Source organism: Cupriavidus taiwanensis, from assembly GCF_900249755.1.
Lineage (GTDB): Bacteria > Pseudomonadota > Gammaproteobacteria > Burkholderiales > Burkholderiaceae > Cupriavidus > Cupriavidus taiwanensis_D.
The window spans coordinates 498613-540264 of sequence record NZ_LT976854.1 but is presented as its reverse complement, the minus strand read 5'-3'; the positions used below and the strand labels follow the sequence as shown (position 1 = coordinate 540264).

38 protein-coding genes (1 of these 38 only partly in view) are annotated in these 41652 nt (G+C 70.3%); 16 read left to right on the top strand and 22 right to left on the bottom strand.

Annotated features, from left to right (window positions below; all coding sequences use genetic code 11):
• The 6 genes from CBM2594_RS18235 to CBM2594_RS18210 all read right to left on the bottom strand — a co-directional run.
• Positions 1-1014 (bottom strand): porin (locus tag CBM2594_RS18235; RefSeq protein ID WP_147310446.1); only part of this gene is annotated, 1014 nt, incomplete at its 3' end.
• 66 nt (positions 1015-1080) lie between these two features.
• The gene (locus CBM2594_RS18230; RefSeq protein ID WP_116359672.1) at positions 1081-2085 is read right to left on the bottom strand and encodes a Bug family tripartite tricarboxylate transporter substrate binding protein; all 1005 of its coding nucleotides are present in this window, start codon (positions 2083-2085) and stop codon (positions 1081-1083) included.
• 101 nt (positions 2086-2186) lie between these two features.
• Positions 2187-3332: an acyl-CoA dehydrogenase family protein gene (locus tag CBM2594_RS18225; protein ID WP_116358224.1), complete on the bottom strand. Its 1146-nt coding sequence runs from the start codon at positions 3330-3332 to the stop codon at positions 2187-2189.
• A gap of 47 nt (positions 3333-3379) precedes the next feature.
• On the bottom strand, positions 3380-4612 hold the full coding sequence (locus CBM2594_RS18220) for an acyl-CoA dehydrogenase family protein (protein WP_116358223.1): 1233 nt from the start codon (positions 4610-4612) through the stop codon (positions 3380-3382).
• Between the two features lie 11 nt (positions 4613-4623).
• Positions 4624-5298 carry an enoyl-CoA hydratase/isomerase family protein gene (locus CBM2594_RS18215; protein ID WP_116358222.1) on the bottom strand — a complete coding sequence of 225 codons (675 nt, stop codon included), beginning with the start codon at positions 5296-5298 and terminating at the stop codon, positions 4624-4626.
• Positions 5295-6518 (bottom strand): CaiB/BaiF CoA transferase family protein, encoded by a 1224-nt coding sequence (locus CBM2594_RS18210; RefSeq protein WP_116359671.1) that lies wholly within the window; start codon positions 6516-6518, stop codon positions 5295-5297. Before CBM2594_RS18210 ends, CBM2594_RS18215 begins: the two co-directional genes overlap by 4 nt.
• A gap of 198 nt (positions 6519-6716) precedes the next feature.
• Here CBM2594_RS18210 and CBM2594_RS18205 point away from each other — a divergent pair, with 198 nt between their 5' ends.
• From CBM2594_RS18205 to CBM2594_RS18185, 5 genes are all read left to right on the top strand, one after another.
• Positions 6717-7649: a LysR family transcriptional regulator gene (locus tag CBM2594_RS18205; RefSeq protein ID WP_116358221.1), complete on the top strand. Its 933-nt coding sequence runs from the start codon at positions 6717-6719 to the stop codon at positions 7647-7649.
• A 219-nt stretch (positions 7650-7868) separates the two neighbouring features.
• Complete coding sequence (locus tag CBM2594_RS18200; RefSeq protein WP_116358220.1) at positions 7869-9122, top strand: alkyl sulfatase dimerization domain-containing protein; 1254 nt, start codon at positions 7869-7871, stop codon at positions 9120-9122.
• 9 nt (positions 9123-9131) lie between these two features.
• The gene (locus CBM2594_RS18195) at positions 9132-10160 is read left to right on the top strand and encodes a Bug family tripartite tricarboxylate transporter substrate binding protein (RefSeq protein WP_232346666.1); all 1029 of its coding nucleotides are present in this window, start codon (positions 9132-9134) and stop codon (positions 10158-10160) included.
• 339 nt (positions 10161-10499) lie between these two features.
• Positions 10500-11657, top strand: coding sequence for an MFS transporter (locus tag CBM2594_RS18190; protein ID WP_116358218.1), 1158 nt, complete (start codon positions 10500-10502; stop codon positions 11655-11657).
• Positions 11658-11848: 191 nt separating this feature from the next.
• A complete protein-coding gene (locus tag CBM2594_RS18185) occupies positions 11849-13867 on the top strand; it encodes an alkaline phosphatase D family protein (protein ID WP_116358217.1) in 2019 nt (672 codons plus the stop codon).
• A gap of 11 nt (positions 13868-13878) precedes the next feature.
• Here CBM2594_RS18185 and CBM2594_RS18180 read toward each other — a convergent pair whose 3' ends face one another.
• Both CBM2594_RS18180 and CBM2594_RS18175 read right to left on the bottom strand, forming a co-directional pair.
• Positions 13879-14808, bottom strand: a complete 930-nt coding sequence (locus CBM2594_RS18180) for a 2-hydroxyacid dehydrogenase (protein ID WP_116358216.1) — start codon at positions 14806-14808, stop codon at positions 13879-13881.
• A gap of 2 nt (positions 14809-14810) precedes the next feature.
• A complete protein-coding gene (locus tag CBM2594_RS18175; RefSeq protein WP_116358215.1) occupies positions 14811-15593 on the bottom strand; it encodes a class II aldolase/adducin family protein in 783 nt (260 codons plus the stop codon).
• A 108-nt stretch (positions 15594-15701) separates the two neighbouring features.
• On the opposite strand from CBM2594_RS18175, the gene CBM2594_RS18170 reads away from it, so the two are divergent.
• The gene (locus CBM2594_RS18170) at positions 15702-16406 is read left to right on the top strand and encodes a Crp/Fnr family transcriptional regulator (protein WP_116358214.1); all 705 of its coding nucleotides are present in this window, start codon (positions 15702-15704) and stop codon (positions 16404-16406) included.
• A gap of 144 nt (positions 16407-16550) precedes the next feature.
• Positions 16551-16961, top strand: a complete 411-nt coding sequence (locus CBM2594_RS18165; RefSeq protein ID WP_116358213.1) for a hypothetical protein — start codon at positions 16551-16553, stop codon at positions 16959-16961.
• 81 nt (positions 16962-17042) lie between these two features.
• Here CBM2594_RS18165 and CBM2594_RS18160 read toward each other — a convergent pair whose 3' ends face one another.
• The gene (locus CBM2594_RS18160) at positions 17043-17939 is read right to left on the bottom strand and encodes a LysR substrate-binding domain-containing protein (RefSeq protein WP_116358212.1); all 897 of its coding nucleotides are present in this window, start codon (positions 17937-17939) and stop codon (positions 17043-17045) included.
• A 113-nt stretch (positions 17940-18052) separates the two neighbouring features.
• Here CBM2594_RS18160 and phnA point away from each other — a divergent pair, with 113 nt between their 5' ends.
• Positions 18053-19273, top strand: coding sequence for a phosphonoacetate hydrolase (gene phnA, locus CBM2594_RS18155; RefSeq protein WP_116358211.1), 1221 nt, complete (start codon positions 18053-18055; stop codon positions 19271-19273).
• Positions 19274-19312: 39 nt separating this feature from the next.
• Positions 19313-20965, top strand: a complete 1653-nt coding sequence (locus tag CBM2594_RS18150) for a Na/Pi cotransporter family protein (RefSeq protein ID WP_116358210.1) — start codon at positions 19313-19315, stop codon at positions 20963-20965.
• A 1137-nt stretch (positions 20966-22102) separates the two neighbouring features.
• Here the strand turns inward: CBM2594_RS18150 and phnY are convergent.
• The 3 genes from phnY to psrA all read right to left on the bottom strand — a co-directional run bounded on the left by phnY (position 22103) and on the right by psrA (position 26106).
• Positions 22103-23548, bottom strand: coding sequence for a phosphonoacetaldehyde dehydrogenase (phnY, locus tag CBM2594_RS18145; protein WP_116358209.1), 1446 nt, complete (start codon positions 23546-23548; stop codon positions 22103-22105).
• 87 nt (positions 23549-23635) lie between these two features.
• The gene (locus CBM2594_RS18140) at positions 23636-24940 is read right to left on the bottom strand and encodes an MFS transporter (protein ID WP_116358208.1); all 1305 of its coding nucleotides are present in this window, start codon (positions 24938-24940) and stop codon (positions 23636-23638) included.
• 74 nt (positions 24941-25014) lie between these two features.
• Complete coding sequence (gene psrA / locus CBM2594_RS18135) at positions 25015-26106, bottom strand: iron-containing alcohol dehydrogenase PsrA (RefSeq protein ID WP_116358207.1); 1092 nt, start codon at positions 26104-26106, stop codon at positions 25015-25017.
• Positions 26107-26353: 247 nt separating this feature from the next.
• Here psrA and CBM2594_RS18130 point away from each other — a divergent pair, with 247 nt between their 5' ends.
• The gene (locus CBM2594_RS18130) at positions 26354-27226 is read left to right on the top strand and encodes a LysR substrate-binding domain-containing protein (RefSeq protein ID WP_116358206.1); all 873 of its coding nucleotides are present in this window, start codon (positions 26354-26356) and stop codon (positions 27224-27226) included.
• Here the strand turns inward: CBM2594_RS18130 and CBM2594_RS18125 are convergent.
• From CBM2594_RS18125 to pedF, 3 genes are all read right to left on the bottom strand, one after another.
• Entirely contained in the window at positions 27145-28152 is a 1008-nt protein-coding gene (locus CBM2594_RS18125) for a YhjD/YihY/BrkB family envelope integrity protein (RefSeq protein ID WP_116358205.1), read from the bottom strand. The genes CBM2594_RS18130 and CBM2594_RS18125 overlap by 82 nt on opposite strands.
• Before the next feature lie 264 nt (positions 28153-28416).
• A complete protein-coding gene (locus tag CBM2594_RS18120; RefSeq protein WP_116358204.1) occupies positions 28417-29325 on the bottom strand; it encodes a substrate-binding periplasmic protein in 909 nt (302 codons plus the stop codon).
• A gap of 75 nt (positions 29326-29400) precedes the next feature.
• A complete protein-coding gene (gene pedF / locus CBM2594_RS18115; protein WP_116358203.1) occupies positions 29401-29880 on the bottom strand; it encodes a cytochrome c-550 PedF in 480 nt (159 codons plus the stop codon).
• Between the two features lie 250 nt (positions 29881-30130).
• On the opposite strand from pedF, the gene CBM2594_RS18110 reads away from it, so the two are divergent.
• Positions 30131-32131, top strand: a complete 2001-nt coding sequence (locus tag CBM2594_RS18110) for a sigma-54-dependent Fis family transcriptional regulator (RefSeq protein ID WP_116358202.1) — start codon at positions 30131-30133, stop codon at positions 32129-32131.
• A 15-nt stretch (positions 32132-32146) separates the two neighbouring features.
• Here the strand turns inward: CBM2594_RS18110 and CBM2594_RS18105 are convergent, their stop codons facing one another.
• Together CBM2594_RS18105 and CBM2594_RS18100 are read right to left on the bottom strand one after the other, a co-directional pair.
• On the bottom strand, positions 32147-33106 hold the full coding sequence (locus tag CBM2594_RS18105; protein WP_116358201.1) for an MBL fold metallo-hydrolase: 960 nt from the start codon (positions 33104-33106) through the stop codon (positions 32147-32149).
• Complete coding sequence (locus CBM2594_RS18100; RefSeq protein WP_116358200.1) at positions 33106-34041, bottom strand: alpha/beta fold hydrolase; 936 nt, start codon at positions 34039-34041, stop codon at positions 33106-33108. Before CBM2594_RS18100 ends, CBM2594_RS18105 begins: the two co-directional genes overlap by 1 nt.
• 84 nt (positions 34042-34125) lie before the next feature.
• Here CBM2594_RS18100 and pqqA point away from each other — a divergent pair, with 84 nt between their 5' ends.
• From pqqA to pqqE, 5 genes are all read left to right on the top strand, one after another.
• The gene (pqqA, locus tag CBM2594_RS18095) at positions 34126-34200 is read left to right on the top strand and encodes a pyrroloquinoline quinone precursor peptide PqqA (RefSeq protein ID WP_012355514.1); all 75 of its coding nucleotides are present in this window, start codon (positions 34126-34128) and stop codon (positions 34198-34200) included.
• 80 nt (positions 34201-34280) lie between these two features.
• Positions 34281-35198: a pyrroloquinoline quinone biosynthesis protein PqqB gene (gene pqqB, locus CBM2594_RS18090; protein ID WP_116358199.1), complete on the top strand. Its 918-nt coding sequence runs from the start codon at positions 34281-34283 to the stop codon at positions 35196-35198.
• Positions 35195-35887 (top strand): pyrroloquinoline-quinone synthase PqqC, encoded by a 693-nt coding sequence (gene pqqC / locus CBM2594_RS18085; RefSeq protein ID WP_116358198.1) that lies wholly within the window; start codon positions 35195-35197, stop codon positions 35885-35887. The genes pqqB and pqqC overlap by 4 nt, the downstream gene beginning before the upstream one ends.
• Positions 35884-36156, top strand: coding sequence for a pyrroloquinoline quinone biosynthesis peptide chaperone PqqD (gene pqqD / locus CBM2594_RS18080; protein WP_116358197.1), 273 nt, complete (start codon positions 35884-35886; stop codon positions 36154-36156). Before pqqC ends, pqqD begins: the two co-directional genes overlap by 4 nt.
• On the top strand, positions 36128-37288 hold the full coding sequence (gene pqqE / locus CBM2594_RS18075) for a pyrroloquinoline quinone biosynthesis protein PqqE (RefSeq protein ID WP_198048215.1): 1161 nt from the start codon (positions 36128-36130) through the stop codon (positions 37286-37288). The genes pqqD and pqqE overlap by 29 nt, the downstream gene beginning before the upstream one ends.
• Before the next feature lie 107 nt (positions 37289-37395).
• Here the strand turns inward: pqqE and CBM2594_RS18070 are convergent, their stop codons facing one another.
• The 5 genes from CBM2594_RS18070 to CBM2594_RS18050 all read right to left on the bottom strand — a co-directional run.
• The gene (locus CBM2594_RS18070) at positions 37396-37719 is read right to left on the bottom strand and encodes a c-type cytochrome (protein ID WP_116358195.1); all 324 of its coding nucleotides are present in this window, start codon (positions 37717-37719) and stop codon (positions 37396-37398) included.
• A 100-nt stretch (positions 37720-37819) separates the two neighbouring features.
• Positions 37820-39589, bottom strand: a complete 1770-nt coding sequence (locus CBM2594_RS18065) for a PQQ-dependent methanol/ethanol family dehydrogenase (RefSeq protein WP_116358194.1) — start codon at positions 39587-39589, stop codon at positions 37820-37822.
• Between the two features lie 198 nt (positions 39590-39787).
• The gene (locus CBM2594_RS18060; protein ID WP_116358193.1) at positions 39788-40738 is read right to left on the bottom strand and encodes a quinoprotein relay system zinc metallohydrolase 1; all 951 of its coding nucleotides are present in this window, start codon (positions 40736-40738) and stop codon (positions 39788-39790) included.
• Positions 40735-41556, bottom strand: a complete 822-nt coding sequence (locus CBM2594_RS18055; protein WP_116358192.1) for a quinoprotein dehydrogenase-associated SoxYZ-like carrier — start codon at positions 41554-41556, stop codon at positions 40735-40737. Before CBM2594_RS18055 ends, CBM2594_RS18060 begins: the two co-directional genes overlap by 4 nt.
• Positions 41553-41652: the 3' end of an ABC transporter permease gene (locus tag CBM2594_RS18050; RefSeq protein ID WP_232346664.1), read on the bottom strand. It continues 725 nt past the right edge of the window; the window shows 100 of its 825 coding nt (coding positions 726-825); the start codon falls outside the window, past its right edge; the stop codon is at positions 41553-41555. The genes CBM2594_RS18055 and CBM2594_RS18050 overlap by 4 nt, the downstream gene beginning before the upstream one ends.

Sequence of the window (41652 nt, the reverse complement as noted above, 5' to 3'; positions counted from 1 at the left end):
CCGCAACCCCACACTCACCGACTTCGCATCATCCCCGCTGCCCGGATCGATCACGATGCTGTTGTTGCTGACGCTGCCGCCGGCGCTGTTGTGCACCAGCACCGCGCGCACGTAGGCCGTGGTGCGCTTGCTCAGGTCGTGGTCCCAGCCCAGCGTCAGCGCCAGCGGACGCTGGCCGCCGCCCAGGATCTGGCGCCTGAGCGCGGCGGCCTTGAAGGTGTCGCGCTGCGTCACGTTCCAGCTGAAGGTCACGCCGTAATGGCGTGCCGAGCGGGTCTCGGGCCGGTTGCTGCTGGCCGCGCTGAACAGCAGGCCGATCTCGACCGGCTTGAAGCGGTACGAGCCGCCGACGAAATGGTTCGACGTCAACGTCGGCTCCACCGGCACATTGGCGCCCGAATACATCCCCTGGTAGCTGTAAAACGCATAGGCGTTGCCGGCCTCCCAGGTTGCGTTCATGCCGAAGTTCAGCCCCGAGCGCGCCGACCCCGGCACCTCGCCCGGCGCCACCGCCGCGCCGAAGCCAAAGCCGCCCCACTTGGGCGAGAAGTACTGCACCGCGTTGTCGAAGCGCGCGCCGTAGGCGACGTGTCCGGTGCCCTGCGACGCGGTCGCGCTCAGCAGGTTGAACGGCGACACCGCGCCATTGAGCAGGAACGGGTCCAGCCGCAGCAGCGCATAGAACGACGGCGTGTACTGCCGCCCCAGCCGGAACTCGCCCCAGTTGCCTGACAGCCCCAGGTAGGCCTGCCGCCCGAACAGCCGGTTGTTGCCGAAGAACTCCATGCCGGTGTCGATATTGAAGCCCGACTCGACCAGGAAGTTGGCCTTGAGCCCGCCGCCGAGGTCTTCGATGCCGCGGATGCCCCAGCGCGATGCGGCCTGCTGGCCTTCGCGCATGCGCACCACGCTGTCCGAGCCCTTGGCGTATTCGACCGATGCGTCGACCACGCCGAACAACTGCATGGTGCCGGCTGCGGCATTGCCCGCGGCCAATACCACGCCCATGGCCACGCCCATCGCCATCCACTGTGTTGCCTTCACGCTTTCTGTCTCCCGTCCTCGTTGTTGTGTCTTGCCCTACTTCGCCTGCAGTCCCGCCACCTTCACCACCTCGCCCCATGCCGCCAGGTCGGCGCTGAGCAGCTTGCCGAGATCCGCCGGGCTCGACGGCGCGGCCGGCTGCAGGTTCATCGCGGCGAACTTGGCGCGGTCGGCCGGGGTCTGCAGGATGCGGTTGACCTCGGCGTTGAGCCGCTCGACGATGGGCGCGGGCACGCCCCTGGGCCCGAAGATCGCGACCCAGCTGGCCTGCTGGAACGGCACGCCCTGCTGCGACATGGTGGGCACGTCCGGGGCGGTCAGCAGGCGCGCCGGGCCGGACACCGCAATGCCGCGGATGCGGCCGGACTTCAGGTGCGGCACCGACGAGATGGCATCGGTAATGCCGATGGTGACGTGGCCCGCGGCGAGGTCGTTGCTGCACTGGGTGGCGGTCTTGTATGGGATGTGGCGCAGGTGGATGCCGGCCTTCGCCTTCAGGTATTCCATCGCCAGGTGGCCGCCGGAGCCGACGCCCCACGAGCAGTAGGCCAGTTCGGTCTTGCTGCCCTTGGCATAGGCGATCAGCTCCTGCAGCGTATGCACCGGCACGCTGGCGCTGACCGCCAGCAGGTTGCCGCCGGGCTGGCTGGGGCGTGCAATCGGGGTGAAGTCCCTGACCGGGTCATACGGCAGCGACGGCGTGGTCCAAGGGTTCACCGTCATGGTCGCGGCGTAGGTGAACAGCAGCGTGTAGCCGTCGGGCGCGGCGCGGGCCACGGTCTCGCTGGCGATGATGCCGTTGGCGCCGGGGCGGTTGTCGACCACCACCGGCTGCTTCAGCCCCGCCGTCAGGCGCTCGGCCACCAGCCGCGCGGTCTGGTCGGTCACGGTGCCGGCGCCCGACGGCAGCACCATGCGGATCGGCTTGCTGGGGTAGGCGGCCTCGGCGTGCGCGCTGGCGGCGCCCGCCAGGGCCAGCGCCGCGGCCAGGGCCGCGCGCGTGGCGCGCATCCTGCGGGCACCAGTGTGCTGGCTGCTCATATTGCTGTCTCCGTTGCGGCGCATTGGCCGCGCATGCCGGTACGTTGCCGGCGTGTCGTCCGCGGGCGCGCCGGTTGCCCGGGCGCCCTCTCTGAACCGGCTCAGGCCTGCGCCTGTGCCGCGTGATCGATTGCCGCCAGCCGCTCGTAGTGCCAGTCGGCGTCACCGAACAGGTTGGCGTGCGCGGCCAGGCGCTTGTAGCAGTGGCCGACTTCCATTTCGTCGGTCATGCCCACCGCGCCGTGCAGCTGCACCGCGTCTTCGCCCAGCGCACGCCCCGCTTCCGAGACGAAGGCCTTGGCGTACGACACCGCGCGCATGCGCGCCAGCGCATCGCGCTGCAGCGCGTCGGCCGCGGCTTCGGTGATGGCGCGCGCCTGCTCGACGCTGACGTACAGGTCCACCAGCCGGTGCCGGATCACCTGGCTGGCGGTCAGCGGCCGGCCGAACTGTTCGCGCGTCGCCAGGTAGTCGCGGGTCAGGTCGAACGCGCGCGACATGGTGCCGACGGCTTCGGCGCAGGTCATCACGGTGGCGTGGTCGATGGCGGCCTCCACCAGCGGCCAGGCCTCGTCGCGCGGGCCGATGCGCGCGCGCTCCGGCACCACGGCGCGGCGCAGTGTCACGCTGGCGGTCTGGCGGCCGTCATAGGTTGGCAGCGGCTCGACGCTGACGCCGCGCGTATCGGCCGGCACCGCGAACAGGGTCAGGCCGTGGCGGTCGCGGCGCTGGCCGCTGGTGCGCGCCAGCACCAGCAGCAGGCTGGCGCTGCCGCCGCCCAGCACCAGCGTCTTGCGGCCGTCCAGCGTCCATTGCCCCGCGGCGCCGGCTTGCGCGGTCGTGCTGACGTCGAAGGCGTCATAGCGCCCCTGCGTTTCCCAGGCAGCCAGCGCCAGCATGGCGCCGCCTTCGGCCATCGCCGCCGCGGCGGCCGCGTGGGCGGGATCGCCGCAAGCGGCCAGCAGCGGCGCGCACAGCGCGGCATTGGCCAGCCAGGGCTCGGCGGGCTGGGCGCGGCCCAGTTCCTCGGCCAGCAGCGCCTGGTCCGCGGCGTCGCCGAGGCCGCCGCAGGCTTGCGGCAAACCCAGCGCAAGCCAGCCCATATCGGCAAACGCCCGCCAGTGCGTGCGCGAGAAGCCCTCGGGCCCGGCCAGCGCGGCGCGGCGCTGCTCGAAGCCGTAGCCGCGCTCGACATAGCGCCGCACGCTGTCGCGCAGCATGCGGCGATCGTCCGTTGCATCGCTCATGTGTTCGTTTCCTTATGCAGAGGTTGCAGCCGCCGTGGCGGGCAGTGCTACAGGCCCAGCACCTGCTTGGCCAGCAGTTCGTGCTGGATCTCGCTGGAGCCGCCGGCGATGGTGTAGCCGCGCGTGACAAAGCGGCGCGCCGACGCCGCGGCGGCGTACGCGGACTGGCCCGGTTCCGGCGCGGCCGGTTCGAAGTGCGCGGCGCGGTCATAGGCCAGCGTGCCCGGCCCCAATGCATCGACCGCCAGGTTCTCGATGTCCTGGATCAGCCGGCTGCCGAGCAGCTTGAGCATGCCGGTCTCGGGCCCCAGCGCCTGGCCCGCGCGCGCCTGCCGGCGAAAGCGCAGCACGGTGGCCGCCAGCGCCTCGAGCCGCACCTCCAGCGCGAGCAGCCGGCGCGCAAACCACGGGCGCTGCAGCAGCGGCTGGCCGCCCTCTTCCAGCTCCGCGCCGATGGCGCGCACCTTGGCCAGCCGGCGGCGGTTCTCGGCCACGCGCGCCAGGTTCAGCCGCTCATGCTCGAGCAGCGACTTGGCGATGGACCAGCCGGCGTTCTCGTCGCCGACGCGGTTCCCGACGGGCACCTCCACCTCGTCGAAGAACACCTGGTTGAACAGGTGCCAGCCATGGATGCCGACCAGCGGCCGCACGCTCACGCCGGGGCTGCGCATGTCGATCAGCAGGAAGCTGATGCCCTGCTGCGCGCGCGCCTCGGTATTGGTGCGCACCAGGCAGAAGATCCAGTCGGCGTACTGCGCGTAGGAAGTCCAGATCTTGCTGCCGCTGACCACGTAGACCTCGGTGCCGTCGGGCCGGGTCTTGCGCACTGCGCGCGTCTTCAGCGAGGCCAGGTCCGAGCCCGCGTTTGGCTCGGAATAGCCCTGGCACCACCAGTGCTCCTGGTTCAGGATGCGCGGCAGGAAATACTGCTGCTGCGCCGGCGTGCCGTAGCGGATCAGGATCGGGCCGATCATCTCGAAGGTGATGCCGCCGCTCTCGGGCGCGTGCGCCAGCACCAGCTCTTCCTGGAACACGGCGCGGCGCTCGGGGCTCCAGTCGCAGCCCTGCCATGCGGCGGGCCAGTGCGGCACCAGCCAGCCGCGCGCGGCCAGCCGGTGCTGCCAGTCGACCAGTTCCTGCTTGCTGACTTCCAGCCCGAGGCGGACTTTCTCGCGCACGGCATGGGGTAGTTCGCGCGCGACGAAGTCGCGCACTTCGGTGCGGAACGCCTGCAGCGAGCGGTCGTCGTCGGCAAATCCGGTAGTGAGGGAATCGGTCATAGCGTGTGTCCTCAAGCGTTGTGGTTGCGCGCCAGCGTGGCCGCGCGCATGCCGCCCTTGATCGTGGCCACGCCCTCTGCCGGAAAACCGCCGATGGTCGCGGCCAGCCCGCGCGCGCGGTCCAGCACCTGGGTGTCGTCGACCACCTCGGTGGCGATGCCCAGGCGCAGCAGCTCCGGCGCGGGCACGCGGTCGCCCAGCAGGCACAGGCGCGCGGCCACGGCTTCCGCATGGCGCAGCGCCAGCCATTCGGCATTGCGCGGCGCGGCCATGCCCAGGCGGATCTCGCCGATCTGCAGGAAGGCGCCGGCGCCGCACACCAGCAGGTCGCCGGCCAGCGCCAGCGCCGCGCCGCCATTGATGGCATGGCGCTCGAGCGCCACCACCCAGGCCTTGCGGCTTTGGCGCAAGCCCTGGTGCACGCGCTCCCACACCGGCGCGAACGCGGCCAGCCCGCCCGCTTCGGCTTGCAGCGCCTGCAGGTCCAGGCCGGAACAGAAGCCGCCGTCGGCGCCGCGCAGCAGCACCGCGCGCACGCTGTCGTCGGCGGCCAGGGTCTCGATGGCATCCCCCAGCGCGCGCGCCAGCGCCATGTCGATGGCATTGCGGCGCGCCGGGCGGTTCAGCACCAGCTCGGCCCAGCCGGCGTGGCGCAGCAGCAGGACGGCAGGCTGCGGCGCGTTCATGCTGCCTCCTGCTCGACGTGTTCCGCGCCGATGCTGCCGGCACGGGCCATGGCCTCGATGTCGGCAGCGCCGTAGCCCAGTTCCGCCAGCACCTCGGCGGTATGCTGGCCAAGCCGCGGCACCGCGGGCAGTCCGCCGTCCGGCAGTCCCGCCAGGGTGAAGGGCAGTCCGGGCAGCTCCAGCTGGCCGCCCTCGCCGTCGGCGACGGGCCGCAGGATGCCGCTGGCGCGCACGTCGGGGCTGGTCTTGACCTGGTGGTAGTCGCGCACCACGCCCACCACCACCTGGTGGCGCTCCAGCAGCGCGCGTGCGGCATCGCCGCTCAGGTGGCGCAGCGCGTCGTGCAGGATGGCCAGCAGCGCGGCGCGGTGCTGCACCCGCAGCGCATTGCTGGCAAAGCGCGCGTCGTGCGCCAGCGCGGGCTGGCCGATGGCCTGGCACAGCCGCGCCCAGTGTTCGTCCAGATACGCCGACAGCACGATATGGCCGTCGGCCACCGCGATCACGTCGGCGGCCGGCGCGGCCTTGGGCTGGCTGTTGCCGCTGCGTACCGGCAGCGCGCCGGAGCACTGGTACTCGGCCCACAGCTGGGCTTGCAGCTGCACGCCCACCGACAGCAGCGAGGTCTCGATGGTCGCGCCGGCGCCGGTGCGCCCGCGCCGGAACAGCGCGGCCAGGATGGCGTTGCCGGCGGCCAGCGCGGTGGCGGCGTCGATCAGCGCGAAGCCGGCCTTGAGCGGCTGCCCGCCGGCCTCGCCGGTCACCGACATCATGCCGCTCTCGGCCTGCGCGGCAATGTCCAGCCCGGGCCGCGTGCGCGACGGCCCGCGCGTGCCGAAGCCGCTGATGGAGGCGTGGATCAGGTCGGGACGCGCCGCGCGCAGCGTGCCCGCGTCCAGCCCCAGCGCTTCCATCACGCCTGCGCGGGTGTTGTGCAGCACCACGTCGCTGGCCAGCGCCAGCCGGCGCGCGGCGTCGCGCCCGCCGGCGCTGCGCAGGTCCAGCGCGATGCCGCGCTTGCCGCGGTTGTAGGCCAGGAACATCGGGCTCTGCGGGCTGGTGCCGTCAAAGCGCCGCGCGCTGTCGCCGCGCAGCGCCTCCACCTTGACCACGTCGGCGCCCAGGTCGGCCAGCATCATGGCCGCGCCCGGCGCCGCGATGAACTGCCCGAACTCCGCCACGCGTATGCCTGCCAGCGGCAGGTCTTGCTGCATTGCCATGCGCTTGCGCTCCTCGAAGATGCCGGCGCGGCCGGCGGTTTGCGTCGATGTGCAGCGATCATGCGCGCGCACCGCGCATCACGGCAGATCTCAGAACGGCTGCGGTGCAAACCGTGGGTTAGCACCCCGGGTTATCCCGAGGCCGCCGGATTGCCGCTATGCTGTGCGCCCTGGGCAACGTCTGAACGGGGACCATCCATGCGCCTGAGCCAACTCCAGGACTTCATCGCCGTGGCCGAGCACGGCAGCATTCGCGCCGGCGCGCGTGCCCGCGAGGTATCGGCGCCGGCACTGACCAAGAGCATCCGCCAGCTCGAGGAAGAGCTGCACGTGCCGCTGCTGACCCGCACCACCCGCGGCGTGGTGCTGTCGCGCTATGGCGAGGCCTTCCTGCGGCGCGCGCGCCTGATCGCCACCGAGGCGCGCAAGGCCAGCGACGAAATGAGCCAGATGCTGGGCGCGCGCAACGGCGTGGTGCGCGTGGGCGCCGCCGGCGGCCCGGCGCACCTGCTGCTGCCGGCGGTGCTGACGCGCTTCCGGGTCCAGCATCCGGACGTGCTGGTGTGCATCGACAGCGGCGGCTATCCGTCCCACCTGGACGAGCTGCGCGCGGGCGTGATGGACATGGCGGTTAGCCCGGTGCCGGACGAGGGCATCGAGCGCGAGTTCACCTGCGAGCCGCTCTACAACAACGATTCGGTGGTGGTGGCGCATCGCGAGCATCCGCTGCGGCACGCGCGCCGGCTGCGCGAGCTGATCGGCTCGGACTGGGTGCTGACCGGCCAGCGCATGCACGGCCCCGGCGCCGCCATCCTCGACGCCTTCCGCGCGCACGACCTGCCGCTGCCGCGCGTGGCGGTGCGCTGCGACACCATCGGCATGATCCAGTCGCTGCTGCAGGACCGGCACCTGCTGTGCATGCTGCCGCGCCAGCTGGTGCCGGGCCAGCTCGCCGCCGCGGGGCTGGTGCCGCTGCCGATCGAAGACCAGCTGCCCAGCCACACGGTCAGCCTGATCTACCGCGCCGATTCGCCGATGACGCCGGTCGCCGCCCAGTTCGCCACGCAGCTGCGGCGCGAAGTCCACTACCTGACGCAACTCCCCGACAGCCCGCTGCGCCGCCCCGCCTGAGCGCGCGCTACCGCAGCGCGCGCCTCGCGGGAACTGCCTGTACCGGCACGGTGCTAACCAGTGGTTTACATCTGAAATTCCCAAACCCCTGCCGTGCCGCACCGGCGCTGGCTTTGCGGCCGGTGCTGCGCGGCGCGGCGGGATTTTCCCCAATCCCTGCGCAGCGCCTTCTTGCCTGACAGTGGCACCGGACACCAACCGGATTGCAGGGAGGCAAGCATGCAGGACATCGAAGACCGGCCAGCGGCGCTGGTCACGGGCACGGGGATCGACAGCGCGGGCGACGGCGTTTGGCTGCTGCACGGGCAAGGCCAGAGCTTCGTTGCGGACGTGGGCGAGGGCCTGCTGGTGGTCGACAGCGGCCCGGGCGGGCGCGTCACGCGCGGCATGATCGAGGCACTGCGCACACAGAGCGATTTGCCGGTGCTGGCGATCTGCTACAGCCACGGCCATATGGGCTACAACGCCGGCCTGCAGCAATGGCTGGACCACGCCGCCGCGCGCGGCGAGCCCGCGCCGCGCGTGCTGGCCCATGTCAACGTGCTGGCGCGCCAGGCGCGCTACCGCGAGACCCAGCGCATGCAGGAACGCATGGCCGAGATCCAGTTCCGCCAGCCGGCCGGCGCGCTGGCGGGCAAGCTGGTCCACTTCGAACCCACCGAAACCTTTGCCGATGGCCTGACGCTGGGCCGCGGCGAGCGCCGCGCGGAAATCCTGTGGGCGCCGTCCGAGACCGACGATGCCGTGGCGGTGTGGCTGCCTGGCCGGCGGCTGCTCTACGGCGGCCCGGCGGTGATCGACTCGATCCCGAACATCGGCACCCCGTTCCGCACCCTGCGCGACACCGTGCGCTGGGCCGACACGCTGGAGCGCCTGGCGGCATTGCAGCCGCGCGCGGTGGTGCGCGAGTTCGGCGCCACCGTGCACGGCGAGGCCGAATGCCAGCGCGTGCTGTGCGGCACCGCCCGCGCCTTGCGCTGGCTGCGCGCCGAGGTGGTGCGGCTGATGAACGCGGGCTGCAACGAGCGCCAGATGCTGGCCGCGCTGCAGCCGCCCGCGGCGCTGTTCGACCAGCCCTGGATGTGCCCCACCTACGGCGACCCGAGCTATATCGCGCGCGACATCTACCGCTCCGAGAACGGCTGGTGGGACCGCAACGCCACCACGCTGCATCCGGCGCCGCCGCGGCAGGCCGCGGCCGAGATCGCCGCCGCCGTGGCCGACCACGGCGCGCTGCTGCGCCACGCGCAGGCGCTGGCCGCGCGCGGCGACACGCAGCTGGCGCTGCACGTGATCGACGTGCTGGCGCTGGCGCCCGCTGACACCCCCTCCGTGCGCGAGGCGCGCCGGCTCAAGGCCGCCTGGCTGCGCCAGCGCGCCACCCAGGTGCGCAGCTATGTGTCGCGCAGCCTGTACGGCGCCGCCGCCGACGCGCTGGAGAGCGAAGCGGCGGACAACTTCGGCCTGCACTAGGAAGACCGCATGAAACACAACATGGCACGTGCCAGCGTTACCGCCACCCCGCTGCCCGATCCGCGCCGGCGCGCGCTGCTGCGCGGACTCGCCGCGCTCGGCCTGGGCGCCGCGGGGAGTCCGCTTTACGCCAGCAACGCCTGGCCCGCGCGCCCGATCCGGCTGGTGGTGCCGGCGCCGCCGGGCGGCGGCACCGACCTGTTCGCGCGCACGCTGGCAGCAGCGCTGGGCAAGGCGCTGGGCCAGACCATCGTGGTCGACAACAAGCCCGGCGCGACCGGCATCATCGGCAACGATGCCGTGGCCAAGGCCAGCCCCGACGGCTACACGCTGCTGTTCACCTATGCCGCCGCGGTGGTGATCAACCAGACCCTGCAGCCCAGGCTGCCGTATGACGGCCTGCGCGACCTGGTGCCGGTGGCGCAGATCGGCGCGGGCGGCAATTTCCTGGTGGTGACGCCCGACTTCCCCGCGCGCACGCTCAGGGAATTCGTCGACCATGTGCGCAAGCACCCCGATGCCTACGACTACGGCTCATGGGGCATCGGCTCGGGCGGCCACCTGACCATGGCGGCGCTGGGCCTGCAGACCGGCATCAAGCTGCGCCACGTGCCGTACAAGGGCGTGGCGCCGATCCTGGCGGACCTGCGGGGCGGCGTGATCAAGGCCGCCTTTGTCGATACCTCGTCGTCGCTGCCGCTGATCCGCGCCGGCAAGCTGCGCGCGCTGGCGGTCAGCGGCACGCGCCGCGCCCCGGCCACGCCGGAGGTGCCGACCATGACCGAACAGGGCTATCCGTTCGACACCGACAGCTGGTACGGCCTGTTCGCGCCCGCCGGCACCAGCGCCGCGATCGTGCAGCGGCTCAATGCCGAGGTGAACCGGCTGATGTCCGAGGCCCCGATGCGCGAGCGCTTTTTGCAGCTGAACATGGGCATGGCGCCGCCGAAGACCGCGGAGCAGTTCGCGCAGACCGTGCGCGCGGATGTGGGGGTGTGGGGCAAGGTGATACAGGCTAACCACATTACTGTCGATTGATGCCGGCGCCGTTCCCGCTAGCCGTTTGCCAGGCAAGCAGATCCCGCTCCGTCATTCCCGCGAAAGCGGGAATCCAGCGACTTTGAGAAGCGCCAGCGCTTCAAAGCCACCGGGTCCCCGCCTGCGCGGGGACGACGTGTCGGTGCTTGAGCCAGGTCAGCATCGCAGATGCAGCCCCCTCTCCCGCAAGCGGGAGAGGGGAGCAACCCGGCCTCTTGCCGGTTCGCCGCGACTGTCGTAAGGTGGCGGCTCCTGGGATAACCGAAGCCTTGCCTCGAAACCCGCCGACCCACGGCCGCAGCGCCCCTGCCGCGGCCGTCCATCCGACGGGAGTTCATCGTGGACAGGCGCGTCTATCTGCTGACGGCAACGGTATTCCTGGCTGGCATCGCCGAGAACATCTGCATCGGCATCCTGCCTTCGCTCAGTACTGACCTGGGCGTCTCGCTGGCGTCCGCCGGACAGCTCACCACCATTTTCTCCGCCGTCTTCGCCGTCACCGCCTTGCTGGCCTCGGCGCTGCTCACGCGCGGCGACCGCAAGACGCTGCTGCTGGCCGCGCTTGGCGTATTCGCGCTCGGCAACGGCGTGGCCGCGGCCAGCCCCGGCTATGCCGTGCTGTTCGGCGCGCGCGTGCTGATGGCCGCCAGCTGCGCGCTGGTGATCCAGCTCGCGGTGATGCTGGCCACCGCGCTGGCCGCGCCTGCGAGCCGCGGGCGCGCCATCGGCCTGGTCTTTGCCGGCATCAGCGGCTCGCTGGTGCTGGGCGTGCCGGCCGGCATGGTGCTGGACCAGTGGGCCGGCTGGCGTGCGGTGTTTGGCACGCTCGCGGTGCTGGCGCTGCTGCCGGCGGCGCTGCTGTGGCGCGGCCTGCCGCGCTCGCCGTTGCGGCGCACCGCGTCACTGCGCGGGTACTGGCAGGCGCTGGCCGATCCGCGCGGGCTGTGCGCGCAGCTGGTGTCGGTGGCGATGATCGGCGGGCATTTCACGCTGTTCGCTTACCTCAGTCCTTACCTGCAGGCCCACCTTGGCGCCGATGCGCGCGCGCTCACCGCGTGCTACGCCGCGTTCGGCGTCGCCGGCGTTACCGGTGCCTGGCTGGGCGGCTGGTGCTCGGACCGCATCGGCGCGGCGCGCGCGCTGCTGGCGTGCCCGGCGGCGTTCTGCGTATCGATGGCGGCGCTGCCGCTGGCCGCGGTCTCGGCCTGGCTGCTGCTGCCGGCGCTGCTGGTGTGGGGCGCGCTCAGCTGGTCGGTCTCGCCGATCGTGCAGAACTTCCTGGTGCGGCAGGCACCTGCTGACGCGGACGCGCGCATCGGCATCAACGTGGCGGCGATGCATGTGGGCGTGGCGCTGGGCGCGGGGGTCGGCGGCGTGATGGTGGACCACGGCGCGCTGCTGCAGACGCCGTGGCTGGGCAGCGCGATGGTGGCGCTGGCCTTCGGCCTGGCGCTCGCCGCCGTGCGCGGGCAGCGCTGGCGCGCCGCGCTGCCGTGAGGCGCAGAGGTCGCCAGACAGTCGACTTCTTCCTATATCGATGTCGGAGCCTCACCGACAGCGAGCGCGCCACCCAGCCACTAGTATCGATTCAGAAAAACAGCACGCCCCCACGAAAAACCGGTGCCGCAAGCGGCATCCGGGACCGGCTGCGCGCTGCATGGAACGACAGCAACAACAGGAGGAGCGCCATGGACCGCCGCCAGTTTCTGAAGTGGGGAAGCTTCCTGACCGTCACCGTGGCCACCGGCGGGCTCAGCGCCTGCGGCGGTGGCGATGACGATCCGGCGCCGGAACCGGATACCGGCAACCCCGAGAACTTCAATTTCGTGCATGGCGTGGCGTCGGGCGACCCCCGCCCCGACAGCGTGATCGTGTGGACCCGCGTGGAGGGGGCCAACGGCAAACGGCCGGTGGTGGTGCGGCTGCAGGTGTCGACGCAGCAGGATTTCGCGCCGCCCACGCTGCTGGTCAACCAGCCGCTGATGGCGCTGCCCGACTGGGACTACACCATCCGCAACAAGGTCACCGGCCTGAGCCCGGGCACGCGCTACTTCTACCGCTTCCTGCTCGGCAACCGCCCCAGCACCACCGGCCGCACGCGCACCGCGGCCGCGGCCGGCACGCCGCTGGCGCAGCTGCGCTTTGCCTTTGTCAGCTGCCAGGACTGGAACGCCAACCACTGGGCCGGCATGGAAGAGCTGGTGCAGCAGGACCTGGACTTCATCGTCCATGTCGGCGACTACATCTACGAAGCCGTGCCGGGCGGCTCGCGCGCGGGCAACGTCGAAGACCGCCACACCGCGCTGCAGCTGCCCAACGGCACCGCGCTGCCGGATGGCAGCGTCTACGCCACCACGCTGGACGACTACCGCTACCTGTACCGCAGTTACCGCAGCGACGCGCGCCTGCAGGCGCTGCATGCCGCCTTCCCGATGATCGCGATCTGGGACGACCACGAGTTCTCGGACAATGGCTGGCAGGACCGCCAGACCTACAACATCGCCGACGACCAGACCCCGCGCACCGCGCGCCGGCGCGCCGCCAGCCAGGCCTGGTTCGAATTCATGCCGGCCGACGTCACGCTGGACCAGAACAACCCGTCGTTCCAGAACATCCAGATCTACCGCGCCTTTACCTTCGGCAACCTGGCCACGCTGCTGATGACCGACGAGCGCCTGTACCGCGCCGACCACATCATTCCCGAGCAATCCGTCGGCCGTTCGATCGGCAGCCTGTATTTCGTGCCGACGGCCACGCTGGCCGCGGCCGAGGCGCAGAAGATCGCCGCCGCCGGCAATGCGCTGACGCCGGTGTCGATGCTGGGCGACACCCAGCGCGCATGGTGGCAGGACCGCATCGGCGCCGACGCCACGACGTGGAAGCTGTGGGGCAACCAGCTGTCGCTGCTGCGCATGCAGGTCGACGTGCCGCTGGCGGTGGCACGGCTGATCGCGCGCGCGCTGGTGGCGGCCAACAACGCGCTGGCCTCGCTCGAGACGGCGATCGCCAACGCGCTGGCCGATGACCTGCGCGCGGCGCGCACCGCCGGCACCTATGTCAACCTGGCCTATACCGCGCTGCGCAACGTGCTGGTGCAGGCCGGCATCGACAGCGCCGCGTTCGACGCCAACATCAAGCCGCTGATCGAGGCCCGGCTGCCGGCGATCACGCTGCTCGAACGCTTTATCCTCAATGCCGACCAGTGGGACGGCTTCAACGCCGAGCGCAAGAACCTGATGGCGTTCCTGAAGACCAACGGCATCCGCAACGTGGTGGCCTTGAGCGGCGATATCCACGCCTTCTTCGGCGGGCAGGTGATGGACGACTACGATGCCGCGGCGCCCGCGCCGGTGATGGTCGACCTGGTCACGGCCGGGCTGTCGAGCAACACGCTGCTCAGTTCGTTCCGCACCGTGGTCGATACCGATGCCGCCTTTGCCGCGCTGCGCGAGCTGATCTACAGCAACGTGGGAGGCACCATCGTCAATACCTTCGATGCCACGCTGCGCGCCTTCAACCCGTGGCTGCGCCATGCCGACACCAACGCCGAGGGCTACGCGCTGGTCACGCTGACACCGCAGAAGCTGAGCTGCACCTTCCACACCCTGAAGCCGCTCGCCGGCGGCACGGCGCCGGCACTGCCGGCCACCGCCAGCACAAGGCTGCTGGAAGTGGCGGCTGGCACCGCCGACGTGACCGTGACCTAGCCGCGCCGGCCTCAGTACCCGGCCTGCCGGTCCACCAGGTTCAGCAGCGCGCGCCCGTCGCGGGCGCGCCGCAGGTTTTCAATGCACTGCTGCGCCACCAGCGGGTACGACGGATCGGCGGCGATATGCGGCGTGGCTTCGATGCGCGGATGGTTCCAGACCGGGTCGTCCGCTGCCGGGGGTTCCTTGGCGAACACGTCCAGCGCCGCGCCGGCCAGGTGGCCTTCGTCGATCAGCGCGACCAGGTCGGGCTCGACCACATGCTCGCCACGGCCGACGTTGATGAAGTACGCCCCCTTGGGCAGCCGCGACAAGGTGCGCCGGTCGAGCAGCCCTTCGGTGCGCGGCGTCAGCGGCAGCGTGCAGACCAGGATGTCGCTTTGCGCCAGCATCGCGTCCAGGCCGTCGTCGCCGGTGAAATCGGTCACGCCCGGCAGATGCTTGGCGGCACGGCTCCAGCCGCTGACCGGGTAGCCGATGGCGGCAAACATGCGCGCCACCTCGCTGCCGATTTCTCCCAGCCCCAGCACGCCCACGCGGCACTGCGCGGCATCGCGCCCCGCATGGCGCTTCCATTCGCCGCGGCGCTGCTGCTCGGCGTACAGACCCAGCGAGCGGGTATGGCGCAGCGCCATCGCCAGCACGAAGCGGGCAATGCCGGCCTGCTGGCCCGGGTCGACGATGCGCGTGACCGGGATATGCGCGGGCAGGTCGGGCGCGGCCAGCAGCTTGTCGACGCCGGCGGTGGCGGCGCACACCAGCCGCAGGTTCGGATAGGCCGGCACCACGCCGGGCTTCAGGCCCCACGCGATGATGGCCTCGACCTGTTCCGCGACCGCGGCCTCGCGGCCGTTCCACACGGTGATGTCCGGCGCCGCCTCGCGCAGCAAGGCGGTGATGGGAACCGCCATGAACGACGGCAGGTGAACGAGAATGGCCATGATCAGTTGCGGTAGTCGGGGTTGATGCGGTCGAGGCGGCGCAGCAGGCCCGGCCACGCGAGGTTCGAGCCCTTGCCCTTGGTGGCCTGGCGCGCCTGCTGGCCCATGTTGGCACTGGCGGATTCGGGCACCCGCGTCAGCGGCGTGCCGCCGCTCTGCGCCAGGATCTGGATGCGGCACGCCGACTCCAGCGTGTACATGGTCAGGAACGCGTCCGCCACCGTGCGCCCGCAGGTAAGCAGGCCGTGGTTGCGCAGGATCATCTGCTTGCAGCGGCCCAGGTCGGCCACCAGCCGCGCCTTCTCGTCCTCGCGCAGCGCCACGCCCTCATAGTCGTGGTAGGCCAGCCCGGTCAGCGCGAACATCGCCTGCTGCGACACCGGCAGCAGCCCGTCCTGCTGCGCGGACACGGCGACGCCGTGCGCGGTATGCGTGTGCATCACGCAACCGACTTCCGGGCGCGCCTCGTGCACGGCGCTGTGGATGATGAAGCCGGCCGGGTTGACGTCATACGGCGTGTCCAGCACGGGCTGGCCGTGGTGGTCCACCTTGACCAGGCTCGACGCGGTGATCTCGTCGAACATCATGCCGTACGGGTTGATCAGGAACTGGTCCGGCGCATCGGGCACGCGCGCCGAGATATGCGTGAAGATCAGGTCGTCCCAGCCGAAGTGCGCCACCAGCCGGTACGCGGCGGCCAGGTCCACACGCATCTGCCATTCGGCGTCGGAGACGCGGTCTTTGATGCAGTCTTCTGCGGTTTCGACGAGCTGGACTTGCGCCATGTGGGCCTCCCGGGGGCATGTGGGTCATTGATTCGCTGCATTGTCCCGGCGACCGGCGCCAAAGTCTGTTAAGTGTTAGACAATCTCGGCTCCGGCAAGGAGAGCGATGTGAAGGGTCAGGGAAAGAGAGCCGCGGGCAGGGACGAGCCCGTGCGCGCGCTGCCGCGCAGCGTGCTGGCCAGCGGCTGGCTGCGCAACGCGCCGGCGCGCGTGCTGGATGCCGTGGCGCATGCCGCACGCCGCCAGCGATTTGGCGACGGCGAGATGATCTTCGCGCGCGGCGATCCGCCCACGTATTTCTGCATGGTGGTGTCCGGCCGCGTGCGCATGAGCCGCGTCAGCAGCGGCGGGCGCGAGTCGGTGTATTCCGTGATCGGGCGCGGGCGCTGGTTCGGCGAGATCTCGCTGTTGGACGGCAAGCCTCGCACGCACGACGCCTTCGCGGTCGGCAACACCGAGCTGCTGGTGCTGGGCCAGCGCGATTTCCACCGCATCCTGGCCACGCATCCGGAAGGCATGCAGCTGATCGTGCAGCAGATCTGCGCGCGGCTGCGGGTGGCCTTCGACCACGCGCAAAGCGCGGCGCAGGCGCCCAGCGACGCGCGCATGGCGGCGCGACTGCTGGAGCTGGCCGACCGCACTGACCACGTGGTGCGCATCAGCGCGGAAGAGCTGGGCGACATGGTCAGCCGCTCGCGCCAGACCGTGGCCAAGACGCTGCAGGCGTGGCAGGACGCAGGGCTGATCCGCCGCGCCTACCGCCAGATCGAACTGCTGGACCCGGCCGCGCTGAAGCGCCTGGCCAGACGATGACGCTGTCCCGCGTGCGCAAATAACCTGCCCTGCGCGCGATGGCAAGGCTGGTTAACGACCGTTGCAAAAACAAACAGAATGTCAGGTGCCCCGTTGCTACAGTGGCCTTTCCCTTGCCTGTAGGCGTTTCTAGGAGGTACACGAATGAAGCAACATCTGGCGAAATCCCTGGTCATGGCGGGTGCGATCATCGCGGCCGCACCGCTGTTCGCGCAGCAGGCCCAGCCACTGCAGCCGAGCCAGCCGATGCCGATGACACAGCCGATGCAGCCGATGCAGCCCGCCCAGCCGATGCCGTCCGCGCAGCCCGTGCAGGCGATGCCTGCGGCCCCGTCGGCGCAGATGGCACCCGCGGCACCGGCCGCCCCGGCCGCCGGCGGCAGCTATGCACAAGCCCCCGTGCCCCCGGCCCAGCCCGGCATGGCCGCGGCGCCGTCCGATCCGTCGCTGGCGGGCGGCACGGTCTCGGCCGTGGACCCCGCCAGCATGAGCCTGGCGCCCGATGCGCTCGGCACGCGCCTGGGCCAGCGCAGCACCTTCCTCGACGGCGCCTGAGCGCCGGCCGGCGCGGGTCCGCAGCGCGGGCTCGCGCCACGCCTCCCCTCATCACGTCACGCGCGGGCGCGCCCCGCTCAGCTACCCCTGCGCCGCGGCCGCGCCCTGCTGCTGCAGCCATTCCAGGAAGGCACGCAGGTGCAGCGGCTTGTCGGCATCGCGCGGCACCAGCGCATGGTAGGTGTTGCCCGGCGCGCGGATCGCGCCGAACGGCGTGGCGATGCGCCCGCCGGCACGGTCCACCTCCAGCGTGGGGAACGTGCCGATGGCAAAGCCCAGGCTGTCCGCCACGGCCTGCAGCGTGACAAAGAAATGGTCGAAGCGCAGCGTGCGCACCGGCAGCAGCGACGCATGCCCCGCCTGCTGCAGCCATGACTCCCAGCTGCCCGGCCGCGTCTCCGTGTAGAGAAACACGCCCTCCACCAGGTCTTCCACGCCTTGCAGCGGCAACTGCCGCAGCAGCGCCGGGCTGGCGATCACGGTCTGGTACTCGGTAAAGACCGGCATCGACTCGAACTGCTCGCCGCGCTCCAGCGTGCGCCGTATCGCCACGTCGAAGGTGCCGTTGAAGCCGGCCTCATTGCTGAACGCGGTCGAGACCCTCACGTCGACCTCCGGCTGCAGGCGCCGGAAATCATCCAGCCGCGGAATCAGCCAGCGCATGGCAAAGGTGGCCGGCGCGTTGACGCGCACCACCTTGCGCGTGGCGATGCGGCCATAGCGCTCGGACGCGGCGCTGATCTGGTCGAACGCCGTGCTGATCTCGCGCGCGAAGGCCTGCGCGTGGACGGTCGGCACCATGCGCTGGCCCTGGCGGATAAACAGCGGCTGCCCCAGCCATTGCTCCAGGATCTCGATCTGCCGGCTGACCGCGCCATGGGTCAGGTTCAGCTCGCGCGCGGCGGCCGAATAGCTGCCGGCGCGCGCGGCTACCTCGAAGATGCGCAGGGCGTTGAGTGGGGGCAGCTTGTGCGGCATTGTGAGATTTCCTGACAGGATCTGGAAAATAAACTCGTTTGTGAGAGTTTATCGCTTAACTTAGCATCGATCTCAGGCAAATCCTCGTCACAAATCCTGCGCAAAGAGACCCCATGAGCACCCCGATCCAGGCCAACGGCCACACTTACCAGTTCCCCGCCCGCCCCACCGTCATCGTCTGCATCGACGGCTGCGAGCAGGAGTACATCAACCTGGCGGTGCAGGCCGGCGCGACGCCGTTCTTCGCCAGCCTGGCCGCGCGCGGCACCGTGCTGAGCGGCGACTGCGTGGTGCCGTCGTTCACCAATCCCAACAACCTGTCGATCGTGACCGGCGTGCCGCCGTCGGTGCACGGCATCTGCGGCAACTTCTTCTACGACACCGAGGCCGGCGCCGAGGTGCTGATGAACGACGCACGCTACCTGCGCGCGCCGACCGTGCTTGCCGCCGCGGCAAAAGCCGGCGCCAGGGTCGCCGTGGTCACCGCCAAGGACAAGCTGCGCGCGCTGCTGGGCCACGGTCTTGAGGGCATCTGCTTCTCGGCCGAGAAAGCCGACCAGGCCACCATCGAAGAGAACGGCATCGACGACGTGCTGCGCAAGGTGGGCATGCCGCTGCCCTCGGTCTACAGCGCCGACCTGTCGGAGTTCGTGTTCGCCGCCGGCGTGGCCCTGCTGGAGTCCGAGCGGCCCGACCTGATGTACCTGTCCACCACCGACTACGTCCAGCACAAGCACGCACCGGGCACGGCGCAGGCCAACGCCTTCTACGCGATGATCGACCGCTACCTGCAGCGCCTGGACGCGCTCGGCGCGGTCATCGGCGTGACCGCCGACCACGGCATGAACGCCAAGACCGACGCGCTCGGCAAGGCCAATATCCTGTTCCTGCAGCAGGTGCTGGACCAGCGCTTCGGCACCGATGCCACGCGCGTGCTGCTGCCGATCACCGACCCCTATGTCGCCCACCACGGCGCGCTGGGCTCGTATGCCACCGTCTACCTGCCCGCCGGCACCGACCAGCGCGCGGTGCACGAGGCCATCGCCGCGCTGCCCGGCATCGAGCTGGTGCTGGACAAGCGCGCCGCCAGCGAGCGTTTCGAACTGCCGCCCGACCGCATCGGCGACCTGGTGGTGGTCAGCGAACGGCTGACCGTGCTCGGCACCACGCCGGCGCGGCATGACCTGAGCGGGCTGGATGCGCCGCTGCGCTCGCACGGCGGCCTGTCCGAGCAGAAGGTGCCGCTGCTGTTCAACCGCAAGGTCAGCGTGCCGGCCGGCCAGCGGCTGCGCAACTTCGACATCCTGCGGCTGGCGCTGAACCACGCGGACTGACGGCCACCGACCGACGACCAACACAAGGGGAGCGGCGCCATGCAAATCCTGCTTTCCCTGATGTCCGGGGTTGCACTGCTGATCTGGGGCGCGCACGTGACGCGCCACGGCATGCTTGCGTTGCTGGGGCCGCGCTTGCGGCTGGCGCTCGCCGCGGGCACGGCCAGTCCCGCGCGCGGCTTCCTGGCCGGGCTTGGCGTGACCGCGCTGATCCAGAGCAGCAGCGCCACGGCGCTGATGACAAGCGCCTTCGTCGCGGGCGGGCTGGTGTCGTTGCCCGCGGCGCTGCCGATCGTGCTGGGGGCCGACGTCGGCACCAGCCTGATGGCGCGCCTGCTGTCGGTCGATATCTCGTGGCTCTCGCCGCTGCTGCTGGTCACCGGCATTGCCCTGCGGCTGTCCGGCAAGGCCAGCGTGCGCGGACAGGCTGGCGAAGTCATCGTCGGGCTGGGGCTGATCACGCTGGCCTTGCAGCTGATCCGCCTTTACGCCGCGCCGCTGCTGCACGCGCCGATCGTGCACGCGATCTTCACCTCGCTTGGCAACGACGCCCTGCTGGCACTGGTGATCGGCGCGCTGCTGGCCCTGCTCGCATACTCCAGCCTGGCCGCGGTCCTGCTGACCGCAACGCTGGCCGTGGGCGGCGTCATCGGCCCGGCCACCGCGTTGCCGCTGGTGCTCGGCGCCAACCTGGGCAGCGGCCTGATCGCCTGCCTCGCCAATTCCGGCAGCGCCCCGGCCGCACGGCGGGTCTCGCTCGCCAACCTGATGTTCCGGGTGGCAGGGATACTGGCCTTCCTGCCGCTGCTGGACGCCATGCCGTGGCTGCTTTCCCGCCTGGGCAGCAGCGCCGCGACCATGGCCATCGACTTCCACATGGCATTCAACGTGGCGCTTGCCGCAACGCTGATCTGGTTCGTCAAGCCGGTGGCGTCGCTGTGCAACCGCTGGCTGCCCGATGCGCACGACGACGCCGCGCCCGGCGGCGCACGCTACCTGAGCCAGAACGACCTGCGGCACCCGTCCGTCGCGCTGGGCAACGCCACGCGCGAAGTCGTGCGCATCGGCGACGTGATCGAGGACATGCTCAGCGGCATGAAGCTCTCGGTGACCGGCAACGACCGCGTCATCAACGCGCGCTGCCGCGCGCTGGACGACCGGATCGACGACCTCTATGCGTCGGTCAAGATGTACCTGACGGATGTCGATGCCGGCAGCCTTGACGATGACGATAGCGCGCGCTGGGACGAGATCATGCTGGTCAATATCAACCTGGAATATGCGGGCGATATCGTCGAGCGGATCCTGGCGGACCTGGACCAGCGCAAGCTGAGCCGCAACTACCGGTTCTCGGACGAGGGCAGCGGGGAATTGCTCGAGTTGTGCGACCTGCTGGTGGCGAACTTGCGGACCAGGATGTCGCTGTTCGTTGCCAACGACCGGGAAGCGGCGGGATTGCTGCGGGAGTGCGCAAATGAGTTCCAGGCACGCGCCGAGCGCTTCATGGCGCGGCACATTGCGCGGGTGGCGCAGCGGCGGGCTGCGAGCGTGGAGACTAGTGGGTTGCATTTGGATGTGTTGCGGGAGTTGGTGCAGATGAATGCGTTGTTGTGCGTGGCACCGGGGGGTGTGCCGGGGGTTTTGCGTGGCACGGTTGGGGAAGGTGGGGCGGTTCTGGTGGCGGGTGTTTGAGGGTGGTGGGCGGCTGATGGCTTGTTGCCATGCGACAGGTTGCCGCTCTTGGCAGGCGCGGCTGTTTCGCCGGCGTAGCCGGCGAGTCACTTTTTGGCCGAGCGCCAAAAAGTAACCGAAAAGCGCGTCGCCTGTGCGGCTGGGAATCAATTCCACGGCGTCAGTGGTTCGGGCGGTGGTGATTTCCGTCTGGCGTGGGTGCCCGTTCGAACCTGCTAACGCTATGTGAGTTAGGGGTGGTGCCTGCGATAACCCACTTTTGAACGATCCCAACCAGGGCGTAGGCAGCCTGCTGCTGGCGTCAACGCGGGGACGCCTTCGGCTGCGCTGCGCGCCGGTCCTATCGCGGCGGGTGGGCTCTGGCATGGAACGCGTCGCTGCGCTCGCTTGGCGCTGGCAGGCCGCGGCTGCCGGGGGCTGTTTTGCTGGGAAGGCCCCACTTCGTTGAGGCTCCCGCCCTCTCCCCCGGCCCCTACCCAGGAACCTTCGCTAAGCCTTTGATTTGGGTAGTGCCACCAACGAATCAAAGACCACCGTCATTCCCGCGAAAGCGGGAACCCAGCGACTTTGAGAAGCACTTGCGCTTCAAAGACACTGGGTCCCCGCCTACGCGGGGACGACGTGTCGGTGACTGGGAGCAAGCCGGCATGGCCAGCGTGCGGGCTACTCTCCCGCAGGCGGGAGAGGGGAGCAAACCAGTGGTAGTGGATGCGGGCGCGGGCGCCGGCGCCGGCGGGGCGCGCTCGAGCGCCAAGCGAGCGCAGCGACGCGTTCCGTGCCTGGGCCACCGACCTGAGATACTGCCTGCGCAGCAGCCGTAGGCGTCCCCGCGATGCGGCTAGCAGCAGGCTGCCTACGCCCTAGTTTGGGATCGTTCAATAGTCGGTTATCGAAGGCGTTGCCCCTAACTCACATAGCGTTAGCAGGGTCGAACGAGCACCCACGCTAAAGGGAAATCACCACCGCGAGAACCACCAACGCCGTGAAATTGATTGCCAGCCGCACAGGCGACGCGTTTTTTGGTTACTTTTTGTCGCTCGGACAAAAAGTGACCCGCCCAGCAGGGCGGAACCAGGCGGTTCAAACGCCGACAGCATGTCACCAACAGCGACCAACCACCCCCCAGGACAAAAAAACCTACCACGGCAACGAATACGTCTTCGTATTACAAAAACTCTTCATCGCCTCCAACACCCCCTCCTTGTACCCCAACCCAGAATCCTTGACCCCCCCGAAAGGCGTCAATTCAAGCCGATACCCCGGCACCTCCCGCACATTGACACTCCCAACCCTAAGCTCCCGCACAAAGCGCGTAATGTAGTCCAGCCGGTTAGTACAAACCGACGACGACAACCCATACGCCGTGCCATTCGAAATCCGGATCGCATCATCGATATCCTTGAAGCGAATCACCGGCGACACCGGCCCAAAGGTTTCATGCTTCACCACCGTCATCTCCGGATCCACATGATCCAGCACCGTCGGCGAATACAGCGCCCCGCGCCGGATATTGCCGTAGCGCAGCGTCGCGCCAGCGGCAATCGCCTCGTTGACCACCTTCTCGAACTGGATCGCCGCGGCCTCGTCGATCACGGTGCCCATGTCGACCTTCGGGTCCATCGGGTCGCCGTAGTTGAGCGCCTCGGTCTTCTGCACCAGCAGTTCGATAAAGCGCTCGGCCACGGCTTCATGCACCAGCATGCGCTTGATCGCCGTGCAGCGCTGGCCCGAGTTCTTGTATGAGCCGCTGGCGGCCAGCGTCGCGGCTTCTTCCAGGTCGGCGTCTTCCATCACGATGATCGGGTCGTTGCCGCCCAGTTCCAGCACCTGGCGCTTGTAGGTCGCCTTGGCGGCGATGTACTTGCCGATCGGCACGCCGCCGGTAAAGGTCACCAGGTCGACGTCCGCGTTCGTCAGCATCTCGTCGGCGATCTCGCGCGGGTCGCCGGTGAGGACCGACAGCATCTGCGGCGGCAACCCGGCTTCATACAGGATATCGGCCAGCATGTACGCCGCCAGCGGTGTCTTCTCGCTGGGCTTGAGCACCATGCGGTTGTTGGTGGCGACCGCCGGCGCCACCTTGTGGATGACCTGGTTGAGCGGGTGGTTGAACGGCGTGATCGCGGTGATCACGCCGAGCAGCGGCTCGCGCAGCGTATAGACCTTGCGGCTCTTGCCGTGGTGGGTCAGGTCGCACGAGAACACCTGGCCGTCGTCGACCAGCGCCTGGTTGGCGGCGAACAGCAGCACGTCGGAGGCGCGGCCCACTTCGTACAGCGAATCCTTGCGGCACAGCCCGGATTCCAGCGTGATGGTGCGCGAGATCTCGTCCAGCCGCGAGGCGATGATCTCGCCGGCGCGCATCAGGATCTTGTAGCGCTCGTAGCGCGTCAGCGTGGGCTGGTAATCGCGCGCGATGCGGTAGGCGCGGCGCACGTCGTCGAGCGTGGCCCTGGGCACGGTGGCGATGACTTCGCCGGTGTACGGGTAGGTCACCTCGATCACGTCTTCACGGTAGATCTTTTCGCCGGCGATGCGCAGCGCTTCATGGCGGATGTCGGGGATGGCGTGCAATGCAGTCATGGTATTTGCCCTCGCGGGTATTTGAGCAGGGAGTGAAAGACGATGCGGCCGTCGCAGGCGGGCCGGCGCGGTGCCGGCCCCGCTTGCTCAGCGGCGGATGAAGGCCGCGATCACGGCGCTGATCATGCAGCTGGCCGCCACGATCGGGAACACCAGCGAGGTATTGCCGGACTGGTCCAGGATGCGGCCGATCAGCGGCTCGCCCAGGCCGGCGAGCAGGTAGGAGAAGAAGTTGAGGATGCCGGTGGCCGTGCCCGCGCGCTTCGCGCCAACCAGGTCCGGACACAGCGCCCAGAACGACGACGCCGGGCCATAGACGAAGAAGCCGGCCAGGAACAGCGCGACGATGGCGCCCATGCCCGTCGGCAGCTGGTACATCACCATCGACGCGATCGCGCCCAGCACCATGTAGAGCATGATCGCCTTGCTGCGGCTGGAGCCGAACAGCCGGTCCGAGATCCAGCCGTTGGACAGCGCGCCGAACGCCATGCCCACCGGCAGCGCCACCGAGATCCAGGCCGGGTCGATCAGCGTCTCGGCACTCTTCCAGTTCTTGCCCAGGAAGTGCACCGGCACCCAGACGATCAGGCCATAGCGCGCGGCATTCTGGAAGCCGATCGACAACCCGGCGATCAGCAGGCGCGGGTTGCGCAGCACGGCCTTGTAGCGCGACCACGAGCTTTCATCGGCATCGGTTTCCACATTCGCGCGGGGCTCGGCATCCTCGCCCTTCGCTGCACCGGTATCGGGCGACTTGAAGCCAAGGTCCTCCGGACGCTCGCGCACCACCAGGTAGAACGTGATGCCGCCCAGCAGCATCAGCAGCACCGGCAGGCGGAAGATCCAGCGCCAGTCCAGATGCAGGATGTTCACCACCACGATCGAGGTCACGAACGACAGCACCGAGGCGCAGCCGGCCGCGAACACATAGAAGCCGTAGACCTTGCCGCGCTCGCCGGCGCCCCACCAGTTCGACAGCAGCCGGCTGCCCGGCGCCCAGCCGAGCGCCTGGAAGTATCCGTTGATGCCCCACGGAATCGCCAGGCTCTTGAAGCCCACGGCGAAACTGACCACCCAGTTGGCCGCGCACGACAGGATCGCGCCCGCGGTCATCACGCGGCGCCCGCCGAACTTGTCGCCGAGGTTGCCGTTGATGGCCTGGCCGATGGCATAGCACCACAGCAGGCAGGTCGAGGCCCAGCCCAGGGCTTCCTTGGACAGGCCGAACTCCTGCTGGATGCCGGGAATGGCAAAGCCGAAGGTCTGCCGCCCGGTGTAGAAGAAGAAATAGCAGAACATGGCGGCCAGCAGCATCCGCCATTGCGCGCGCCGGAACGATTGCTCGGCCGGGGCGACGAACGCCCCCACCTGGATGCGGTCGGCTGTTTCCATGGTTGTCTCCTGTTGTATTGTCGGCCCGTCTGCCGGGCTCGTGTGGCCGGGTAAACACCGGCCGTGGGGAACCGCTACGCCGGCACGGCGCCGATGAAGTTCCTGCCGCGCGCGCCGTCCAGCGCACGCGCGATCATGGCGCCGGCCTCGTCGTCGCTGACGCCGTAGTCGGCAAACTCGGTCTTCACGCCCAGCCCTTGCAGGAATGCGCGCAGGCGCTGCTGGCCCGCGGCCAGCGACGGCCCGAACAGGCGCTGCAGCGTGCGGTCGCGGTCGGGGCGGCATGCCCACGCCTTTTCCAGCACCATCGGCAGCGTGAACGAGCAGGCAATGCCGTGCGGCAGGCCGTGGCGCAGCGTCATTTCGTAAGAGATCGAATGCGCCAGCGCGGTCTTGGTGTTGGAGAACGCCAGTCCGGCCTTGAGTGCGGCCAGCGCCATGCGCTCGCGCAGCGACAGGTCATCCGGTTGCTGCACCAGTTGCGGCAGGGTCTCGAAGATGTCCTCGACCGCCGACACCGCGAAGGTGTCGGAGACCGGGTTGGCGTTGACGTTCCAGATCGATTCGAGCGCGTGCGACAGCGCATCGAGGCCGGTGGCAATGGTGGTGCCGCGCGGCACCGACAGCATCAGCTGCGCATCGACGATGGCCGCCTCGGGCCAGGTCTGCGGCAGGTGCAGCGAGTATTTCTTCTGGTTCGCCGCGTCCCAGATGGTGGCCCACGGCGTGACTTCGCTGCCGGTGCCGGCAGTGGTCGGCACCGCGATCAGCGGCTTGACCTGCGCCGGCGTAAACGACTTGCCGCTCGCCAGCAGGCTGATCAGCGAATCGAAGCGGCCCGAGCGGGTGCCGACCATCAGCGCCTTGGCGGTATCGATGGCGCTGCCGCCGCCGACCGCGACGATGGCGTCGCAGCGGTCGGCGTGTTCCCAGAAGCGGTTGTACAGGCCGGACAGCTGCGCCACGTCCGGGTTGGGCTGCACGTCTTCGATCAGCCCGGCCAGGTCGGCGCCCAGCAGGGCCTCGAGCCGCGCCACCAGACCCAGCTGGCGCGCTTCGGGGAAGGTCACGACCACCGCGCGCCGGCCGTGCAGCAGGGCCGGCAACTGGTCGAGCGCGCCGGCCCCGCAGTGGATCGACACGGGGTTGTGGTAGGCATGGGGCATCGGGGAGTCTCCTGTGTTCTGGCTTGGGGTAGCTTTGGCGGCGGCCGGTGCCGCGCGCCGGGTTGCCAGAAGTGTGGGAGACGCCAAACCCCCGGTCCAATCGCATCTTTGACGTCCGGGTGCGCCAAAACCGATGGATCGCCGCGGCGCCGCGCGGGCCTCGGGGAAACCCTGTACGCATCGGCGCACGGCTGTGGGAGACTCGCCGGACACGCCGCTAAAGCGGCGGCCAGCCCCCATCCCATTCATGTTCCACCAGTACTACAAGTCGATCCGCTGCTTCCACGCGGTGGCGCGCACCGGCGGCTTCACCGCCGCGGCGCAGTACCTGCATATCGGGCAGCCCACCGTGACCGACCAGGTCAAGGCGCTGGAGACGCGCTTCGGCGTCGAGCTGTTCCTGCGCAGCGGGCGCGGCGTGCGCCTGACCGAGACCGGCGAGCGGCTCTATGCGATCACGCAGGGACTGTTCGGGCAGGAAGAAGAGGCCATGCAGTTCCTGCAGAGCGCGCACAAGCTCAAGACCGGGCTGGTGCGGGTGGGCGCGGTATCACCGCCGATCGCGCTGGGGCTGGCGCGCAGGTTTCGCAGCGCGCACCCGGCGCTGGAGCTGACCGTCACGATCGGCTCGGAGGCGTCGGTGCTGCGCGGGCTGCAGGATTTCGACATCGACGTCGGCATCCTGGCGGAGCCCGACCCGGTCGCGGGCCTGCATATCGCGCCCTATCGCAGGGAGCGCATCGTCGCGGTGATGCCGGCGGGCCATGCGCTGGCCGCGCGCGCGTCGGTCACGCTGCAAGACCTCGCGGGCGAGCCCGTGATCCTGCGCGAAGCCGGCTCGAAGACGCGCGACCGCGTCGAGCGCGCCTGCGCGCAGCAAGGCGTGGCGCTGCACTGCGCGATGGAGATCAACAGCCGCGAGGCCATCCTGCATGCGGTGGCGAGCGGCATGGGGCTGAGCTTCGTGACCCAGATCGAATGCATCCCGCTGCCCGGGCTGCAGGTGGTGCCGGTGGACGAGCCGCTGCTGTCGATCGACTATTCCCTGTGCTGCCTGGCGGTGCGCAAGGAGCGGCCCTTGATCGCGGCGCTGTTTGCGGTCGCGCTGGGCGGCGGCTGAGACTGCGACTGCGACTCAGCGCGCTCGGCCTCGGCCTGGGCCGCCGCTTCGTGCCGGCGCGAACCGTAGCGGCGCGCGTACTGCCAGGTGAATTCCGCGCCCAGCAGGAAGATCTGCGCGGAGTAGTAGACCCACAGCAGCAGCACCACCAGCGAGCCGGCGGCGCCGTAGCCGTTGGCCACGCCGCTCTTGCCGATATACAGGCCGATCAGGAACTTGCCCAGCGTGAACAGCAGCGCCGTCACCGCCGCGCCCAGCCACACGTCGGGCCAGCGCACCTTGGCGCGCGGCATGATCTTGTAGATCATGGCGAAGATCACGGTGATCAGCACCAGGCTGACCACGGTGTCGAGCACATGGGCGATCAGTTCCTCGGCCCCGAACAGCGGCCCCCACAGGCGGTTGAGCGCGGAGATCGCCGCGCTCAGCAGCAGCGACACCACCAGCAGGAAGCCGATGCCCAGGATCATGCCGAACGACAGCAGCCGCGCGCGCAGCAGCGCGAAGATGCCCGAGCTCTTGCGCCGCTCGGGCACCTCCCAGATCCGGTCCAGCGCCGACTGCAGCTCGGCGAAGACCGTGGTCGCGCCCACCAGCAGCACCGCCACGCCGACCACCGCCGTCAGCGCACTGGCCGCCGGCTTGCTGACCGCCAGCAGCATCGCTTCCACGGTCTTGGCGCCTTCCGGGCCGAGCAGCCCCTGCAGCTGCGCCACCACTTCGCCGCGCGCGGCCTCGTGCCCGAACACCACGCCCGCCACCGAGATCACGATCAGCAGCAGCGGCGCGATCGAGAACACCGTGTAGTAGGCCAGCGCCGCGCCCATGCTGGGCGCGTAGTCGTCCACCCAGGCGTTGACGGTATCCCGCAGCAGCCCGTAGAGCGCGCGGGGCGAGGACAGCAGAACCGAGGGGAAGGAAGGCATCGCGGCACCGGTAGTGACGATACTGCCCTGCCCCCGCAATTCCCGTTCCTGCCGTGGCGATGGGCCGCGGGAATGCCCGGCCTGGCGCCATGCAGCCGGCAGAGCGCCGCCCGGGGCGCGCCTGGCGGCCAGGCACGCGCCGGCTTTGCGCGGGTGTCGTGCCGATCCGGTGCCGGATCGCATGCATTCTTTACAACGGCCGGCGGGCGTGCCGGCGTGTCCGAGGGGCGCGCGGGCCGCGGGCTGCGGGGCCCCTCACGGCGCTCAAGGCGCCTGCATCGATACCCCGTAGCCGCCAAAGATGCGCGCCAGCTCGCCGTTGCCGCGGATCTTGTCCAGCGCCGACTCCAGCGCTTCGGCCAGCTCGCGCTCGCCCGCCTTGACCGCCATGCCGACGGCCCATCCGCGCGGTGGCAGGAGCGGCGCGCTGATGTCGGTGGCGGCATAGCGGCCGGCGGCGCGGCCGCCGGCCTTGAGCGCGCTTTCGTACTGGGCCCGCGTCACCAGCGCCGCGGCGATCTCGCCGGCAAACAGCGCGTTCAGCGCCGCGCCGGCCTCGGCATAGATCCTGACCTGGTCGCGCAGCGCGCCGCCGCCCGCGGACAGCAGCGCATTGGCGCCGGCCGAGCCCGCGGCCGCGCCGGTCGGCTGGCCGGCCAGGTCTTCCAGGCCGCGCACGTCGCGCACCCGCTCGCGGTCCTGCGCCAGCACGAAGGTCTCGCGGTAGTAGGGCGCGACGATCAGCGCCTTGTCGTTGGCGCGCATGAAGGCCCGGTCGACCGGCACGTGCAGCATCACGTCGGCCGGCCCGTAGCCAAGGTAATGGCCGCGCCAGACCATCGCGCGCAGGTCGTCCGACATGTCCTCGTCGGCATCGAACGGCATCAGCGCCACCGACAGGCCCAGCGCCTTGCCCAGCGCCTGCGCCAGCGCCACGTCGATGCCGGCGTACTGGCTCCCGGCCAGCGACGAGAACGGCGGCAGGCCCTTGTACACCGCCACCTTCAGCGTGCCGGCCTGGCGGATCCGGGCCAGGTCGGCGTGCGCCGGCGACATGCCGAGCAGCGCGACGGCGGCCAGCAGCAGGCCGCCGAGCCAGCGCCGCAGGTGCGGCACGGGCGCCGGCAAGGCGGACGGGGTAAGCCGCGGGCCGCGGACAGGGCTGGCAGGCATTGGCATCTCTCCAGGTAGACCAAGGGGCCCGGGCTTCAAGTGGGGGCACCGGGCAGGAAGGCGCGGGCGCGGCGCTTACTCGTGACGCGATTCCAGGTAGGTCTTGATGGCCCAGACCGCTTCCTGGCTGAGTACGCCGTCGAACGGCGGCATGTAGACGCGGCCGTCGCGGGTGCGGCCCTTGCGCACGGTGGTGGTGTAGAACTGCGAGATCTCGCTCTGGCAGGCCTGCTTCTTCCTGGCATCGGCGAGCGCGACGCAGTCGCCGTCGAGCTTGCGCAGGTCGGGGGCAATGCCGCCCGACACGGCCTCCAGCCCGTGGCAGCGCGCGCAGTTCTGGTTGTAGGCCGACGAGCCGATGCGCAGCGCCTCTTTGTGCGCTTCGCCGGTGCGATAGGGATTGTCCGGACGCCATTCGTCGCCCAGCTGTGGTAACGCTTTGGTATCGACGGCCTGGGGCGTGACATCGCCGTGGGCCAGCACCGGGCCGGCGGAAAAAGCGGTCAGGGAAGCGCAAAGCGAGAGCAAGGCGAGCAGGCGGCGCTGCGTTTTCATGGATGTCTCCTACAGTGATGGGGCTGGCTTTTGTTTGCCCCGTTTCCGCAAGAGCCATACCAACGCGGCGGCGCGCTGCAAATGCCGCGTTTGCCGGGCTGGAACGGCCCCGGCAACGCCGCGGTGTCCCGGAATGCCACACCCTGGCAAGTGTTTTGCTTCACCACGCAACACTGTCGAGCGCGCCCCTGGCGCGGCCGGCAGCGACCCGCGCAAAGATCGCGGGCGGATTGACACAGGAGACCGAGACATGACCATCCAGCCGGACCCGGCCCGTCCGCAAGCGGCCGCCCCCGTCGATGCCGGGCAGCCCGAGCGCGCCGAGCTGATTGCCCAGGCCCACCAGCGCTCGGAGTCCTACGGCCTGCGCCCCTATGAATCGCCCGACTTCTGCCCCGTGCTGCAGAGCGAGCTGAAGACCCGGATCGAACGCAGCCAGTCGCTGTTCGCCTATGCCCTGCCGGTGATGGAGACGCTCCACGAGCAGATCGTCGACACCCAGAGCATGATCGTGCTGACCGACGCCGACGGCCTGATCCTGCACGCCATGGGCGACGACGACTTCCTCGCCCGCGCCGACAAGATCTCGCTGCGCCCCGGCTCCGAGTGGTCGGAGGCGCGCCGCGGCACCAACGCCATCGGCACCGCGCTGGCCGAGAACCGCGCCACGCTGGTCCACGGCGACGACCACTACCTGCATGCGAACCAGTTCCTGACCTGCTCGTGCATGCCGATCCTGGACCCGTACGGCAAGACCGTGGGGGCGCTGGACGTGACCGGCGACCAGCGCAGCTTCCACAAGCACACCATGGCGCTGGTGCGGATGTCGGCGCAGATGATCGAGAACCAGCTGTTCGGCAATGCCTTCCGCGACATGGTATGCATCCGCTTCCATTCGCGCGCCGAGTTCCTGGGCACGCTGGTGGAGGGCATCGTGTCTTTCACGCCCGGCGGGCGCTTCCTGTCGGCCAACCGCAGCGGGCAGTTCCAGCTTGGCCTGTCCAACGGCGCGCTGCAGGCGCACACCTTCTCTTCGCTGTTCGGGCTGTCGATGTCGCAGCTGTTCGACACGGCGCGCGCGGCCCATGCGGGCATCGTCCAGTTGGCCCTGCCCAGCGGCGTCAAGGTCTGCGCGCGGGTCGAATGGAAGTCGCCGGCGGCCGCGCTGCCCGCCGGCGGCGAGGCGCGCCACGCGGTGACGCACGCGGCCGCGCACGGGGCCACGGCGGCGCCGCGCGCCCTGGCCGCGGGCCCGGCGCCCTCGCCCGGGCTGGATCAGCTGGACACGGGCGACGCCCAGATCCGCGCCGTGATCGGCAAGCTGCGCAAGGTCATCGGCAAGGACATCCCGGTGATGGTGCTGGGCGAAACCGGCACCGGCAAGGAGCTGATGGCGCGCGCCATCCACGCCGACAGTGCCCGCCGCACCGGCCCCTTCATCGCGGTGAACTGCGCCTCGATCCCGGAGACCCTGATCGAGTCGGAACTGTTCGGCTACGAGGAAGGCGCCTTCACCGGCGCCCGCAAGAAGGGCGGCATCGGCAAGATGCTGCTGGCCAACGGCGGCACGCTGTTTCTCGATGAAATCGGCGACATGCCGCTGCACCTGCAGGGCCGCCTGCTGCGCGCGCTGCAGGAGCGCGCGGTATCGCCGCTGGGCAGCAGCAAGGTGATCCATATCGACGTCTCGGTGGTGTGCGCCACCAACCGCAACCTGCGCGAGCTGGTCGCCAACGGGCAGTTCCGCGAAGACCTGTACTACCGCCTCAACGGACTGGTGGTGCGGCTGCCGGCGCTGCGCGAGCGCAGCGACCTCGATGTGGTGGCCGGCAAGCTGCTGCGCCATGACCACGGGGGCCACGCGGCCGGCGAGCCACCCCGCATCAGCGAGGCGGTGATGGCGCTGTTCCGCCGCTACCACTGGCCGGGCAATATCCGCCAGCTGGGCAACCTGCTGCGCACCGCGCGGCTGATGGCCGAAGGCGAAGCCGAAATCACCGAGGACCACCTGCCCGACGATTTCCTTGACGACCTGCGCGAGCCGCCGGCGTGCGCGGCCGCACCGGCCGTGCCAATGCCCGCAAGCGGGCAGCCGACGCGGCTGGCCGAGGTCGAGGCGATGGCGATCGTGGCCACGGTCCGGGCCCATAACGGCAATATCTCGGCGGCGGCCAAGGCGCTGGGGATCTCGCGCAACACGGTCTACCGCAAGATGGAGGAGGCGCGCGCGCTGCCGCAGCAGGCCGGCTGACACCCGGCCGCAGGTTCAGGCCGGCGGCTCGCCGCGCATCCACAGGTCCTCTAGCTCGCGCCAGGCGCGCTGCACGTTCAGCGGATGGCGCGCCTGGAAATGGCGCCAGTGCCGGAACGGCCCCGCCGCCACGGCTTCGACGGCATGCGAGGCATCCTGGCCCGCGGCCAGCGCGGCGCCGATGCCTTCGGCCAGCGCATCGAGATAGGCCAGCGTCGGCACCAGCGTTTGCGCGGGCGTGCCGGCCGCCGTTGCCACCACATTGTCTGCCGGCAACGCGGCCAGTTGCCGCAGCGCATGGCGCCAACCCTGCAGCGACGCTTCCTGCATCTCGGGCACACGCTCGCGGTATGCCAGGCCGCCCGCGCACAGCAGCCGCAGCTGCGGCGCGTACAGCGCGGTATCCGACGCGCTGTGCGCCGGCGCGTGCACGTGCACCTGCCACGCGGTCGCGCCGGTATGTAGCCAGCCGCCGTCCTGCAGCGCCGGCTCCGGCAACACGATCACGGCGCCGCGCATGGCGGCGGTCCCGAGCTGCGCGTCCAGGCGCGCCAGGCAGTCGGCGCACCGTTGCCGCATCAACGCGGCGGTGGCGGCCGACGCCAGGAACCGCGGCCGCGGCCGCAGCCCGGCAAAGGCGGCGTTGGCCAGCACATTCTCCGGATGCGCGTGGGTGTTGACCACCCAGCGCACCGGCTGCGGCGTCAGCGCGCGGATCGCTCCGAGCAGCGCGCGGCCCCATGCCGCGTGCGGCCCGGGATCGACCACCAGCACGCCCGCGCGCGTGACATGGACCACGCTGGGCACCACCGTGCCGGCGTTGGCGCGCATGGCTTCGGCATTGTGGGCGCGGGCGACGTAGACGCCGGCCTGCAGCGGGTCCAGCGTCACGCGCGCGCCGGCGGCGGCGGGCTGCCAGGGATCGAGGGCAAGCGCCAGCGTGGCCCCGAGAAAGCCGCGTCGCGTGGCGGCCATCAACGCTGCCAGGCGCGATCGCGGATCGCGGCCACCAGCGCGGCGCGCATGGCGCCGTCCGCCACGTGGCCGCTGTCCACCCATTGCAGCCGCGCGGCCGGCATGGCATGCCGCAGCCGGCGGGCATTGGCGGGCCGGCAGACCGCGTCGGCGCGGCCGTGCAGCAGCGTCACCGGCATCTCGTGCGCGGCAATTTCGCGCGCCGCGCGCAGCAGGGCCGGCTTGCCCAGCCCGGCGCGGTGGCGCAGGTAGTGCGCCTGGATGCGGTACTTGCGTACCGTGGCCAGCTGTTCGCGCGCGCCCTGCCGGCGTCCCTGCGCGAAGCCCCTCAGGCCAAGCCTGGCCAGCTCCGCCCGACGCCACGCGGCAGCGGTGTCCCGTTTTTGAACAACCGTCCCGCTTTGGAGCAGTCGCGACACCGTGAGCAGCCGGGCACGCGCCCCGGGCAGCCGCTCGCCCGCGGGCGCGACGCGGCGCAGCATGCCGCCGCCGGGGCGCGGCGCAAACAGTCCCAGCACATCGTCGCGCCCGGTCAGGAAAGCGCCGCGCAACACCAGCGCCGCCACCGCGTGCGGGCAGCGCGCGGCGTAGGCCAGCGCCAGCGCCGCGCCCCACGAGCCCCCCACCACGCCCCAGCGCGCAATGCCCAGCGCCGCGCGCAGCTGTTCGAGGTCAGCCAGCAGCGCGCCCACGTTATTGCGCCGCAGGCTGCCTGCCGGCGTCGAGCCGCCGGCGCCGCGCTGGTCGGGCAGCACCACGCGGTGCCGCCGCAGGTCGAACCATGCCGCCATCGACGCCGCGCAGCCGCTGCCCGGCCCGCCATGCAGCACCAGCCAGGGCTCGCCCCGGGGCGAGCCGCACAGCCGCACGTGCAGGCGCTGGGCGTCGGGGGTGTGCAGGTAGAAGACGTCGCGGTTGTTGGTCAGGTCGGGCATGGTTGTTGCCTTTCAGGGCATCGCGGCAGCCACGCTGCCATGCCGCGACGACATTCACTAACCATGCCACCCGAGGAGACCGACATGACCTGGACCACGCCCGCCTACACCGAGCTGCGGCTCGGCTTTGAAATCACGATGTATATCGCCAACCGCTGACCGGCCCGGCCTTTGCGCAGGCAGGCGCCGGTGCGGCGCCTGCGCGGCAAAGGCGTGACCCACCCTCGCGCGCTCGCACCATGACGACCATCCGGGTACTGGGCTCGGCCGCCGGCGGCGGCTTCCCGCAATGGAACTGCAATTGCCGCAACTGCGACGGCGTGCGCCGCGGCACCGTGCGCGCCACCGCGCGCACGCAATCGTCGATCGCGCTGAGCGGCGACGGCCCCGAAGCGGTCCTGGTCAACGCCTCGCCCGATATCCTGCAGCAGCTGCGCCAGGCGAGCGCACTGCAACCCGCGCGCGCCGCGCGCGACACCGCGATTGCCGCGGTGCTGCTGATGGACGCGCAGATCGACCACGTCACCGGCCTGCTGATGCTGCGCGAACACCGCCAGGCCCTGCCGCTCTATGCCACCGCCAGCGTGCTCGAAGACCTCGCCGAGGCGTTCCCGCTGACCTGCATCCTGTCGCACTATTGCGGCCTGCAGCGCCACTCGCTGCCCTGCGACGGCTCCGCGTTCACGGTGCCGCCGCTGGACGGCGTGGCGCTGACCGCGATCCCGCTGCAGAGCAAGGCCCCGCCCTACTCGCCCAACCGGCGCGCACCGCGCCCGGGCGACAACATCGGCCTGCGCATCGAAGACCGCCGCAGCGGTCGCAGCGCCTTCTATGCGCCCGGGCTGGGCCAGGTCGACGACCACGTGTTCGCGCAGCTGCGCCGCGCCGACGTGGTGCTGGTCGACGGCACCTTCTGGCGCGACGATGAAATGCAGGCGCTTGGATTCTCCACGCGCAGCGCCGCCGACATGGGGCACCTGGCCTTGTCCGGGCCGGGCGGGATGATCGAAGTCCTGGACCGGCTGCCCGCCACGCGCAAGATCCTTATCCACATCAACAATACCAATCCGGTGCTGGCGGAAGACTCGCCCGAGCATGCCGAGCTGGCCCGGCACGGCATCGAACTGGCCTACGACGGCATGGAAATCGCGCTATGACAGCCACCGTTGCATGGACCCCGGCCGAGTTCGAGGCGCGCCTGCGCGCCCGCGAAAGCGGCTACCACATCCACCATCCGTTCAACCAGCGCATGGCCGCGGGCGAATGCACGCCCGCGCAGATCCGCGCCTGGGTGGCCAACCGCTTCTACTACCAGGCCAGCATTCCGCTGAAGGATGCCGCGATCCTGTCCAACTGCCCCGACCGCGCCACGCGCCGCGAATGGGTGGTGCGCATCCTGGACCATGACGGCACCGACACCCGGCCCGGCGGCATCGAGGCCTGGCTGCGGCTGGGCGAGGCCGTCGGCCTGGAGCGCGAGGCGCTGCTGAACCACCGGCAGGTGCTGCCCGGAGTGCGCTTCGCGGTCGACGCCTATGTCAACTTCGCGCGCCGCGCGCCGTGGCAGGAGGCGGTGTGCTCGTCGCTGACGGAGATGTTCGCGCCGAAGATCCACCAGGAGCGGCTGGCCGGCTGGCCCACGCACTATCCGTGGATCGAGGCCGGCGGCCTGGATTATTTCCGCTCGCGCATCCCGCTGGCGCAGCGCGACGTCGACCACGGCCTGCGCGTGACGCTGGACTACTTCCGCAGCGCCGCAGCCCAGCAGCGCGCCCTTGATATCCTGCAGTTCAAGCTCGACGTGCTGTGGTCGATGCTCGATGCGGTCCAGCTCGCCCACCCATGACAGCCAGCACGCAAGACCTCGCCACACCGACCTTGCACCGGACCTTCCGCCTGCAGTGGGAGGCATCGCAGCAGAGCTGGGTGCTGCTGTACCCGGAAGGCATGGTCACGCTCAACGACAGCGCCGCCGCCATCCTGCAGCGCTGCGACGGCCACCATACGCTGGACATGCTGATCGACGACCTGCAGGCCGCCTTCGGCGTGCAGGGCATCGCGCCGGAGGTCCATGCCTTTGTCAGACATGCCATCGAACGCGGCTGGCTGGTCTGAGCCGGCGCCACCCGGCCCGCCGCTGTGGCTGCTGGCGGAACTGACCTACCGCTGCCCGCTGCACTGCGCGTTCTGTTCCAATCCGGTCGACTATGCACGGCATGCCGAGGAACTGGACACGGCGCAGTGGTGCGACGTATTCAGCCAGGCGCGCGCGCTGGGCGCGGTGCAGCTGGGCCTGTCCGGCGGCGAGCCGCTGCTGCGCAAGGACCTGGAGACGCTGGTGCGCCACGCGCACGGCCTCGGCTTCTACACCAACCTGATCACCTCGGGCGTGGGCCTGACCGATACCCGCCTGGCCGCGCTGCGCGAGGCCGGGCTGGACCATATCCAGCTGTCGTTCCAGGACTCCACGCGCGAGCTCAATGACTTCCTGTCCAGCACCCGCACGTTCGAGCTGAAGCAGCGCGTGGCCAGGCTGATCAAGGCGCACGGCTATCCGATGGTGATGAACTGCGTGCTGCACCGGCACAACCTGCCGCACGTCGGCACCATCATCGAGCTGGCCTTGCAGCTGGGCGCCGAATACCTGGAGCTGGCCAATACGCAGTACTACGGCTGGGCCTGGCAGAACCGGCTGGCGCTGATGCCGACCCGCGAGCAGCTGCGCGAGGCCGAGGCCGTGGTGCAGCAGTACCGCGCGCGCATCGGCAGGCAATGCCAGATCCTGTTCGTGGTGCCGGATTATTTCGAGGAACGGCCGAAGAAATGCATGAACGGCTGGGGCACCACCTTCCTCGGCGTGGCGCCGGACGGTACCGCGCTGCCGTGCCATGCGGCGCGCATGCTGCCGGACCTGGCCCTGCCCAGCGTCAGGCACCAAACGCTGCGCGACATCTGGCACCACAGCGACGCCTTCCGCCGCTTCCGCGGCACGCAATGGATGCCGCAGCCGTGCCAGTCGTGCGAGCATCGCGAGGCAGACCTGGGCGGCTGCCGGTGCCAGGCCTTCCTGGTCACCGGCGATGCCGCCGCGACCGATCCCGCCTGCGCGCAGGCCCCCGCGCGCGGGCGCCTGCGCGAGATCGTGCTGCAGGGCCGGCTCGCCGCCGCGCGGGCGAGCGAGCATCCGCTGGTGTTTCGCACTGACGGGAACTCAATGCGCCTGAGCGGGCGGCCGCGGCAGGACTGAGTCAGCGCCAGCGCCGGTGGCGCCGCAAGCGGGTCTTGCGCCGGCTGCGCGCGCCGGCGACGGGGCCGCGGCCGACACAGCGCCCGCCGCCCGCGCACCGACCCGATTCAGCCGACGCCGAGCACCCACTGCGCCAGCTTCTTCGCATCGTCCTCTCCAAGGTTGCCATGCGGCGGCATGGGGATCCTGCCCCACGCCCCCTTGCCGCCCTCCCGTATCTTCTTCGCCAGCGACGCGGCCGCCTGGCTGTCGCCCTTGTACCGCGCCGCGACCTCGGCAAACCCCGGCCCCACCAGCTTCGACTGCATGCCATGGCAGGAAAAGCAGCCGCTCTTGTCGGCCAGCGCCTGCATTTCCTCCGCGGTGGCGGCCAGCGCCGCGCCCGGCAGCAGCGCGCCGGCCGCCGCCAGCGCCATCCATTCCTTCTTCATACCTGTACCCCTATCCGATGCTGTTGCTACCGTGTCCCGCGCGCGCCATGGCATCGGGCGATGCCATGGCGTGCGCGCGGCCGTGTCACCCGTTACCTGTTCAGCTCTTGTGCAGCTTGAACACCCACACCGAGCCGCCCTGCTCCAGGAAATTCACGCGCTTGGCCACCTCGCCGCCCCACAGCGGCACCGCGCCGCCCCAGCCCGACACCACGGCGACGAACTGCTCGCCGTTCTCTTCCCACGTGACCGGGGGTGCCACCACGCCGCTGCCGGTCTGGAACTGCCACAGCTCCTTGCCGGTCTTCGCGTCGGCGGCCTTCAGGTAGCCTTCCGGCGTGCCCCAGAACACCAGGCCGCCGGCGGTGGTCATGGCGCCGCCCCACAGCGGCGCGCTGTTCTTGACCTCCCAGACGATCTTGCCGGTCTTGGGGTTGATCGCGCGCAGCGAGCCGATGTAGTCGTCGTTCAGCGGCTGGATGGTGAAGCCGGCGCCCAGGAACGCGGCGCCCTTCTTGTAGCTGATGGGCTCGTTCCAGATGTCCATGCCCCATTCATTGGCGGGCACGTAGAACAGGCCGGTCTGCGGGCTGTACGCCATCGGCTGCTGGTTCTTGCCGCCCAGGAAGCCCGGCGCGGCGAACACCGACTTGCCCTTCTTCTCGCCGCTGGCGGCGGCCGGATCGCCGGGGCGGCCCTCGGCCACGTAGTTGGGGCGGCCGCTCTTCAGGTCGATGCCGGTGGCCCAGGTGATCTTCCTGACGAAGGGGAAGGCGTTGACCAGCTTGCCGCTGCGGGCGTCGTTGACGTAGAAGAAGCCATTGCGGTCGGCCTTGCCGCCCATGCGCCTGCCGTCCAGGTCGAAGGTGATGAACTCATTCACGCCGTCGAAATCCCAGCCGTCGTTCGGGGTGTTCTGGTAGTGCCAGACGATCTTGCCGGTGGCGGGATCGAGCGCCACGGTCGAGGCCGAGTAGAGGTTGTCGCCCTTGCGGATGTGGCTGTTCCACGGGCCGGGATTGCCGGTGCCGAAGTAGGCCAGGCCGGTTGCCGGATCATAGGTGCCGCCCAGCCACGTCGCCGCGCCGCCGGTCTTCCACGTCTCGCCGGGCCAGCTGGCGTTCTGGGTGCCGGTCATGCCGATCTCGGTCTTGTTGCCGTCCTTGTCGTACTTGTAGCCCATGTGGCCTTCGACCACGGGCCGCGACCACACCAGCTGCCCGGTCCTGGCATCGCGCGCGTCGACGCGGCCGACCACGCCGAATTCGCCGCCCGAGATGCCGGTCAGCACCAGGCCCTTGGCCACCAGCGGCGCCGCCGTGTACGAATAGCCCGCCGCATAGTCTTCCAGCTTCTCCTTCCACACCACCTTGCCGCTGGCCTGATCCAGCGCCACCAGCTGCGCGTCGAGCGTGCCGAAGATCACCAGGTTGTCGTACAGCGCCGCACCGCGGTTGACCACGTCGCAGCACGGCATGATCCCTTCTGGCAGCCGGTGCTCGTACTTCCACAGCTTGCGCCCGGTCTTCGCGTCGAGCGCGTAGATGCGGGAATAGGAGGCGGTGACGAACATCTTGCCGTCGTGGACCAGCGGCTGCGATTCCTGTCCGCGCTGCTTTTCGCCGCCGAACGAAAACGACCACGCCGGCACCAGTTGCCCCACGTTCTTGGTGTTGATGCGCGCGAGCGTGGAATAGCGCTGGCCCTGCGGCCCCATGCCCCACGACAGCACGTCGCCGGGGGTCTTCGCGTCGTTCTCGATCATGGCGTCGCTCACCGCGCTTACCGAGCTTACCGCCGCCTGCGCGGCAACGCTTGCCGCGGCGGCCGCGATTGCCGCGGCCGCCAGCCCTACTCGTAACGTCCTCATTGCCATCTCCTCTCTTGTTTTGGATTTCCCTGGTGCGCCACTGCGCCACACACACCAGCACGCAAATGGCAAATCCCATGCCAGTAGGCTGGCGCCCTGTTGACGCGCCTGGCGGGCCGGTCGCATGGCCGCGGCCCGCGCCAGCGTGCAACACCGCGTTGCAGCTGCGCCAGAATTGAACAGCCGCCGCCAGCCGTTTCAGTGGCCCAGCGCGGCTTCCTCGTGCGCCGGATAGAGATGGATCACGTTGCGCGGGTACTCGGCGGCAAGCGCGCCCCAGCGCGCAAAGGGCTCGGGCACCGGCATCGCCATCACCTCGGCCAGGTCGCGTCCCTGCGCCGCGGCTTCGCGCAGGCGCGTGTCGAGCCATTGCAGGTAGGCGCGCGTCTGCGCGATGGCCTCCACGCCCCCCAGCGCGGGACCGTGGCTGGGCACCAGCAGGCGCGCCCCGCTCTGCTCCATCAGCGTTTGCAGCCGCGCCAGGCTGTCGAGCCAGCGGCCGAGGTGTGCATGCGGCGTGGTCGGAATGCGCTGCCGGAACACCAGCCCGCCGGCAAAGACGATGCCGGCGCCGCGGTCCAGCAGCACCAGGTCCGCGTCGGTATGGCCTTCCAGGCGGATCAGCTCCAGCGTGCGCTGCCCGATCGTGCGGGGGCCGGGCGCGAGCGCATGCACCGGCGGCGCGGGCTCGGTGCCGCGCATCCAGTCGCCGCACAGGCGATAGAGGTTGTCGGCATAGGCGGCGCCTTCGCGGCGGGCGCCGTCGATGGTGCCGGGCAGCGCGCTGCCGCCCACGTCGGCATAGGCCTGGTTGCCGAAGAAGTAGTCGGGATGCTGGTTCAGGTTCAGCACCAGCCGTACCGGCGCGCCGGTGCGCGCCGCGATGGCGCGGCGCTGCTGCTCGCCATACTCGCGCGACGGGCCGGTGTTGATCACCACCACGCCGTCGCCGGTGTCGATAAAGGCGGTGTTGATGATGTTGCAGCCGTTGGCCGGCGCGAAGTCGGCATTGGCGCCTTCCAGCAGCCACACGCCGGCGGCGATCTCGCGCGGGGCCAGGCGGTAGTCGGGCGGCTGCGCGGGCGCCGCGCAGACCGCAGCCGTGGCCAGCCACTGCAGCAGCAACAGCAACCGCAGCGCCCGCTTCATGGCGACACCCGCGCCGCGATGCGGTTGCCGTTGTTGTCGTGGCCGGCCACGGTCATGCCGGGCACCACCGCCTCGCGCAGGTCGAACGAGAAGATCGGGTTCTCGGCCACGGGCTCGTGCAAGGCCAGCCGCAACAGCGGCTGCCTGGCCGCGTCGGCCAGCACCAGGGTCTCGATATGGAACGCCGGGATGCCGGCCACCAGGCCGGTGTCCATCGGGTGCATCACGCGCAGCCGCACGCGCGCGCCGGCCTCGCCTTGGCCCTGGCCCAGGCCCGGGAACACGCGCGCCTCGACCCGGTTGAGGGTGCGGCTCCAGCTGCCGTCGCGGCGGGTGGCGCCGGGCACGGTGCAGCCACCGCCGCCGGCGTCGACCCATGCGCTGCCGACATGCCAGGTGCCGTCGCGCGTGCGCGCCGCCACCCGCACCGGCGAGGCCTGCTCCAGCTTGAACCGGAACGACAGCGACGGCCGCACCCGCAGCGGCTCGAACACCAGCACCGGGCGAATCGGGTTGCGGTCGACCGCCACCACGATGCGGTCGACCTCGCCCAGCGCCGACGCGTCGAAGGCAACCGGCACGCGCATCGGGTCTTCGGCGAAGGCGGGGGCGGTGACGCGCACGCGGCTGTCGAACACCACCGGGCCCTGCTGCAGCAGCGCCTTGTGGATCCAGGCCCATTGCGGCGACTGCATGGGGTCGCGGTGCGCGATTCCGGCAGCGGTGCCGGGCGCGGCTGGCGCGGCTGGCGCAGCGGTGCCGGCCAGCCCCAGCCATGCCAGCGCCAGCAGTGCCATGCCGTGCCGGCGGCCCCTCATGCCGGCTGCCCGCGGCGCGCCATGCCGCGCTGCGGGTCATAGCCGCGCAGCGCCAGCGCGAAGAACGCCACGGCGCAGCCCGCGACGATGGCCAGG

Excerpts from the sequence above, each read along its gene's own strand:
- CBM2594_RS18055 (WP_116358192.1), bottom strand. The coding sequence starts at position 41,556 with ATGAGGGGCCGCCGGCACGGCATGGCACTGCTGGCGCTGGCATGGCTG.
- phnA (WP_116358211.1), top strand. The coding sequence starts at position 18,053 with ATGAGCACCCCGATCCAGGCCAACGGCCACACTTACCAGTTCCCCGCC.
- CBM2594_RS18060 (WP_116358193.1), bottom strand. The coding sequence starts at position 40,738 with ATGAAGCGGGCGCTGCGGTTGCTGTTGCTGCTGCAGTGGCTGGCCACG.
- CBM2594_RS18120 (WP_116358204.1), bottom strand. The coding sequence starts at position 29,325 with ATGCCTGCCAGCCCTGTCCGCGGCCCGCGGCTTACCCCGTCCGCCTTG.
- CBM2594_RS18160 (WP_116358212.1), bottom strand. The coding sequence starts at position 17,939 with ATGCCGCACAAGCTGCCCCCACTCAACGCCCTGCGCATCTTCGAGGTA.
- CBM2594_RS18065 (WP_116358194.1), bottom strand. The coding sequence starts at position 39,589 with ATGAGGACGTTACGAGTAGGGCTGGCGGCCGCGGCAATCGCGGCCGCC.
- CBM2594_RS18200 (WP_116358220.1), top strand. The coding sequence starts at position 7,869 with ATGCAGGACATCGAAGACCGGCCAGCGGCGCTGGTCACGGGCACGGGG.
- pqqC (WP_116358198.1), top strand. The coding sequence starts at position 35,195 with ATGACAGCCACCGTTGCATGGACCCCGGCCGAGTTCGAGGCGCGCCTG.
- CBM2594_RS18140 (WP_116358208.1), bottom strand. The coding sequence starts at position 24,940 with ATGGAAACAGCCGACCGCATCCAGGTGGGGGCGTTCGTCGCCCCGGCC.
- CBM2594_RS18175 (WP_116358215.1), bottom strand. The coding sequence starts at position 15,593 with ATGGCGCAAGTCCAGCTCGTCGAAACCGCAGAAGACTGCATCAAAGAC.
- CBM2594_RS18215 (WP_116358222.1), bottom strand. The coding sequence starts at position 5,298 with ATGAACGCGCCGCAGCCTGCCGTCCTGCTGCTGCGCCACGCCGGCTGG.
- CBM2594_RS18220 (WP_116358223.1), bottom strand. The coding sequence starts at position 4,612 with ATGACCGATTCCCTCACTACCGGATTTGCCGACGACGACCGCTCGCTG.
- phnY (WP_116358209.1), bottom strand. The coding sequence starts at position 23,548 with ATGACTGCATTGCACGCCATCCCCGACATCCGCCATGAAGCGCTGCGC.
- pqqE (WP_198048215.1), top strand. The coding sequence starts at position 36,128 with ATGCCATCGAACGCGGCTGGCTGGTCTGAGCCGGCGCCACCCGGCCCG.
- CBM2594_RS18210 (WP_116359671.1), bottom strand. The coding sequence starts at position 6,518 with ATGGCAATGCAGCAAGACCTGCCGCTGGCAGGCATACGCGTGGCGGAG.
- CBM2594_RS18195 (WP_232346666.1), top strand. The coding sequence starts at position 9,132 with ATGAAACACAACATGGCACGTGCCAGCGTTACCGCCACCCCGCTGCCC.
- pqqD (WP_116358197.1), top strand. The coding sequence starts at position 35,884 with ATGACAGCCAGCACGCAAGACCTCGCCACACCGACCTTGCACCGGACC.
- CBM2594_RS18180 (WP_116358216.1), bottom strand. The coding sequence starts at position 14,808 with ATGGCCATTCTCGTTCACCTGCCGTCGTTCATGGCGGTTCCCATCACC.
- CBM2594_RS18070 (WP_116358195.1), bottom strand. The coding sequence starts at position 37,719 with ATGAAGAAGGAATGGATGGCGCTGGCGGCGGCCGGCGCGCTGCTGCCG.
- CBM2594_RS18225 (WP_116358224.1), bottom strand. The coding sequence starts at position 3,332 with ATGAGCGATGCAACGGACGATCGCCGCATGCTGCGCGACAGCGTGCGG.
- pedF (WP_116358203.1), bottom strand. The coding sequence starts at position 29,880 with ATGAAAACGCAGCGCCGCCTGCTCGCCTTGCTCTCGCTTTGCGCTTCC.
- pqqB (WP_116358199.1), top strand. The coding sequence starts at position 34,281 with ATGACGACCATCCGGGTACTGGGCTCGGCCGCCGGCGGCGGCTTCCCG.
- CBM2594_RS18165 (WP_116358213.1), top strand. The coding sequence starts at position 16,551 with ATGAAGCAACATCTGGCGAAATCCCTGGTCATGGCGGGTGCGATCATC.
- CBM2594_RS18100 (WP_116358200.1), bottom strand. The coding sequence starts at position 34,041 with ATGCCCGACCTGACCAACAACCGCGACGTCTTCTACCTGCACACCCCC.
- CBM2594_RS18205 (WP_116358221.1), top strand. The coding sequence starts at position 6,717 with ATGCGCCTGAGCCAACTCCAGGACTTCATCGCCGTGGCCGAGCACGGC.
- CBM2594_RS18105 (WP_116358201.1), bottom strand. The coding sequence starts at position 33,106 with ATGGCCGCCACGCGACGCGGCTTTCTCGGGGCCACGCTGGCGCTTGCC.
- psrA (WP_116358207.1), bottom strand. The coding sequence starts at position 26,106 with ATGCCCCATGCCTACCACAACCCCGTGTCGATCCACTGCGGGGCCGGC.
- CBM2594_RS18150 (WP_116358210.1), top strand. The coding sequence starts at position 19,313 with ATGCAAATCCTGCTTTCCCTGATGTCCGGGGTTGCACTGCTGATCTGG.
- CBM2594_RS18185 (WP_116358217.1), top strand. The coding sequence starts at position 11,849 with ATGGACCGCCGCCAGTTTCTGAAGTGGGGAAGCTTCCTGACCGTCACC.
- CBM2594_RS18110 (WP_116358202.1), top strand. The coding sequence starts at position 30,131 with ATGACCATCCAGCCGGACCCGGCCCGTCCGCAAGCGGCCGCCCCCGTC.
- CBM2594_RS18125 (WP_116358205.1), bottom strand. The coding sequence starts at position 28,152 with ATGCCTTCCTTCCCCTCGGTTCTGCTGTCCTCGCCCCGCGCGCTCTAC.
- CBM2594_RS18130 (WP_116358206.1), top strand. The coding sequence starts at position 26,354 with ATGTTCCACCAGTACTACAAGTCGATCCGCTGCTTCCACGCGGTGGCG.
- CBM2594_RS18230 (WP_116359672.1), bottom strand. The coding sequence starts at position 2,085 with ATGAGCAGCCAGCACACTGGTGCCCGCAGGATGCGCGCCACGCGCGCG.